Source organism: Dethiobacter alkaliphilus AHT 1, from assembly GCF_000174415.1.
In the GTDB taxonomy this organism is placed as follows: domain Bacteria; phylum Bacillota; class Dethiobacteria; order Dethiobacterales; family Dethiobacteraceae; genus Dethiobacter; species Dethiobacter alkaliphilus.
Window position 1 is genome coordinate 113,069 of sequence record NZ_ACJM01000003.1, and the last position, 55,970, is coordinate 169,038.

Annotated in this window: 59 protein-coding genes, 1 tRNA gene, 1 pseudogene and 1 riboswitch (2 of these 62 running past the window's edge); of the genes and pseudogenes, 23 read left to right on the top strand and 38 right to left on the bottom strand. The window is 46.6% G+C overall.

Features of this window, described 5'->3' with window-relative positions; genetic code table 11:
* From DEALDRAFT_RS03850 to DEALDRAFT_RS03860, 3 genes are all read right to left on the bottom strand, one after another.
* A protein-coding gene (locus tag DEALDRAFT_RS03850; protein ID WP_008515072.1) for a DUF927 domain-containing protein crosses the window boundary here: on the bottom strand, positions 1-1,440 show its 5' portion. 1,707 nt of this gene lie to the left of the window's left edge; 1,440 of the gene's 3,147 nt are visible here — the first part of the coding sequence; it begins with the start codon at positions 1,438-1,440; its stop codon lies beyond the left edge, outside the window.
* A gap of 97 nt (positions 1,441-1,537) precedes the next feature.
* Positions 1,538-1,720: a helix-turn-helix domain-containing protein gene (locus tag DEALDRAFT_RS03855; RefSeq protein ID WP_008515074.1), complete on the bottom strand. Its 183-nt coding sequence runs from the start codon at positions 1,718-1,720 to the stop codon at positions 1,538-1,540.
* Positions 1,721-1,854: 134 nt separating this feature from the next.
* Positions 1,855-2,979 carry a hypothetical protein gene (locus tag DEALDRAFT_RS03860; RefSeq protein WP_008515075.1) on the bottom strand — a complete coding sequence of 375 codons (1,125 nt, stop codon included), beginning with the start codon at positions 2,977-2,979 and terminating at the stop codon, positions 1,855-1,857.
* A 145-nt stretch (positions 2,980-3,124) separates the two neighbouring features.
* Between DEALDRAFT_RS03860 and DEALDRAFT_RS03865 the strand changes: the two genes are divergently transcribed.
* The 5 genes from DEALDRAFT_RS03865 to DEALDRAFT_RS03885 all read left to right on the top strand — a co-directional run bounded on the left by DEALDRAFT_RS03865 (position 3,125) and on the right by DEALDRAFT_RS03885 (position 5,396).
* Entirely contained in the window at positions 3,125-3,310 is a 186-nt protein-coding gene (locus DEALDRAFT_RS03865) for a hypothetical protein (protein ID WP_008515077.1), read from the top strand.
* 46 nt (positions 3,311-3,356) lie between these two features.
* Positions 3,357-3,722, top strand: a complete 366-nt coding sequence (locus DEALDRAFT_RS03870) for a hypothetical protein (protein ID WP_008515079.1) — start codon at positions 3,357-3,359, stop codon at positions 3,720-3,722.
* A gap of 74 nt (positions 3,723-3,796) precedes the next feature.
* A complete protein-coding gene (radC, locus tag DEALDRAFT_RS03875; protein ID WP_008515081.1) occupies positions 3,797-4,366 on the top strand; it encodes a RadC family protein in 570 nt (189 codons plus the stop codon).
* Between the two features lie 14 nt (positions 4,367-4,380).
* On the top strand, positions 4,381-4,644 hold the full coding sequence (locus DEALDRAFT_RS03880) for a hypothetical protein (RefSeq protein WP_008515083.1): 264 nt from the start codon (positions 4,381-4,383) through the stop codon (positions 4,642-4,644).
* A 176-nt stretch (positions 4,645-4,820) separates the two neighbouring features.
* Positions 4,821-5,396, top strand: a complete 576-nt coding sequence (locus DEALDRAFT_RS03885; protein ID WP_008515086.1) for a tyrosine-type recombinase/integrase — start codon at positions 4,821-4,823, stop codon at positions 5,394-5,396.
* Positions 5,397-5,401: 5 nt separating this feature from the next.
* Here the strand turns inward: DEALDRAFT_RS03885 and DEALDRAFT_RS03890 are convergent, their stop codons facing one another.
* Positions 5,402-5,629: a helix-turn-helix domain-containing protein gene (locus DEALDRAFT_RS03890; protein WP_008515087.1), complete on the bottom strand. Its 228-nt coding sequence runs from the start codon at positions 5,627-5,629 to the stop codon at positions 5,402-5,404.
* Positions 5,630-5,810: 181 nt separating this feature from the next.
* Here DEALDRAFT_RS03890 and DEALDRAFT_RS03895 point away from each other — a divergent pair, with 181 nt between their 5' ends.
* The 5 genes and pseudogenes from DEALDRAFT_RS03895 (at position 5,811) to DEALDRAFT_RS03910 (ending at position 8,931) form a co-directional block, all read left to right on the top strand.
* Positions 5,811-6,707: a tyrosine-type recombinase/integrase gene (locus tag DEALDRAFT_RS03895; RefSeq protein WP_196776596.1), complete on the top strand. Its 897-nt coding sequence runs from the start codon at positions 5,811-5,813 to the stop codon at positions 6,705-6,707.
* Positions 6,708-6,732: 25 nt separating this feature from the next.
* Positions 6,733-7,500: a hypothetical protein gene (locus DEALDRAFT_RS03900; RefSeq protein WP_008515090.1), complete on the top strand. Its 768-nt coding sequence runs from the start codon at positions 6,733-6,735 to the stop codon at positions 7,498-7,500.
* A 383-nt stretch (positions 7,501-7,883) separates the two neighbouring features.
* Positions 7,884-8,264: pseudogene (locus tag DEALDRAFT_RS03905) on the top strand (prepilin-type N-terminal cleavage/methylation domain-containing protein); the annotation flags it as partial.
* A gap of 167 nt (positions 8,265-8,431) precedes the next feature.
* A complete protein-coding gene (locus DEALDRAFT_RS16985) occupies positions 8,432-8,581 on the top strand; it encodes an HU family DNA-binding protein (RefSeq protein WP_008515092.1) in 150 nt (49 codons plus the stop codon).
* Between the two features lie 95 nt (positions 8,582-8,676).
* Positions 8,677-8,931 (top strand): HU family DNA-binding protein, encoded by a 255-nt coding sequence (locus tag DEALDRAFT_RS03910; protein ID WP_008515094.1) that lies wholly within the window; start codon positions 8,677-8,679, stop codon positions 8,929-8,931.
* A 27-nt stretch (positions 8,932-8,958) separates the two neighbouring features.
* Here DEALDRAFT_RS03910 and DEALDRAFT_RS03915 read toward each other — a convergent pair whose 3' ends face one another.
* Both DEALDRAFT_RS03915 and DEALDRAFT_RS03920 read right to left on the bottom strand, forming a co-directional pair.
* On the bottom strand, positions 8,959-9,477 hold the full coding sequence (locus DEALDRAFT_RS03915; protein WP_008515096.1) for a hypothetical protein: 519 nt from the start codon (positions 9,475-9,477) through the stop codon (positions 8,959-8,961).
* A 59-nt stretch (positions 9,478-9,536) separates the two neighbouring features.
* Positions 9,537-10,025 carry a DUF2321 domain-containing protein gene (locus tag DEALDRAFT_RS03920; RefSeq protein ID WP_008515097.1) on the bottom strand — a complete coding sequence of 163 codons (489 nt, stop codon included), beginning with the start codon at positions 10,023-10,025 and terminating at the stop codon, positions 9,537-9,539.
* Positions 10,026-11,265: 1,240 nt separating this feature from the next.
* On the opposite strand from DEALDRAFT_RS03920, the gene DEALDRAFT_RS16780 reads away from it, so the two are divergent.
* The 8 genes from DEALDRAFT_RS16780 (at position 11,266) to DEALDRAFT_RS03960 (ending at position 18,362) form a co-directional block, all read left to right on the top strand.
* Positions 11,266-11,359, top strand: a tRNA-Cys gene (locus DEALDRAFT_RS16780).
* Positions 11,360-12,478: 1,119 nt separating this feature from the next.
* On the top strand, positions 12,479-13,528 hold the full coding sequence (locus DEALDRAFT_RS03935) for a pilus assembly PilX N-terminal domain-containing protein (protein WP_008515100.1): 1,050 nt from the start codon (positions 12,479-12,481) through the stop codon (positions 13,526-13,528).
* 27 nt (positions 13,529-13,555) lie between these two features.
* Positions 13,556-13,906: a type IV pilus modification PilV family protein gene (locus DEALDRAFT_RS03940; protein WP_008515102.1), complete on the top strand. Its 351-nt coding sequence runs from the start codon at positions 13,556-13,558 to the stop codon at positions 13,904-13,906.
* A complete protein-coding gene (locus DEALDRAFT_RS17525) occupies positions 13,887-13,949 on the top strand; it encodes a hypothetical protein (RefSeq protein WP_143753379.1) in 63 nt (20 codons plus the stop codon). The genes DEALDRAFT_RS03940 and DEALDRAFT_RS17525 overlap by 20 nt, the downstream gene beginning before the upstream one ends.
* Positions 13,942-14,805 carry a PilW family protein gene (locus DEALDRAFT_RS03945; RefSeq protein ID WP_040378404.1) on the top strand — a complete coding sequence of 288 codons (864 nt, stop codon included), beginning with the start codon at positions 13,942-13,944 and terminating at the stop codon, positions 14,803-14,805. Before DEALDRAFT_RS17525 ends, DEALDRAFT_RS03945 begins: the two co-directional genes overlap by 8 nt.
* 237 nt (positions 14,806-15,042) lie before the next feature.
* Positions 15,043-15,435: a GntR family transcriptional regulator gene (locus DEALDRAFT_RS03950; protein WP_008515106.1), complete on the top strand. Its 393-nt coding sequence runs from the start codon at positions 15,043-15,045 to the stop codon at positions 15,433-15,435.
* Positions 15,413-16,309 (top strand): ABC transporter ATP-binding protein, encoded by an 897-nt coding sequence (locus tag DEALDRAFT_RS03955; protein ID WP_008515108.1) that lies wholly within the window; start codon positions 15,413-15,415, stop codon positions 16,307-16,309. Before DEALDRAFT_RS03950 ends, DEALDRAFT_RS03955 begins: the two co-directional genes overlap by 23 nt.
* Complete coding sequence (locus tag DEALDRAFT_RS03960) at positions 16,287-18,362, top strand: MATE family efflux transporter (RefSeq protein ID WP_008515110.1); 2,076 nt, start codon at positions 16,287-16,289, stop codon at positions 18,360-18,362. Before DEALDRAFT_RS03955 ends, DEALDRAFT_RS03960 begins: the two co-directional genes overlap by 23 nt.
* Positions 18,363-18,624: 262 nt before the next feature.
* On the opposite strand, the gene DEALDRAFT_RS03965 is transcribed toward DEALDRAFT_RS03960, so the two are convergent.
* The 13 genes from DEALDRAFT_RS03965 to DEALDRAFT_RS04025 all read right to left on the bottom strand — a co-directional run bounded on the left by DEALDRAFT_RS03965 (position 18,625) and on the right by DEALDRAFT_RS04025 (position 30,853).
* Complete coding sequence (locus tag DEALDRAFT_RS03965) at positions 18,625-18,918, bottom strand: DUF192 domain-containing protein (protein WP_008515111.1); 294 nt, start codon at positions 18,916-18,918, stop codon at positions 18,625-18,627.
* 59 nt (positions 18,919-18,977) lie between these two features.
* Positions 18,978-21,503: a VWA domain-containing protein gene (locus tag DEALDRAFT_RS03970; protein WP_008515113.1), complete on the bottom strand. Its 2,526-nt coding sequence runs from the start codon at positions 21,501-21,503 to the stop codon at positions 18,978-18,980.
* A 19-nt stretch (positions 21,504-21,522) separates the two neighbouring features.
* The gene (locus tag DEALDRAFT_RS03975) at positions 21,523-22,443 is read right to left on the bottom strand and encodes a type II secretion system F family protein (protein ID WP_008515115.1); all 921 of its coding nucleotides are present in this window, start codon (positions 22,441-22,443) and stop codon (positions 21,523-21,525) included.
* Positions 22,444-22,461: 18 nt separating this feature from the next.
* On the bottom strand, positions 22,462-23,430 hold the full coding sequence (locus tag DEALDRAFT_RS03980; protein ID WP_008515117.1) for a type II secretion system F family protein: 969 nt from the start codon (positions 23,428-23,430) through the stop codon (positions 22,462-22,464).
* 2 nt (positions 23,431-23,432) lie between these two features.
* Entirely contained in the window at positions 23,433-24,821 is a 1,389-nt protein-coding gene (locus tag DEALDRAFT_RS03985; RefSeq protein ID WP_395857819.1) for a CpaF family protein, read from the bottom strand.
* A 27-nt stretch (positions 24,822-24,848) separates the two neighbouring features.
* Entirely contained in the window at positions 24,849-26,027 is a 1,179-nt protein-coding gene (locus tag DEALDRAFT_RS03990; protein WP_008515121.1) for an AAA family ATPase, read from the bottom strand.
* Complete coding sequence (gene cpaB / locus DEALDRAFT_RS03995; RefSeq protein WP_008515123.1) at positions 26,027-26,743, bottom strand: Flp pilus assembly protein CpaB; 717 nt, start codon at positions 26,741-26,743, stop codon at positions 26,027-26,029. The genes DEALDRAFT_RS03990 and cpaB overlap by 1 nt, the downstream gene beginning before the upstream one ends.
* A gap of 35 nt (positions 26,744-26,778) precedes the next feature.
* On the bottom strand, positions 26,779-27,834 hold the full coding sequence (locus DEALDRAFT_RS04000) for a pilus assembly protein TadG-related protein (protein ID WP_161598010.1): 1,056 nt from the start codon (positions 27,832-27,834) through the stop codon (positions 26,779-26,781).
* A 10-nt stretch (positions 27,835-27,844) separates the two neighbouring features.
* Complete coding sequence (locus DEALDRAFT_RS15825; protein ID WP_008515126.1) at positions 27,845-28,240, bottom strand: TadE/TadG family type IV pilus assembly protein; 396 nt, start codon at positions 28,238-28,240, stop codon at positions 27,845-27,847.
* A gap of 97 nt (positions 28,241-28,337) precedes the next feature.
* Entirely contained in the window at positions 28,338-28,919 is a 582-nt protein-coding gene (locus DEALDRAFT_RS04010) for an A24 family peptidase (RefSeq protein ID WP_008515128.1), read from the bottom strand.
* A 327-nt stretch (positions 28,920-29,246) separates the two neighbouring features.
* Complete coding sequence (locus tag DEALDRAFT_RS04015; protein ID WP_008515132.1) at positions 29,247-29,420, bottom strand: Flp family type IVb pilin; 174 nt, start codon at positions 29,418-29,420, stop codon at positions 29,247-29,249.
* A 394-nt stretch (positions 29,421-29,814) separates the two neighbouring features.
* Positions 29,815-30,378: a hypothetical protein gene (locus DEALDRAFT_RS04020; RefSeq protein ID WP_143753370.1), complete on the bottom strand. Its 564-nt coding sequence runs from the start codon at positions 30,376-30,378 to the stop codon at positions 29,815-29,817.
* 268 nt (positions 30,379-30,646) lie between these two features.
* Entirely contained in the window at positions 30,647-30,853 is a 207-nt protein-coding gene (locus DEALDRAFT_RS04025; protein WP_040378405.1) for a cysteine-rich CWC family protein, read from the bottom strand.
* A 361-nt stretch (positions 30,854-31,214) separates the two neighbouring features.
* On the opposite strand from DEALDRAFT_RS04025, the gene DEALDRAFT_RS04030 reads away from it, so the two are divergent.
* Genes DEALDRAFT_RS04030 through DEALDRAFT_RS04040 form a run of 3 tightly spaced genes read left to right on the top strand, consistent with a single transcriptional unit; the run spans position 31,215 to position 35,729 of the window.
* Positions 31,215-34,169, top strand: coding sequence for a CotH kinase family protein (locus tag DEALDRAFT_RS04030; protein ID WP_008515135.1), 2,955 nt, complete (start codon positions 31,215-31,217; stop codon positions 34,167-34,169).
* Positions 34,170-34,198: 29 nt separating this feature from the next.
* Entirely contained in the window at positions 34,199-34,879 is a 681-nt protein-coding gene (locus tag DEALDRAFT_RS04035) for a DUF4956 domain-containing protein (RefSeq protein ID WP_008515138.1), read from the top strand.
* A 22-nt stretch (positions 34,880-34,901) separates the two neighbouring features.
* Positions 34,902-35,729: a polyphosphate polymerase domain-containing protein gene (locus DEALDRAFT_RS04040; RefSeq protein WP_008515139.1), complete on the top strand. Its 828-nt coding sequence runs from the start codon at positions 34,902-34,904 to the stop codon at positions 35,727-35,729.
* A 49-nt stretch (positions 35,730-35,778) separates the two neighbouring features.
* On the opposite strand, the gene DEALDRAFT_RS04045 is transcribed toward DEALDRAFT_RS04040, so the two are convergent.
* The 8 genes from DEALDRAFT_RS04045 to DEALDRAFT_RS04080 all read right to left on the bottom strand — a co-directional run bounded on the left by DEALDRAFT_RS04045 (position 35,779) and on the right by DEALDRAFT_RS04080 (position 43,947).
* On the bottom strand, positions 35,779-36,534 hold the full coding sequence (locus DEALDRAFT_RS04045; RefSeq protein WP_143753371.1) for a hypothetical protein: 756 nt from the start codon (positions 36,532-36,534) through the stop codon (positions 35,779-35,781).
* Between the two features lie 193 nt (positions 36,535-36,727).
* A complete protein-coding gene (gene kdd / locus DEALDRAFT_RS04050; protein WP_008515141.1) occupies positions 36,728-37,759 on the bottom strand; it encodes an L-erythro-3,5-diaminohexanoate dehydrogenase in 1,032 nt (343 codons plus the stop codon).
* 16 nt (positions 37,760-37,775) lie between these two features.
* Positions 37,776-38,804 carry a lysine 5,6-aminomutase reactivase subunit KamB gene (gene kamB / locus DEALDRAFT_RS15830; protein WP_008515142.1) on the bottom strand — a complete coding sequence of 343 codons (1,029 nt, stop codon included), beginning with the start codon at positions 38,802-38,804 and terminating at the stop codon, positions 37,776-37,778.
* A 14-nt stretch (positions 38,805-38,818) separates the two neighbouring features.
* A complete protein-coding gene (kce, locus tag DEALDRAFT_RS04060; protein WP_008515143.1) occupies positions 38,819-39,634 on the bottom strand; it encodes a 3-keto-5-aminohexanoate cleavage enzyme in 816 nt (271 codons plus the stop codon).
* Positions 39,635-39,650: 16 nt separating this feature from the next.
* A complete protein-coding gene (gene kal / locus DEALDRAFT_RS04065; protein WP_008515144.1) occupies positions 39,651-40,040 on the bottom strand; it encodes a 3-aminobutyryl-CoA ammonia lyase in 390 nt (129 codons plus the stop codon).
* A gap of 2 nt (positions 40,041-40,042) precedes the next feature.
* The gene (gene kamE / locus DEALDRAFT_RS04070) at positions 40,043-40,789 is read right to left on the bottom strand and encodes a lysine 5,6-aminomutase subunit beta (protein WP_008515145.1); all 747 of its coding nucleotides are present in this window, start codon (positions 40,787-40,789) and stop codon (positions 40,043-40,045) included.
* Positions 40,770-42,341, bottom strand: a complete 1,572-nt coding sequence (gene kamD / locus DEALDRAFT_RS04075) for a lysine 5,6-aminomutase subunit alpha (protein WP_008515146.1) — start codon at positions 42,339-42,341, stop codon at positions 40,770-40,772. The genes kamE and kamD overlap by 20 nt, the downstream gene beginning before the upstream one ends.
* A 25-nt stretch (positions 42,342-42,366) precedes the next feature.
* Positions 42,367-43,947: an amidohydrolase gene (locus tag DEALDRAFT_RS04080; RefSeq protein WP_008515147.1), complete on the bottom strand. Its 1,581-nt coding sequence runs from the start codon at positions 43,945-43,947 to the stop codon at positions 42,367-42,369.
* Between the two features lie 198 nt (positions 43,948-44,145).
* On the opposite strand from DEALDRAFT_RS04080, the gene DEALDRAFT_RS04085 reads away from it, so the two are divergent.
* Entirely contained in the window at positions 44,146-45,798 is a 1,653-nt protein-coding gene (locus DEALDRAFT_RS04085) for a PucR family transcriptional regulator (RefSeq protein WP_008515148.1), read from the top strand.
* Positions 45,799-45,834: 36 nt separating this feature from the next.
* On the opposite strand, the gene DEALDRAFT_RS04090 is transcribed toward DEALDRAFT_RS04085, so the two are convergent.
* Positions 45,835-46,122, bottom strand: a complete 288-nt coding sequence (locus DEALDRAFT_RS04090; protein ID WP_008515149.1) for a hypothetical protein — start codon at positions 46,120-46,122, stop codon at positions 45,835-45,837.
* 327 nt (positions 46,123-46,449) lie between these two features.
* Here DEALDRAFT_RS04090 and DEALDRAFT_RS04095 point away from each other — a divergent pair, with 327 nt between their 5' ends.
* Positions 46,450-47,361 (top strand): DMT family transporter, encoded by a 912-nt coding sequence (locus DEALDRAFT_RS04095; RefSeq protein ID WP_243441137.1) that lies wholly within the window; start codon positions 46,450-46,452, stop codon positions 47,359-47,361.
* Between the two features lie 139 nt (positions 47,362-47,500).
* On the opposite strand, the gene DEALDRAFT_RS04100 is transcribed toward DEALDRAFT_RS04095, so the two are convergent.
* The 10 genes from DEALDRAFT_RS04100 to hypB all read right to left on the bottom strand — a co-directional run.
* Positions 47,501-48,094: a thiamine phosphate synthase gene (locus DEALDRAFT_RS04100; RefSeq protein ID WP_008515153.1), complete on the bottom strand. Its 594-nt coding sequence runs from the start codon at positions 48,092-48,094 to the stop codon at positions 47,501-47,503.
* Positions 48,091-49,194 carry a 2-iminoacetate synthase ThiH gene (thiH, locus tag DEALDRAFT_RS04105; protein ID WP_008515156.1) on the bottom strand — a complete coding sequence of 368 codons (1,104 nt, stop codon included), beginning with the start codon at positions 49,192-49,194 and terminating at the stop codon, positions 48,091-48,093. The genes DEALDRAFT_RS04100 and thiH overlap by 4 nt, the downstream gene beginning before the upstream one ends.
* A 4-nt stretch (positions 49,195-49,198) precedes the next feature.
* Positions 49,199-49,963 (bottom strand): thiazole synthase, encoded by a 765-nt coding sequence (locus DEALDRAFT_RS04110; RefSeq protein ID WP_008515158.1) that lies wholly within the window; start codon positions 49,961-49,963, stop codon positions 49,199-49,201.
* Positions 49,964-49,965: 2 nt separating this feature from the next.
* Positions 49,966-50,772 carry a sulfur carrier protein ThiS adenylyltransferase ThiF gene (gene thiF / locus DEALDRAFT_RS04115; protein ID WP_008515160.1) on the bottom strand — a complete coding sequence of 269 codons (807 nt, stop codon included), beginning with the start codon at positions 50,770-50,772 and terminating at the stop codon, positions 49,966-49,968.
* Position 50,773: 1 nt separating this feature from the next.
* Entirely contained in the window at positions 50,774-50,968 is a 195-nt protein-coding gene (gene thiS, locus DEALDRAFT_RS04120; protein ID WP_008515162.1) for a sulfur carrier protein ThiS, read from the bottom strand.
* Positions 50,969-51,125: 157 nt separating this feature from the next.
* A riboswitch (TPP riboswitch) is annotated at positions 51,126-51,236 on the bottom strand.
* A 60-nt stretch (positions 51,237-51,296) separates the two neighbouring features.
* The gene (hypE, locus tag DEALDRAFT_RS04125) at positions 51,297-52,298 is read right to left on the bottom strand and encodes a hydrogenase expression/formation protein HypE (protein WP_008515164.1); all 1,002 of its coding nucleotides are present in this window, start codon (positions 52,296-52,298) and stop codon (positions 51,297-51,299) included.
* On the bottom strand, positions 52,295-53,374 hold the full coding sequence (hypD, locus tag DEALDRAFT_RS04130; RefSeq protein WP_008515166.1) for a hydrogenase formation protein HypD: 1,080 nt from the start codon (positions 53,372-53,374) through the stop codon (positions 52,295-52,297). The genes hypE and hypD overlap by 4 nt, the downstream gene beginning before the upstream one ends.
* Positions 53,367-53,585: a HypC/HybG/HupF family hydrogenase formation chaperone gene (locus DEALDRAFT_RS04135; RefSeq protein ID WP_008515167.1), complete on the bottom strand. Its 219-nt coding sequence runs from the start codon at positions 53,583-53,585 to the stop codon at positions 53,367-53,369. Before DEALDRAFT_RS04135 ends, hypD begins: the two co-directional genes overlap by 8 nt.
* The gene (hypF, locus tag DEALDRAFT_RS04140; protein WP_008515169.1) at positions 53,585-55,876 is read right to left on the bottom strand and encodes a carbamoyltransferase HypF; all 2,292 of its coding nucleotides are present in this window, start codon (positions 55,874-55,876) and stop codon (positions 53,585-53,587) included. Before hypF ends, DEALDRAFT_RS04135 begins: the two co-directional genes overlap by 1 nt.
* A protein-coding gene (hypB, locus tag DEALDRAFT_RS04145; RefSeq protein WP_008515171.1) for a hydrogenase nickel incorporation protein HypB crosses the window boundary here: on the bottom strand, positions 55,848-55,970 show its 3' portion. It continues 582 nt past the right edge of the window; 123 of the gene's 705 nt are visible here — the last part of the coding sequence; its start codon lies off the right edge, out of view; it ends in the stop codon at positions 55,848-55,850. The genes hypF and hypB overlap by 29 nt, the downstream gene beginning before the upstream one ends.

The window sequence follows — 55,970 nt, forward strand, 5'->3', positions numbered from 1 at the left end:
ATAAACACCGCGGTTGCTCATGGTATATTCTGGCGGTATAACTATATTTGGAGTAGGAGCATCAGATATCACGCTCCCAATGGTAACTCCAACGACACTGTTTGTCTTTTGGGCGTTACCATTGTTTCTTGCACTGACCAGCCTCAGCGCCCGGTTAAACTCCGCTATGGGTGCCCCTGCATCCTTTAGTGCCCCTTTTAGCCGGGCGAACTGCGGAAGGTCAACTGTCTGCAAAGCAGCGAAAGCATTGATAGCTTCAGGCTCAAGATGAGCACCTCGGTTTCCGCTTAATACGGCTTTTAAAGCAGACTCTGTTACCTTTAGGGCGTGAGCAGTGCTGTATCCCGACTTTTGATTTCCCAATACAATAGGACTAGTGATCTTGCCTCTTGATGGACAATCATCGCAATAACGGCCACCCGTCATTTCATCGATATTGTCACACGTTCTTGGCCCGGCGTTTGACACCGCTTGTTCAATCTTTCTGTCCGTGACTTCTTCAGAGTAATTTGGATAAGGACGGCTCAACTCATGAACGACACTATCGCCATTTTCACAAAAAGCAACAATGCCAATCATTGCGTACCACTCAGTTTCTGGCAGCGTCTCCGCATCCTCTTTGGTGTGCCGCATAAATCCGCATCCTTCTACGATAGGATTAATTTGGGGTTTAGCAGTTTCTTCCTGGCCACCAGACGATCGTTGTTGCTGATTCACCATTGGCAGATGAGCTTCAAACTCGGAGATTGCATATTTTTTTTCATTTTTTCTCAAAACCTCTACAGCTATGGGCTCATTTTTTAGGTTGATGGTTCCTGGCAACCGTAACATCCTTGCCAAATCAGCCGTATTATCAACAATCAAGCCACTCTTCCCGGCTTCTTTGCGGATTACTTTTTGGATGTTACTGTTGATGCGTTTAGCCCTCTGCCGTTCCATGTCGTTATCAATAAGCAAGGGCTTATTCAATAGCCAGTAGGCGTGAAGCCCACCCCCGGTGAAAATTACATAGGTTGGTGGCAGAGGGAACGCCTCGAGAAGCACCAATGCCTCCTCTATCGTCTCAGGAAGATTAGTTGCATCATGATTTGGCCCCTTTATATCAATATCGATCCAGAAGCCCGGTAACGCTACTACAGTATCTCCAAATCCTCTGGTAAAGGGTTCCCCTTGCTTGTCTGGGTACTTCCTTCGCCATTCATTATAGGCCAGCTCCCTATCCTGCAAACCGACGTTGAAATATACGTCATAACGTTTTGCAGCGAGATCTGCGGCCAAATCCACCATTGCTTCAATTTCATCGAGAGGAAGCCAGTGAATTTTCTGCTTTTTTTCTAACGAGAAAGCAGTCAAAACCAAGAACAAGCTTTCCCCCCCATTATCAATAGCGGGATACATATCTTTTAAATAATTGAACATTACTTTTTTATCAATCATCATTATTACCTCCATTATCTGGAGGCGCGCGCCTACTTTATTTTTAGTGGAGCTCCAAGTCAATTGCGTTAATCACATTACCGGAAAATGTGACCAATACTTAAAACAAGCTGCACTGTCGGATATACTTTGCCATATTCTCCATTAATTCTGGTGAACATGAGGCATATCCATTTTCAATTTTACTGAGCTGACCAGAGCTGATGCCAAGTTTTTTTGCCATATCGATGGCCTTGATACCAGCCCGAATTCGCTCGATCTTTAACTCAAACATATCACTCATATCATCACCTCCTTGCAACAAAAAAGTATCCTGCGCAGGATAGGAAGAATTCTTCCTTAATCACAGGATACTACGTCTGTTATGCTATGGCACTTGCCAATAAAGGGACTTTTTACGGAAAACCCAAGGCTCCGCTATTCTTGGTCCATTTGTGTATTTTCATCAATAAACCCGATTTTTTCTGCTAAAGTCTGTATATCCCTCCAAACTGAATGTGGTAGCCCTAAGTTATTTTGTATACTCTCATAAGACATTTTTTTATTAAATCTTAAGTCAAAATACCTATTGATATGCTCTAATACAGTGTGTAATGTTTTTAATCTTTCTTCTGTTTTTAATTTAGAGCTTGTAAACTCAAATAAGGTTTCTTTAAAATTCCGAGAAAAAACCTCGAAATCTTTTAAAAAGACATCGTCTTTCTTAAAATGTGTTTTTTTGAAATCAGCATCAAAACTTATATAGTAGACTGGGTCTTGTTTGTTGATGATTTTTTCCAGTATATATTGGTGCTTGTCATACCCATCCTTTTCCATCTCATCTGCTAGGCTGATCTCCGGATTTAACTCTTCAAGTTTTCTTCGCAAGTAATGAATCTCATAACTTTGCAGCAATGCATACATATCGTAAATCTTATGGAAACGGGGACCAAGATTAACGGTGTAGTTGTCTTCTCCCATGCTAAAAGTAGCAGAGTGGCGATCCACCTCATTCTCTTGAATCTCCAACTTGCCTCCTATTATTCTGTTCATCATTAACTCCAATAGTTTTAATGATGGTAGTCCGAATCGGTCTAACTGAAAGTACTTTTCAATCAATGGGAAGCTCTTTTCTAACAATGTCGATATCAACTCCGCCTGAAGGTCGATAACTTGATCCTGCGTAGTTTTTTCAGTAGCCTTTCTTTTTTCTTCCATCAAAAATTGGTCTTTGTCTTTATGCTGACTGAGTTCCTCGCTATTATGTATATCATTTTTAAGAGCACTGGTGATGATGCTCTTAAGGCTAACCCAATTTACCCAAACATGGTCCAAAACTACTGAATCACAAAAAGATTCTGGGGCGATATCCTTAGCTTGAACCACAATATTCTTATGAACAGCCATTTCAAAATTTGCGGGTAATATTATAGATGATACCGATAGAGCCGATAGCTGATCAATTAAGTGTGATATTTTTTTATCTTTTTGAATCGGCTCAATGTCCGCAATAAACGGTTCATACATTTGAACGGCGAAAAATCTTATTATTGCTTTATCCATAACTCCACCCCCCATAATTACTGAGCTTATCCAATTATACAAAAAACCTATGTATTTTCCAACCTTAGAGGCGTATATTCTCAAGTAACAGTGACTTTCTCCTTTCGTGGTATAAGTAATAAAACAATGAAAGGAGGCACAAACCATGTATTCAGAAATTGCCACACGAACAGGCACCAATTTATTGAGAGTCGGCACAACCTTACTTCTCAGCACCATTGTATCAACGGCCATGAAAGACGTCAGCAACGATGCACTAAGCACTTTAGCCAAGGACATCAGGCGAATCAAGACAGACTTCAATGAACGTAGGTTACAGAACGAAGCATAAACCCTAACTGGGTTTATGCTTTATTTAATTTAAAGGAGGCAAACATATGACAAGAGATGAGTACATCGAAATTTTCCAAAACGAATTTGGAAGATACCCAGACGAATGTGAAATCCCTGCCCACGTTGATGACCAGGGTTTCCGTTCAGAGTGGACCCCACCACCCCGCCAGCAACGCATGAGGCATCATTATCACACCCCTGCAAACGAATTGTTAGATGAGATCGGTGATGTTGTTAAAGGCCTGGCTGGTAACGCACGGGTCGCTTATCAGAACCGTGAAGAAATCGCAGCCAAAAAACCGTACATTTCTGAGTTCGGATTTATGGTGATGATTTTCGCGGCCAAGGCAGGACTCTACTTTCTGCTAAAACATAGCAGAGAGGTGGGCTTTGAGCTTTCCAACATTTAAAGTATAAGAAACAGAAGAGGCGCAGAATCCGTAAATGGATCTGCGCCTCTTTCTACTTTTATGGAGGTGTTTTAATGAAACATCTATTAAAGCCTTTTGTTCAGGAATCTGGAATGGAGTATATTGCCAAAGAATACCCAAGCTTAAAACAGCTAAGTCACGCCACCGAGAAGGAACTCTTGAGGGTGCCTGGACTTGGCCCACGAAAAGCCAAGCAGCTAAAGGCCGTTTTTGACCTCTCCAAAGCGCTCTTGGAGCCAGATGACACAAGCATCACCATTCAATCACCAGCAGATGTTTTTGAGAATTTCAAGTACCTAGCGCTGCATGAGGAGGAGTATCTTGTAGCCTTGTTCCTAAACACAAAAAACAAGATACTCCAGCATACTACAATTTCAAAGGGAACCTTGAACACATCGTTGATTCATCCCCGGGAAGTATTCGCGCCCGCTATCCGCATCAAGTGTGCTTCCGTCGTCATTTTGCATAACCACCCTTCAGGCGATCCTACTCCTTCACGCGAAGACATCGACATCACTAAGCGCCTGAAGGAAGCTGGGAAGATCATTGGCATTGAACTACTGGATCATATCGTGATTGGCAACAAAGGCTTCGTCAGTTTGCGCGAAAAAAGCTTATTATAAGGAGAGTGATTACAATGAACGTAAACGTCCAACTACAACCACAAGAGGAATCCACTCATGCCCAGTTTTCAGGACCCGTCTATACAACAAGTGGCTTTCAGCAGAAATTTGGCAATAAGACCTTTGCGATTGCAGTGAAGACAATGATTCGAATCGGTGAAAGGGTTAAAAGTAAAGGCGGCGCGGATTACCTTCAGGTAGCATGGGTTGACGGTGAGAAGTTCTGGGTGATCGACGATGGAATAAATGTGACTTGCTTACTGCCAGAAGAATACTGAGAAGGGAGGGCCAATAGACCCTCCCTTCTACCTTCAAAAAGTCGTGAAACATACACCTTATTGACCATGTTTTCATAAAAATTAATTCACCGGCACATAAAGTACTATGTTATAAGGCTTTACTAGCTAGAGAAAGTTAGTCAAAATAAGCATTTTGACCAGTAAGGAGGTTTCTTATGCAAACAGTAAAGTACTTCACCCAAGATGAACTAGCCAGCCTATTTAAGGCAATTAAAAAAAAGAAAAGCAAATACTGGCTAAGAGACTACTGTATTTTCCGGGTGGCATACAGGTGCGCCCTACGGGCTTCGGAAGTCGGGCTATTGACGGTCGCTGAGTACAATGCACAACGTAGCGAGCTTTACTGCAATAGACTAAAAAACTCCCAGAACAACACCATCCGGCTGGATGACGAAACAAAAAAGGCTTTGGAAAAATACATCCGTGACTACGGCATAGATGATTGTCTCTTTCCCAGCCAAGTTAGCAAGCCTATATCTAGACAGACATTGGACCTGCTAATGAGGAAGTACTGTAAGGTGGCCAAAATATCAGATAAAAAGAAGTGGCACTTCCATAGTCTAAAGCACTCTGTAGCTGTCCACCTTGCCGATAGCGGTCTTGATGTTAAAGAGCTGCAACACTACTTAGGTCATAAGAACGTGAACAGTACCTTAGTTTACTTCCAATTTACGACCCGGCAGCAGGATAACATGTACAAAAAATTAGAGCAGCGAAATTATTTGGTGTGATGGCTTTAGAATAGTTTTAGTTGCCCATCATCAGGTATATATTTCATCAAATCCCCAGGCTCACAATCTAGTGCAGAACATATACGGTTTAAAACGTCGAGATCCACACGCTTACTAGTATTGTTGTATATTCCATAAAGGGTATTTTTATTAACGCTACTTAGCTGTTGCAACTCAGGTACCTTCATACGGCTTCTTTCAAACATTACACGGTCTAACGTAAAGACTATCATACAGTATCCCACCCCCTACTTAGCAATATATGGCATATTATACACCAATCAATATAAAAAATCCATACAAATCACCTAAAAATACAACGAAGCATTGACAATAATATTCGCATAAAATACAATGATGTTGTTACATAATACAACGATGCCACTACATAATGCTACTGGGGGAGAGTGAATTATGAGAAACGAGAGTCACAACGGAGGTTTGGAAAGCATGTTATTCTTAGATACCATCGAACAGTTTCAGCAATACATGAATGATATTGAGCGTAGCCCTGTAACGATTGCGCTGTATCTCCGGGATCTGCGCTACTTTGGTAGCTATATGGAAAAGAAACATAACGGGCCGGTCTATCTGGAAGACATTAAAAGTGCAGATATTGAAGGTTTTCTCCGCAGTCTTAAGGAGCGGAATATTGCTCCCAACAGCCGTAGCCGCTACCTATACACACTGCGGTCCTTCTATAAATTCGCCTACAAAAAGGAATTGGTAGAGAGAGACATATCCCTGGCAGTTGATTTGGTGAAGCTACCCACTAAAGAAAGGCATTATCTAAGCCAGCAGGAAGTGGCAGAACTGGCCGATACGATTACAAATGATTTGGTTAGGCTAATCGTGATATTTCTAGCAAATACTGGCCTAAGAATTTCAGAGTGCATTAAACTCACTATGGACGATGTCGATTTGGATAAAGGAATTATTCATGTCATATCAGGCAAGGGCAACAAAGACAGGAACGTGCCTATCAATAATAAATTGTTGCCCTTGCTGATTGATTACAAAGACAACTGGAGAGATGCCTATAACTCCAACTTCTTCTTTGCCACGAAAAAGACTGGCACAATCAGCAACACGTATGTTAATAACACTCTCAGGCAGGCGGTACAAAGCTTGGGTTGGAAAAAGAACGTCTCTTGCCACATATTGCGCCATAGCTTTGCCACAAGTCTGGTGAAGCAAAAAGTTGGTCTTGTGGAGATTCAGAAGCTCCTAGGCCATAGCGATTTAAAAATCACTTCCGTTTATATGCATGCAGACTTAGAGCAGCTTCAAGACGCTGTAAACGCATTATGATCTTCAGAGGGGAGGAATTTCGCAGGTGAGTAAATATACAGAGCCCATTTACGAGAAAAAGGTAAGAGAAATCCTGGAATGCTTCAAGCAAGGAAAAACAAAAGAGCAGCTGGCAGCAGAGTTTGGCTATGCCAACGAAAAGACCTTGGATAACTTTATGCGCAGAAAGAATTTCTCCTGGGATAAAAACAAAGGTTACTATCCCACTTTAGAAAAGAACTCGCCACAAAACGCTCCATATCTGCAGGACCACTCCAAGGCCGGAAAGATAGCAATAATGTATGAGGAAGGGAGTTTAGGTCCCAAAGAAATTGCTGTAAAAATGGGGTTTGAAAGCCATAGTGACTTAGCTCAATTTATGAAAGCAAAAAACTATATCTGGGATGCTGATACAGGCAACTACATAAAGGTTGATCCTGACAACGACGATGCCGACAATGCGCCCGATGACAGTAGGATTGAAGGCGATACTTCCTCCGCACCGCCGCAGTTAACATCTGAACAAGCGGAATTAGTTTCTTATCTTCCCCTACTACGATTACTGGGAGAGAAGAATGAACGCCTTGTAGAGCTACTAGAGGAACCTGCTGTGATAGGGCAGGTTCCTCGTTATGTTGTTCCCGGAGTACCCACCACAAAGTCCATTCACTTTTCCAATGCTTTAGCACAGATGGTTGCCGATTTTAGCTGCGAAAAGAACGTCAAGCACAAAGAGATTTTCGAAATCGCACTCATAGAGTTTTTTACTAAGTACGGCTATGAGAAAGAGGTAAAACATCTGCTTAAAAACTAATCTGGGGAGCGGCAGCTCCCCTTGTCTTTTGTACCCTTACATTTTGCCTAACATATATTGCTTGCAATTTAAAAGCTAACAAAGATTTACAAGGAATTTTATTGCATAATATAATGATCGTTCTTACCATTATAAGATGCTTGTTCTATATTCCTTTGTTCCTCCTCCCTTAATTAACCACTCCTTATTGTCAGCTTAGATTTGCATGCCGTACCATGATTTTAAGCTTAATCTATATTCCATGGAGCACCATTAATGTGACTCCCTTTAAATTAGTTTTTGCTTACAATAACTAATGGTAAAAAACATAATGAAACAAAAAAAGCGCCATTTCGCGAAATGACACTTGCCCAATTATTGGAAAAATATGACTTTTTTGTGGCTTCACACTGGTAGAACTGATGGTAGTTGTAGTTATTATTGGTATTTTGGTGGCAGTTGCGATTCCGCTTTATGGTTCTGTAACGCGGAATGCGGCAAACAGAGCTCATGAGGCAAATATAAGAACTCTTGTAGGCGCAGCGAATATGCACATTGCAGATGTTACATTAGCAGTGGCGGCGGCTCAGGAACCTGGTCCCCTTCAAACTGCCCTTGAAGCGTACGTAGAAACTTGGCCCACTGTTCCGAATGATGCACATGGTCCAGTAACGAATTTACCGTCAACTGTCGTCTCTGGAGATGCAGATTCAACTAAGAATGGTCAAACCTATACTGTAGGCATAGCATCGAGTGGTCAAATAACTGTAAATATTAGTCAATAAGTATCACTTTATCTGAGAGTATCCAAGTAGTGAATCCTCAGTATATTTAAATGTTTTGGTATGCCCAGAAATAAGGACATAAACGACCACACAGACCAGCCTCCTCAGTGAGGCTGGTTTTTTCATGCCCAAAAACAGCCCAACAAAACAGAACGGAGGAAACAAAGATGATCAAAATAGACCTAGCCCGCAGCATTGCAGAAACAATGAACATCCACACCAAGAACGCCGAGACCCTCACAGACATCGTCTCGTCAGAAACAAGCCTTGCCAGCTGTGAGCCTGTACGGCTTGCTGGCTTCGTCTGTACCGCCTAACGTAACTGCCAATCTTACCCCTACTTGTTTACCCAAAAGGACAGGTAGGGGTATTTTGTGTCTAAAAAACAATCTAAACTACAAGGAGGAAAACGATGATTAAAACCGATGTTGCCCGTAGTATTGCAGAGAAACTGAACATTCAAGTCAAAGACGCTGAGACTACTGTCAATGGCTTAATTGACACAATTACAGAGAGCCTAAGTGCAGGTGAGGCAGTAAAACTAGCTGGTTTTGGTACATTTGACTTGCGACACGCACCTGAAAGAGCTGCAAGAAACCCTAAAACAGGTGAAACGGTCCAAGTTCCCGCCACACACTACCCCACCTTCCGGGCAGTTTTAGCATAAAAGAAAAGAGCCACGACGGGCTCTTTATTAGCAATCAAGCTCTTTACTTGCGTAATGAATAAAAACTTCAATACTACTAACGCAATCATCCAAGTCATCCATTGCTTTAGCGCTATATCTTTCAGAATATCTTGAAACATATTCTTCTATGCCGTCAAAGGCATCTTTTATGATTTTTCTTTCTTCGTCATTAAAGTATTCAGCCAGCTCTTCTTTTGTTATGACATTTATAGGTAATTTTCTTATTGCCCCTCTCGAGAAGAATGATGTCTTGCCGGTATAGGTATCTTTTACTTGCAATAAAATGTTTTTTGCTATTTCGGCTTGCTGTAACATGTTTTCTAATAATTCGTTATGTAATGCAGATTGAACACTTTTCTGTGTTTTAGCAATGGTTTCCGATAACTTATAGCTTGCCTTAGCAACGTCGTTCGTTTGAATAGTAGCGCGCCAGAGTAAAAAACTAAAGATTGCAGTAACCATAACGCCAGCCACCGATATCCAGTTACTTATACTTAATCCCCAATAGGTTACTTCACTAGCCACAACTCCCACCTCCCTTCTTACCGACTAATTTCGGCAAAAGGAAAGAGCCACGATGACCCTTAAGGTTTCATCCCAGAACTTTTTAAAGCAGCTTCTACTGCTATTTGAACCAATATGTCTCGCGCAGCACCATAAACTTCACTGCCAACCTTAATACCAAACTTCTTAATTTTTAATGCGGCCAATGACGTGCGGGGATTCTCAGTAGTAACTTCTCTGGCACTTTGTTTAAATTCCTGCTTCTCTAATTCACTTAATTCATCCATAAGGTCAACGATTTCGTCTAGAGCGTTTAATTGTTCTTCAATCCATGGATATGGCTTCCCGCAGTCATGGCAATAAGAAGGTGCAGGCGAGTGGCCCGTTAAGTCAAACACACCCTCAACGTGATATTCTCCGCGAATTCCAGTTCCACAGTTTAGGCACTTACGAATAGTCTCAGCACCACATTTGTCGCAAAACTTAGTATTAAATTCAGGATTCCTATTGGCACTCTCGTTAATAACATGCCCATTTTTGCATATCAATGCTTCATCATATCTCCCCAAACTACTCACCTCCCTCCCACCAACTCAATTCGGCAAAAGGAAGGGATTTCCTGCAATTTCCTGGATTCTTTCAGAACCTCGAAAATGGGGTCTGCCCCCCTACTTAGTCACACTCAAACTAGTTCTCAACACGAGAGCTGGTTTTTTCATGCCCCAAATAGGCCAACAAAACAGAACGGAGGAAAAAAATGATTAAAACCGATGTTGCCCGTAGTATTGAGAAGCAAATGACATTACATAAAAGATGCGCAGAACGTATTTAAAAAAAACGGTTTGCCCGGAAATTCTTCCAGCAAGCCTCCATAATTTCCCAAAAGGGGTCTCCTGACCCCTACCTACTACCAAAGCACACAAGCCAGTCCCTCAAAAGGGCTGGCTTTTTCATGCCAAAAACATCCCACAAATCAGAACAGAGAAAATAGATGACTAAAATCGACCTTGCCCACAGCATTGATAAGCAAACGAACATCCACACCAAGGACGCAGAGACTTCCTGACCACCTTCGCAGACATCGTCGGCGACGGCCTTGCCAGCAGTGAGACTGAACCGCTTGCTGGGGGGTGGCGTGATTGACGTGGATCACGTTGCTCCGTTATCTAATATGCTGCTTACTGGAGGGGTTGGCCTGGCCGAACTGACTCCACAGCTTGTCCCAGAAGCCCACATTTGCCCTGTAATGCGTCGAAGTATACCCCATGGGAAACGGCGTCTCCGCCAAAACAAAACGCCCCACGTCGCTTACGCTGCTTGCGGTGCGGGGCAGTTAAATTACATATTTCTGTCCAAGCTAGCTCATGATATAATCCTTTTAGATGTAAAGGCATATTCTTAACATGAATTTAATATCCGGGATCTTCAATGCCTTATCGATACCATGGCCATAAATAGCCATGGTTTTATTTTTTTATCTGTTTTCTTCCTGAACCGGACAAGCATAGAGCACAACTGTCCCCCCGCCTCCGGGCAGGCAAGACACGAAGACATAGAAAGGCTCGTCACCCATGTTACAAGTCCGATGTAAACATGATTATTCGGCCACCGGGCATCTATTCCGATTATAACTATCACAGATTCCTGGCTGCCTGACAACCGCCAAAATGGGTAGGATTGCGCCAGAGCCATACCTTTTCTATTGCAAACAAATGCTGTATCGTAATTATCTATGGCTGTGGGCCTGACCATTGGATATACCAATACAAATCCGGCAGGCAACTCGCTTGGCATGCCGAATTACTGGATGGGGGCTAAGGACATGGTGTCCTCGCGGGCTGCAAACCCGTTGGCCGGTTCGTAAATTAGCCGGGGTCGGTTCGATTCCGACTAGCCCTCTCCAATCTAATCCAACATATCTTTAGCCGCATAAAAAAGGCCGTAACGAATTTCTGCTTTGAAGTTCGTTACGGCCTTATATTATTGTATGCTCCCTGATTATTCCTCTATATTATTACCTGCGGTTTAGCTATACTCACATGCAATAACACCCCAATCCATGTGTTATCTTAAATATCAATTAATGGATAGCCGCCTTCAAAACAAGTAACTCTGTGGCAATTGAAACAACTACTTTGTTTTAATCGATGACCGCGGCTTCCATCTTTATCTAAAAGTATGGTCAGCCCCCCTTGTGCTGTGCAAGTAATGGACGTCTGTCACGGTATCTTTTATCATACTGGTTTTATACATTATACCTTTACCTTCGCAAAATATAACTTCAAACCTTGTTTCTTCATCATTGTTCCCTCGAAAGGATTGGATATGATTAATCTTACCATTACGGATAAACATCCACACTAAAGACGCAGAGACCTTCCTGCCCAACTTCACACACACCGTCGGTGACAGCCTTACCAGCGGAGAGACTGTACGAATACTAGGGGTGGCTAGGGCGTGAATGAATTGGATCACGATGCCGCGTTTTCTACTATGCCGGCGTACAAGAACAGAGCCGTGAAGGAATGTAAACTTGAACCCTATAAAACATACATCCATGAACGAATGAACGAGGGTTGTGTTAATGCAGTTGTTTTGCATGATGAGATTGTTGATAAAGGCTATCGGAGCAAGCTTACAATCTTAATAGAGTTCATGAGACCGCATTGAAAAAGCATGGTCGAAAGCCTCTATTCGCTATGAAACCCCACTTGGCAAGCAAGCTCAAGTTAGAGCGAGTTCATTTTGAGAAGGCTTTTTCATCCATTTCTTAAACGTCGACAACACATTGCCCATGATTTGAGCTTATGCGACTATCTATAGTCGCAGCGTATTGCAAGATGTTTGCGCCATTTAATAACTACAGAGATTGATGTATTGCTTATTTTCTTAAATTAAACTAAAAAGCTCTAGGGTTGTCCTAGGCATAATAAGGAATTTAAGATATAATTTATATATTCAATATGAAAATATGGTAATATTTTAGGTGCGAGTTTAAAGAAATTGGGTTGGGGGGCTTAATATGTTAAGACAGGAAAAAGGTGCAGCGATGCCTTTGGTACTAATGTTAATGTTTGTATTGACCCTTCTTGGTACAGCGTTGTGGCATTATAGTATGGTCGATGCTACGCAAGTAGCACGAGATGAGCGGAAGATGCAGGCGTACTATATAGCTAGGTCCGGAGCAGAAAACGTGGCACAACACATCATAAACGAAAATAAAGAGGATAGTACGTTTGTTAACAAAATGATTAATGCTCCTGCCTCAGACTTGGTCAAACTTGACTATGGTGACTTCGAAGTTGATGTATACGGCAATCCGAATGCTGAGGTTATAATCGAATCCACCGGCTGGGTAGGCAACATTAGTCAAACTGTAGTAGTGACTCTTGTGCCGTCAGGTGGTTCAGATTATGCACTGAAAGCAAAAAACATTAGTGTTTCTGGTAAAGCTGCCCATGTTTATGGCGACGTAGCTTATGCTGAAATTGGTGGAGATAATTTTTTTGAGGATATTGTTAAAGAAGGAGAGATCAGTTATGACCCTGAGTGGCTATATACAAGTCCGACCCCTCCCACTCTCCCCCTAAGAGAAAATATAGTATTGAATTCTACTAATGACCACAAAGTGGTGAATGAAAATGGAGAATATAATTTAATAGATATTAGCGGCGGCAATTTAGATATTATAGTAGAAGGAACCCGAAGATTATACGCTCACGAAATTAAAGTGACAGGTAATGGCAAAATTAATGTCACTGGTAATGGCAAGCTGTATCTTTACTTGGACAACTTCACTGGTGGCGGTACATTTGCAGTAAATGATGAGGTAGACATATTCTATTATGTAACGCCTGGTGGGGTTTTTGATATGTCGGGTACCCCAAACCTTTTTGGAGCGATTCATGCTCCCGATGCAGATGTAAAAATCGCTGGTAATGTATCTGTAACTGGGTCTGTGATTGCTAATAAAATTACCGGTCAAGGTTCCTTTACAGTTGTATATCAAGAATTAGATGACGAAGGTGAATCAGGCGGTTTAGCTCTAGGGTCTTGGCAATGGAAAGAATAGCTATCAATAAGAGGGGTGTAGCTACCTATGAAAAAACAAAATACCGAGAAAGGTTTTAGTCTCGTTGAGGTTATTGTAGCCCTGGCCATATTAGCTATCCTGGTTGCAGCCTTAACTCCACTATTTACATTTAGTTTTACAAATATTTTTTCCGGCGGCAGGAAAAGTTCTGCACAGTATAGAGCGCATGAGGCTATGGAAAATAAATTCGCAGGCATTGGGGTTGATGAAGGAGCCGAAACCACAACCCTAACTATAAAATTTGGTGAGACAACCTCTATAGATATAGAAAAAAAAGATGTTTCTGTTACTATAGACTATACAGATAGCCAAGGAAATGAAAGAAATGTAACATACAATTCTTTTTTGCCTAAATAGTGTTTGTAAAAAATCTGGAGGTGCATTTTATAAAAATGAATAAATTTATCTATAAGCACCTGTCCAATAATAAAGGTTTATCTCTGGTGGAATTAATCATTGTACTAATCCTTATAAATGTAGTACTGGCTATCGGGTACGGCTATTATTATTTTGGGACAAGAAGTTTTACTGTGGGTGAAAGCCGAGCAGATGTACAGCAAAATGTTCGGCTTGCTACTGAATTTGTTGCAAACAATGTCCGTTTCGCTGACGATTTAGAGATTTTTCAAATAGATGACACTGAAGATTTGGTATACGACAAAAATTTTAACTATTTCTATATAGATATAGAAGAAAAGAAAATTATGCATCGTAAAATAAAAGAAACAGAAAGTTCTATTATCTTCCCAGTTGTAAACCAAAATATAGATTTCGATTTACATTTTGAGCGGAGCTCTACTAACATACTTGCTTTCGTCATAACTGGTAAAAATGACCATGTTTATAGCTTAGAGTCAGAGGTGTTATTAGCTAATGTTACCTCTATTAGTGGTCATAACGAAGGAGTAGCTATTCGTTATACTTCCCCCAGTCCTCCAGAACCTGCAATACGACGTGTTACTTTAAGTGAACAAGGACATATTATTGGCGAACCCCCGCTAGATCTCCACATGAAAGTATTTACCTCTTATGTGGAGCCTAACGTAGATATAACTTACCGAATCTTCCAAATGATTGGAGATCCAGACTCACCAACAGAAGACACCTTAAAAGAATCAGATACTTATATCCTTAATGATAACCCCAAAACCATAAATATTGATTATTCGTTTGTAGATCAAGGCGAATATATAATTGAGGTAATTGTAGATACAGTTAAATACCCTTATTTTTTAACCTATTCAGTATCTCCTTAAGCAGTCGCCGAGGACTGATAATAATTAACTTCACCAACCCTGTCATATGACAGGGTTTTATATTTTACAATCAAACAAGACACGTTTAAACTAAATCTCGCTCATCTTTTAACAGAGGTCCTGTTATCATATTTATAATATCCGCAAAAATAGTATATTGACAATTCATGGAAAGATAGTATATAGTCACATTGTGATACTTGTAATATCACAATTATCAACTGGAGGACAAGTCCATTGTTAAACATAGACCACCGCAGTAGGGTGCCGATATATGAACAGATTAAAAACCAGATACTTGAGCTGGTGATGTTGGGGGTACTTGAGCCCCATGAACGCCTCCCTTCTATTCGCTCATTGGCGAAGGATTTAAATTTAAATGTCAACACCGTCAAGCGGGCTTTTTCTGACTTGGAGGCTGCAGATGTAATTTATACGGGGGTTGGCAGGGGTAGTTTTATTTCTGAACAGGCCCGGGACAACAGCTTTTTAAAGGACAAGGCTCGGGAAGAAATAGAGACGGCAATTAAGAATGGCAGGTCCAATGGGCTTTCTAAAGATGAAATTATAAGTATCGTGGATTCATTATATGGGGGGAGTGATGAAGATGATTTGCGTAAAGGAGATTAAAAAGTCTTTTGGAGACGCGGTTGTTCTTGATAATCTGTCACTTACCATGCAGAAAGGTTCTATTTATGGGCTGATAGGTCATAATGGCTCAGGAAAAACTACGTTACTTAAAAGTATAGCGGGAATTTACGGGCTTGACTCTGGTAGTATTTTTGTAGATGGACAGGCTGTTTTTGATAATGAGCAGATTAAACGGAGAATGTTTTTTATTCCTGATGAACACTATTTTTTGTCACAGGCCAATATGGACACCATGGCGCGATTTTACAAAGGGTTCTATCCTGGCTGGAGTGATGTCACTTTTAAAAGATTAACAGAAATATTTGAAATTGATCCCAGTGAAAAGTTAACTGGGCTTTCAAAGGGGATGCAGCAGCAGGTGGCTATCATTCTTGCCTTATCTACGCGTCCGGACTACTTGCTTTTGGATGAGTGTTTTGATGGGCTGGATCCTGTTAAACGCTCTCTGGTGAGGCGGCTATTAACGGAACTGGTGGCTGAAAAAGAAATTGTGGTTATGATTTCTTCCCATAACATCAGGGAGTTGGAAGATTTGTGCGACCATATAGGAATTATTAATAATAAGCAAATTATCTATGACTCCTCCGTCTGTGAGATGCGCCAGGGAATGAATAAGTATCGGTTGGCATTTAAAAAGAGTATTGCAGAGGATGCCTTAAATGGCTTCATACATAAGAACCTGGTTCTTAACGGGAAAGTGGCCACGTTTGTTGCCGGCGGGGATGAGGCGGAGATTAGAGCGCAAACAGAGAGACTAGACCCCGTACTGGTTCAGGTTTCCCCCTTAACGCTGGAAGAAGTATTCCTGATTGAAATGGAGGAAAAAGAGTATGACTTCAGAGATATCGTATAATAAGGGTATTTTAAAGCATTCCTTTATGGTGGCTGTAAAAGCCTGCCTAGTTCCTTCATTTATCAGTTTCATTCTTTTGTTTGTAGCCAGTATACTGGCAAACCCTCTATTGTCGGTTCCCGTTGGTCTGAGAGATTATGTATTTGTGCTGCTTGGCATGCCTCCGGCAATTATTACGGGCATTATTATCTTTAGTTCCGCTGTTTTGGCCCTTATGGCGTTTAAGTTTATTTATGAAAAGAATGCGGTTAATGTGTTCTTTTCTTTAGGGTTAACAAGGAAACAACTTTATGCAACAAGATATTTGGCAGGGATAATGATGAGTGTTTTGCCGATTATTCTTGTGCTGCTTATTACTTATATAGGAAACATCATTATCTTTGGCAGTTCCACCGAACTGACCACTGCAGTTAGTTATCTGCTGCTGGGCTATATTACAGTTAGCGTGCTTAGCTTTACAATATCCAGCCTTGCGTACATACTTACGGGAACCTTGGCAGAAGGGGGACTTTTGGCGCTTTATTCTTTAAGCGGCATCACCCTATTGATGCTGGGTCTGAACTACTTGATGAAGCTCTTTTTATTTGGCAATATTTATGGAGAATTCGAACGAATAGGAGAGGAATTGGTTCATGCTACCGCGGCAATTAACCCCTTGCTATTTTTCTTAAAGGATGCGTTTACATATGACGCCTTGTCCATAGATCGGGCAACCGGCACTCATGAGGCCTTACCTGCAATAAATGTCACCACCGTAATCAGCTGGTTGATTGTGGCGGTCTTACTCGCTATATTGGCACAAAAGCTCTTTGAAGACCGGAAAGCAGAAATCACTCAGAAAGCCGGGACAAACAATCTGGCCTGTTTTATCTGTACACTGATACCCACCTTTTTCTTCTTCGCACTGATTGTCTCAGTAACCGATCCATTGGTAAATCGTGGCGCTTCCCTTCTCCTTGCTACCATAGGTGGCGTAATCATCTATGTCCTACATGCACAGTTCTTTGCCCATTATCCATTTCGCAGTAATGTGCTCAAGCTGCCTGCTGTATTGGGTATCTGTCTTCTGGCCATTGTTATCCTCTCCACCGGCGGCCTTGGCTTTGCAAACAGAATACCTGCAGCGGAAGATATTGAAAATGTCCATATCACGTATGTGGGATATCCGCACTCTCAACCTTACCTTGAGCCTGATGGAACCCCTCCTACCGAAGCGAATTGGTTTGAAGAATTTAGACCGCAATATACAAGTGAGTCGGATATCAGGAAAGTGCTCGATATTCATCAAGCCATCATTGAATATGGTAAGCGCCCAGTAAATATGGAGACAACCGTCCATTCTCCCGAGGATTATACTATAGAGAGTGAAATAATTATAATCTATACCCTAAAAAACGGTCGAGAACTAATTCGCTATTACCAGGCCACTTCTCTTGGCAACCTGCTGGAAATGCTTTCGCTGGATGAAACTGATTATATGAAACCGAGAATTGCCAATGTATATCAGAGATTACAGTCGATTGACAGCGACATATATATAACTGATATTTTTGGCGCCGACAGCTTTAACTACGAGCATGATGAAGTTACAAGATCCAGACTACTTACCACGCTAAACGCCGACAATGCCAACTTAACACCAGAGCAGCGCTATTTCCCGACAAAGCCGGCTTTGGGTGTGATTGACTTTTCCGGATATAAAGTTTTCATCACAGAGGACTATACTGAGACAATCTCTTTTTTAGAGGAAGAGAACTTACTTAAGCATTTTGAATTTGAAGGTGAAATAGATTATCTGACGATTGAACGATATTTCATTAATCCTTTTGATTATCATCATTACTTTCAGGCAAATAGCACCAACTATAATCCAAATAACCCTCGAAGAATCACAAACGAACAGGAGCAAACTGAGATACTCAACAACATCCGCACAAATTATTTTGCCGTCGCAACAGGAGGCTACATTGTCGGAGTACATATTGAGGATGAAGCGCCTGTTTACATGTTCCTCCCGGAAGAGGATGCCCCGGAGTTCGTTAAAAACCTGTAAAGTAAAAATACTCCCGCATGATAAGTGCGGGAGTATTTTTGTTTTTGAATGCAAGTTAATGTAGACAAATCTGATCTCTGCTTTAAAAAGCCATATAGCTTATATTCTTCATTGATTCCCTGCGCCGCATAAAGAAGTTGGTGAAGAACTCCCAGAGAAATACCCAACCACAATAACGAACCGGATAACAAAGGTTAGATACAATACGGCAGTGGAATCCTCTGAACCGTGGTACGGACCGAGGTAAAATGGAAGTAAAGTGTTAAGATACGAAGTTAACCATGCTACCAACCGCAACTCCCTTTTGGGCAAAAGTACCGGCAGGAGCCTCTATAACATAGCGGGCTTTTTTTACGGTTTTTCCAAACCGATAGGGCTGCATATTTTCCCACAGGGCACACACAGTGTCGGAATCATCCACAAATGCCACATCTATGGCAAAAGCCATGCCCACCGTATGTACTGCTTTACAGGGCGTAATAACCAATCCCGTTTCCTCCGGCAGCGACTTTTTTCCCAGCAGCCCTTTCAAACGCAGAAAGAAGGAATCAGCCATCAAAACCTCCTGTAATATCGTCTTCCCTTTTTCATCTACCATTCTCACTGTTTTGCCCATCACACTTTTCCTTTCAGGATATCCACACCGGCTCGCTGATTTTTAAACCAACGGCTATTGCTATTTATATACTGAAACGTCACATTCCCTAAAGTAAACTCCTCTAAATGGAACAGTTCTTTTTTGGTATATACTTCGCCTTCAAACTCGATTACTCCAGGCTTTTCGCACTCCAGTAATACTTTAACAGGGATTTCCCGCTGTACAAGCGTCCGCCAGCCTTGTAAAAACTTGGGTAGGCGATTATCCCACTGTGTATAGATAGACATGGTAAAATCATGGTCGCCCTGACTGACCAAAAAGTCAGCGTCACGATTATCTTCATCCAAAGTAATTTTAACACTGGTTTTACCGGATTTTGTTAAGCTCAGCTCCTGTAAAGGATGCATCGGATCGAGTCTGTAAGAGAGCGCTCCTCTTAACCTGGTCTGAGGATAGACAATCAGCCGGTAGAGAACCATTCCAAGCAGATATACCATCAAAGCAATGACTAACAACACAACCAGTATGCTGCCCACAGTCAGCACACTGCCAAGAAAACGACGCTGCAGAGCCTCACCGGTAGTAAGGACATCCAGCGACAGCTCTCCGTTGTTTACCTCTACCTGAGTCAATCCCTCATCACTCTCAGCTAACAGCGTAACAGAATAGGAGCCATAGGGCAGATCTTCTGCTGGAACAGCAGCCAAATCCAGCATCCTTGTCTCTCCCGGTTCCAGTTCCACACTGGTTTGCTCCAGCATAGCATCCCCCTGCAGAGTAAGTATCACATTCTCCGCAAAAGAAGAATTACTGACAATGGCAACGGGAATACGGAAATTCCCACCGGGCCTGGTCCAAAGCTCATTGTTCTCTACAGTAACTTCCACAGTTCCCTGCGGTAGCACGGTAAAGGCGCCCAGCCGTCTTTCCAGAGTGAAGTCTGCTCCCCTGTACGTTCCGGAGCTACGCAAATAGGCTTCAGTTTGTCCGGGATGCTCAAAAACAAACCTGTTGGACCAGATCCCGTCATCGGACCTCACATCACCATGTTCTTCGTAATCTCCGCTGTCTTTCAGCGGAATAGAGACAACCTCCCCGTTTTCATATTCCATCTCAACGCGGAAATAATCCAAACTTAACTCCCCGCCTTCGGGCAGGCGGTTGCCTGCCACAGACAGCGTTCCGGTCACAATAATTTCCTCACCCAACCGGTACCCCTCACCGGCCCAGAAATCAGTAGAGATATATGGCAGAAGCTGCACTTGCGCTTCAGCAGAAGCGCTGGCAATTACCTCACCCTGCCTGGAGAGCTCCACTTCAACTATATATACACCCTGCTGATTGGTATCTTCATATTCACCATGAAACAAGCCATCGGTCTCCTGCAGAGAGACGGTAACAGGTACAGCTTCCCCGGGCTTGGTAATCCTAGCTACAGCTTGAACGTCTCCTGCATCAGCGCCGCCGCTGGTGGTTACTTCCACCGTAACAGGCAGCGGCTCATTCAGTGGATACTGTCCACTGTCCAGCGGCTCCAGCAGACGAGCAGAAACAAACTGCTCAGTATCTGCCATCACACTTACCCTAGCACCATCAAAAACGGCAGACCAGCTACCTTTTGCATAATCGCCGGGATCGTTGAGTACCACCAACATACTGCTGCCGTATTCCTCAATAACCAACCCGTCGAAACTATCCTCAGTTACAGTCCCTAAGGGACTGCTCATCTCCATATTAATCACGCCGCCTGCTTCAGCTATAGCCACTATGTTAACCTGACGGGTGTTTTCAGAAACGGCGAACTCAACCGTTTCCCCACCGGCTTCTTGATTGGCGAAAAACAGGTTCCTGTTTTTCAATCTACTGACAAGCTCGAAAAACGTTACAACCAAATCCCCGGGATCTGGCATTAGTACAAAATCAGCACCGGTATGTCCGGCTATTTGCTCCAATACCTCCGGGCCCACTTCATCACTAAAAGCCACAGGATACACTGGCACGCCCGCAGCGGCATATTCACCCGTTAAATCCCACAGCTCTCCCAGATACCCCTCCATAAACTCATCATCATTTCGAGCATCGAGGTGAGGATTGGGCTCCCCGTCGGTGAGAAAAACCACCACCTGCCGTGCATCTCCGGTTTCCACACTATGTAACTGTTCAAAAGCCTCCTCCAGGGCTCCCACATAATCGGTAAAGCCCCGTGGCACCAGGTTTCCTTCCACCGCTTCCTTAAAAGTACCTTTATTGTCTGCCACCTGCTGTAGAGGTACCAGCTCCTCAATTCTGTCATCAAAAGCAAGCACACCGAGGTAATCTTTTGGACCAAGCAAATCCATAAAAATCAAAGTTGCGGTTTCCCGTAAATATTGTGGATCATTACGGTCCATGCTGCCGGATATATCAACGACTAAAATTACCGATAACGCTTCTGTTGTATGTGACCTTCCGCTTCTGGCCTGTACAACTGCTCCGGCAAGGGTAGACAGAAGCATGGCAAAAACAACTAGTTTAATCAGGCTGCTTCTGAACCGGTGCAGCATGCTTTAACCCCCTCTGCAATTACATATTAATAAATGTTTGTACTATACGTATTCCTGCCGGGCCCAAAAGTACCACAAAAAGTGCGGGAAAGATAAAGAAAACCAGGGGAAAAAGCATCTTAATGGGTGCCCGCATCGCTTCTTCTTCGGCACGCATTCTTCTACGCTGACGCATGGTATTAGCCTGCACATCCAAGGTTTTGGCAATATTGCTGCCCAGCTGTTCAGCCTGGATCACTGCACTGATAAAAGTACTTATATCGGGCACACCGGTTCTGTTTGCCATACTGCGCAGCGCCTCAATACGGGTTTTACCCATTCTGATTTCATCAAGCGCTTTACCTATTTCACGGCTCAATTCACCGGGCATTTTATCCGCTACTTTTTTTAGGGCCATATCAAAGGCCAAGCCCGCATCCACGCTAACCAAGAGCAAGTCAAGCATGTCAGGCAGAGACCGCTGAATTTCTTTTTGCCTCTCTGTGGCTTTCCTCTTAACTATAGTATTAGGCATCATAAAGCCTAGAACCAGCAGTAATAAAGCAAATAAACCGGGAAACTGATGTTCCGGCGCCACTATTCCCAGAAAGAACAGACCCAGAACCGGCAGCCCTATCCCAAACAGCACCTGCAGACCCAGCAAGGTATTTACCGTCAGGTTCCAGGGATGCCCGGCATAAATGAGATTTTTCTCCATATTCTGCCTGATTTCACTTGGAGCCAGGTTACCCAGAGCGTTTCCGGCATTATGAAAAAAAGGGGTGATAACCCTTTCCCGAAATGGACGGTGAAAGATATCATCCTCTGAAGGCCTGGTATCCATGTTACGGATTTGCCCCAACCTCTCCATTACCTCATGTTTTCTGCCCAACGAAGTGGCAGCCAACATTACCATTAAGACCGCAGTGATAAAAACCAGCAGATTAACCAGCCAAACCATTTTCTCACCCTCTTTATTTTAGACCTCAATCTGCACGATACGACGGATAATCATTATGCCCACAATCTGCATAATAACAGCGATACTCAGCACCATGATGCCGATGGGCTCGGTAACAAGTGTCAGCATATACTCCGGGTTAATCACCAGCAGAAGGAGAGCCACGGCAATGGGCAATAAAACAATAATCACGGCAGACATTCTCTGCTGGGCGGTCAGTGCTCTAATCTCACCTTTGATACGCATCCGCTCCCTGATGGTATGTTCAATCTTATTAAGAACCTCGGCCATATTGCCGCCCACCTGGCGTTGAATCAAAAGGGAGGTTACCACTAAATCTAAATCTTCATTATCCGTTCGTGCAGTCATTTCCAGCAAAGCATCGTCCATTGATTTGCCCAAACGATTGTCCCGTAAAACACGGTTAAATTCGTCGGCAATGGGTGCATCCATCTCCCTTCCCACCACCGCCATGGCCTGGGGAAAACTGTAGCCGGCCCGCAAGCCACTGCTAATAATATTCAGCGCTTCGGGCAACTGGTTGTTTAAAGCCTGCATTCGCCTGCCCTTGGCCACGTCCACATAGATTCCAGGCGCTTTAAAGCCGATTACAGCTACCAGCACCGCCATTAGAAAAGATCCGGTTAGAAGAAAAAAAAGCAGAGCTGCGCCAATCCCGCTTACCATCACCAAACCAATAAACTCATCGGGACGAAGCAGGATATGAGCCTGAATCAGTTTTCTGTGCATGGAATCCAAATAAGATTTGCGGGAAAACATTTTTCCCATTGCGCCCAAGATTTGCAGAGACTGTTGACGCAGACCCTGCCGTTTGGATATATCGGCATGCCACATCTCTTCGGGTTCCATGGTCTGCATCTCCAACCGGTCCAGCACAGCCAACCGTCTGGAAAAAAGGAGGCCGTACAAACCATACACCAGGAAAACTGCGGTCAGAAAAGCACCGACCAACACAATAAACTGCATGGCTATAACCTCCTGTTACTAAACTCTGACTGCTGGCCATTACGAAACATGTTTTTGGAAATTCTTTCTCCGTATGCGTGCAGTTTATCCAGGAAAGAGGGGATAATCCCGGTTGGCATATGACTACCTATAACTTCGCCCCGTTCACTGAAGCCTTTATGCTCAAACACAAACAGATCCTGGAGGGTAATGGTATCCCCCTCCATCCCTACAACTTCAGTCACCTTGGTGATTTTGCGTGATCCGTCTGAAAAACGGACGCTATGCACAATCAGGTTAATAGCTGAAGAAATCTGCTCCCGGATTGCCCGCAGGGGCAAATCCATACCAGCCATTAAAACCATGGTTTCCAGTCGGGCCAGACCATCCCGCGGGTTATTGGCGTGCAGCGTGGTAATGGAGCCGTCATGGCCGGTATTCATGGCCTGCAGCATATCCAGGGCTTCGCCGCCCCGCACCTCACCCACCACAATACGGTCCGGCCGCATGCGCAAAGAGTTAATAACCAAATCGCGAATAGATACCTTTCCTTTGCCCTCAATATTGGCAGGTCGGCTCTCCAGGGTAATGACGTGATTCTGCTGCAGCTGCAGCTCCGCCGCATCTTCAATGGTAACAATCCGGTCCGTCGTTGGAATAAATCCGGATAACACATTTAATACCGTAGTTTTACCGCTGCCGGTACCACCGGTAACAATAATATTAACGCGCGATTTTACACACGAGCGCAGAAACTTAGCTACCTCACTGGACATGGTACCAAAGGTAATTAAATCGTCCATGGTAAAAGGGTCTGCAGAAAACTTTCGAATGGTAATTGTGGGGCCCTTAACAGACAAAGGCGGAATAATGGCATTGACCCTGGAACCATCAGGCAGACGGGCGTCCACCATGGGAGAGCTCTCATCAATCCTGCGTCCCAGCGGCGTGATGATTTTATCAATAATATGCATGACATGGGCATCGTCACGGAAAACGGTATCCGTATGGATAAGCTTGCCGTCCCGCTCCACGTATACATGCCTAGGACCGTTAACCATAACCTCAGTCACAGTAGGATCATTAATCAACGGGTTTATGGGGCCATAGCCAAAAATCTCATCTATAATCTTCCGGACTACCCGCTGCTTGTCGGCCAGAGAAAAATGCCTGTCTCTGGTTTCCAGCACTCCTTCCAGCGTATGGGATATCTGCTCCTCCACGGCCTTCCGCTCAAAAGCGCCCCGCTTTTCCATAGTCATGGTTTCGTCTATGTTGTCAATAACCTGACGCAATGTTTCAACACTGACTTCTTCCATTTCCTTATTCTTATCGATGGCTTTATCCTTAACCGAAGCCGGTTGCTTGACGGTATTACCATTTATAAAAGAGCTCTTGTTTAACAATTTTATCCCTCCTAATGGAGACCTCACCTATGCTTAAGCCGATTTACCGCTGTCATCTCCCACAACTTTTTGGGTCAGGTCATGAAAACTGCGGCTAATCTTGGACATGTTATGCAGCAGCACCACCGGAATACCCTGATTTAATGAAGACGGTACCGTTTTATAATCTGCCGGCAAAATACTGAAGAGATTATGATTCATGGTGGTCTCCACGTCTTTAGGCTTAATCTCGTCACGGCGATCGGACCGGTTTAAGACTACTTTAATTTTGGACTTCGGATAGTTCAGTTCATCCAAAGCAATCAGAGCTGCTTTAACATTACGGACGGTGGCAACTTCAGGCGTGGTAACCATCAACAGCATATCCGCCGCCTGAAAAGCTGGATCCACCGGTTCGTAAAAGCGGCCCGGCATATCCACCACCACATAATCAAAAGCATTTTGCAGCACTTTCAGGATTATTTCAATATGATCCGACGAGATAAACTCCGCCATCTGCGGCTGAGCGTTGGCCGGCAGGAGCTTAATACCGGAACGGTGTGGGATAAGGTAGCTCTCAATCATATCCTGGTCCAGGTTTCTTATCTCATCGATAATATCGGAGATTGTGTAGCGGGGGACAATGTTCAGAGCCAAAGCGGCGTTGCCAAAATCCAGATCCAAATCTACCAGCACTACTTTTCCCTTAGTCTGCTCAGCCAGCGCCACCGCCAGGTTGGCGGATACAAAGGTTCTCCCTACACCGCCTTTGGTACTGAAGACGGTAACTACCTGGCCTTTACCCGTTTTTCTCCGTTTCCGCTGCGGCTTACTCCGCTGAATGTCCTGTTTCTTCTGCTCCAACTGGAAACTGCGGTACACCGCATCCACCAGCTTTGCCGGTGTAAAGGGATAAACCAAAACGTCCTTGGCTCCGGCAAAGATAGCTTTACGCACCGTCTCTTCCTTCAGCTCACGTTCCACCAGAATAACCACCTGGTCCGGATATTCCTGCATCACGTTTTCCGTCAGTTTGTGGCCACCCCCGGGAATATTGGCGCCCACCACCAGCACATCAGGGTTTTCATTTTCCAGAAACTCCAAAGCTTCTTCCGCCGTCTCTGCTTCGCCAACCACTGTGATATATTCTACATTGGCAAAAATATCAACAATATCTGATTGTATCTCCATATCATCGTTGACAATCAGTGTTTTAATCTTATCCAGTGTCATTACCTCCCCCTGAAAGTCTCAAAGTTTTCAGAGCTATAAGATTCAAGTTCTACCTCGTCTTCGTCCAGAGGAGAACGCAGAGTAAGGTGATAGTTCCCTTTCAACAAGGCATAGGCCAAAACCTCAGCCTGGGCTGCCGTAACAGAAAGAGTTACTGTACCTACAACTTCCTGTTCCTCATCGTCTTTTTCCCTTGTATTAGGCCCTGTTGCCAGCACATTCACGTTCTGAAAAACGGTATAAGTAATTGCCCCTTCATGTATTTCGGTATCATCATAAGTTATCAACACATCAATATTATCACCGGCAGAAATGTACCCGGCCACACCTGTTACCTCGCCTACGGGAATGGAGATGGCTCGCATACCTTCAGGTACTCTGTAAGACAAGGTCGCTCTTCTGTCCTCTGTAACGACCCTGGCGTCGATGACCTGTTCTCCCCGGACAATTTCAGTCCTTGAGATTCCTCCGGCAGCATCATCAACACTTCTCAGAGCTTCAGGGTGTACAGCGTCATTAGGAATAGATACCACGTCCAGCATCTCTGCTGTAATCCGGGTATGAGCCGGGATAGTACTACTGGCAACTACCACGTTTGAGTGGGGAATAGAAGCCAGTGCCGGTGTGTTAAGACTCCTAATGTAGGAATTTAAGGCCACTACTGTAACCAGACCAACTATAACTGCCGCTAGTAAAAGCTTTCTGTTTGCTTTCAAAGGCCGGACACTCCTTTCATGTTAAGAAACAGCTATTATTCAACTAACCTGATAACATGAGTACCAAACCCAAATTCCGGATTTTGTGTTATCTCCCCCACCTGGGATGCCGGAATGAAGTATTGATCCAGAAATTCCCCTATGATTGCCCCCTTGGGGAACTCTTCATCAATGTCCTGAGGCATTGGATAACCTCCATAATAATTAGGCGGATTCTCCAGATGAGCATAAACAGATCCTCTGCCATACCACAGATTATCTTCTTCTTTTGTTTTTGCCGTAATTACATCCTTAATCAGAAAAGGAGCAAATCCTACAATTACAACTTCCGTCCTACCTCCACTTGTAATTTCCCTTATGATCGGAAGTATGCCAACCATGCTAACACCAGAATCAGGATCGGCAGCCAACCGCATCCTCTCTTCGATAGGGTTAATCCTGGAGTTAGCGTTGCCGGGTTTAGTGTCCTGGGTAATTTCGTCTCCCACTTCGTATTCATAATCATTTACGCCGCCTGCCAAGACAGCATTGATGGCATTCTGCCCTGAGGGGTTAAGGGCCAGAAAGCCCCAATTACCCGGTTCGAGACTCTCATCAAGAAGCAACTGTTCCCCCTCCGGCAAAGATTGCCCATCCTCAATTTCAAAAAATATCGGCAAGAGATTGCTCAAAGCCTTGGGGTACCCCCAAGTTGCCACCGCCCTGGCAAAAACATCACTATCATTAAAACCAAGCGCCTTGGCAAAGAAGTGTTCCCTGTTAACCCCAACAGAGGCTCTTACCGCTTTAAAGCTTTCACCGTTGTATTCGACATCCAGAACCTCGATATCATCCGTGATTTCCGCACCGTTTGTCTGGGCAAATAATGCAGCAGCTTGTTCTGCCAAAGCCTCATCCCCGGATTCGGCCAGCTCTCTGGCACCAGCCAGGGCACCGGCATCGGCGGCGGTCACCATACTTCTTCTCTCCACATACATGCCGCCTACATCAATAACAATTGCGGCAAACCCCAGCAAAGCAATCAAGGCAACGGCAAAAATTACAAGTACATTGCCTCTCTCATCTTTAAATAAATAACGGAACCTGTTCACCCAATCACCCCTAATCATCTTTAAACTCCAATCGCATAATTGCCTGCACATTAAGATTAACAGTGTTTCCGACAAAAAAACCAACCAAAGGTTCTATAGAGCCATCTACCTGAACTGTTACATCATCGCTTCCAGGCAACACTTTTACGTCCCCTGAATTTACACTTACCGCCGATCCGCCAACATGATTTAACACAGCTGTTTCTACTTGTAGATCTGTGCCCCCAACTGCAGCCACCCTGGCCCCTTCCCGAGCGGAGCTGGTAAGGGTAATATGACCGTTAAACAGCCAGCCAAACTCCGCAATTCCCAGAATTATTAGCATTAGGGGCAATAATACCAGGGCAAACTCCACCAGCGCCTGCCCTTCACTTTTTTTATTTAAATGTGAGAATAGCCTAAGCAAAGTCCCCACCTTCTTTTCTGCTTTATTTCTTTAATCTTGGTAATGGTGAAATTACAATTGAAAACACAGTAATGTATAATTAATGCATTCTTAAACATCAGAACAAAGTCTCCACCACGGGTAAAAGCTGATAACCAAATCCGCTCAGCGTCAGCACTGCACCAGCGGCAATGGCCACACCGTAGGGAAGATAAATGGCTTCTTCTTTCTTCTCCACAGGAGACGGCGTAAAATATACGGAAAAGCGGTTAATGAGCGGATTTCTAAAACGGATTGCCAGCATAGCAAGAAGCGGTCGGGCAATCATGCCCACTACATTTTTCAGGCCGGAAAGCAACCTTTTATGGGCAATAAGATATCCTATGGCCATAATGCCGCCGGCAAAAATGGTAAAAATGGCGGAGTGCAGCACAAACTGCATCCCCATTAAAGCGCCAACCGCCGCCGTCATCTTTACGTCACCGGCGCCCATGCCGCCCAGGGCAAAGGGAATGAAGAAAACAAAAAGGCCGCTTAACAGGCCTGTAAAACCAAAAGCAATCCCCGGCAGGCCTTCCAGAAAGCCATAAATCACCAAACCCACAATCATAATAGGGAATGTAATCTTGTTGGGGATTCTGCGCTGCCTTACATCAAAATATGCAGCCAAGGCTACAAATAAAATAAGAACATAATTCATAAGATCACCTGCTATATGATTTATGTTGGCCAAATGGATACGACTCGATTTAACAGGCCTACAACCGAATCTCCCAGGGAGCTAACTGAAAAAACAACAGCAATGGTTACTAACATAAGGATAAGTGCATATTCAGCAAGAGACTGGCCATTTTCAGATATATAGATTTCTCGTAATATTTCTCGCAATACTGTAATTACAATATTCATTTTTACTCACCTTCTCTATCACACTGGCTATTGGTATTAATCCTTAACCAAAAAGTATATTTTAGGCTATGAACCTGCCCAGTAATGGGCAGGTTCATATTGTGTAAGGCAAACCTCACTATTGAGGTGCCACCAGCCTACCAGCAATATTGCTAAAAAGCGTATTTAGATTTGTTCCAACAGCAGTTAATCCAACAATAACAGCAAGAGCGACAAAAACTAAAATCAACCCATACTCCGCCAAACCCTGACCTTTTTCTTCTCTTACCAACCTCATCATTAAGTTTTTCATTTTTCTTCCTCCTTTTTTATTAATCTTTGCCCCGTGGAACCTATGCCGGTTTTACGGATAGATTTAAATTTGTAAGTCGGGACATCTCCTAGGGGGAGTTTTTAGGATGATTTAAGTGTATCGTGGATGGGGGAGTGTGGGAATGTACTATGGTGTAATTTTACATACTACTTTGGTAGCATGTTTTAGAAAATTCTATCTATTTCTTAATGAACAGTAAAAGTCGCAAAATATTAGCTGTGCGGGTAGCAAACGGTGAGAAGCTTCATTATGGGTATTAAACCGTTGTGGTCTGCGCGGGGAGGACGCGCCGGAGTTTATTAAAAACTTGTAGGGACAAATATACTCCCGCATGATGAATGCTGGAGTATTGTGTTTTCGAATGCGAATTGGTTTAATGGTAGACAAATCTGATCTCTGCTTTAAAAAGCCTGTCGTATAGCTTATATTCTTCATGGAGTTCTCTTCTGCGCATAAAGAAGTTGGTGAAGAACTCCCAGAGAAATACCCAGCCGCCGATGATGATTCCTTCGTGCATGACGCCCAGGAGTATACTGCCTGCGGTGCCGCCCCAGAAATAGCCGAAACTCAAAAACGAACCGGAGAGTACAAGGTTAGAAACAATGCGCCTGTGTAGCGCCGACGTCACCTTGCATAGCCGTAGAACCGCATAGTTATAGAAGTTTTGGTAAGCTGAGATTAGGGCAGCTTCTTTTTTTTCATCCTTTTTCTCGTCTGGTAAATAGAGTACAATGCCGATCTCATAATTTAAGGGAATATCTTCAGAAGAGTTAAATATATAATCGTTAAATTCGTCTTCTATATCCCTTTTCTTAAATGGAGTGGGATCCCAGTCATCGTAAACATCATCATAGTCGTCAAGGGCTACTTCAATTAAATACTTGTTGCCCTCCTTCTCAAATTTGTAAAGGTTTTGAAAATATCGTTTTTTGCGCACGGCTTTCACTCCCGCAAATGTTCGTACATAGACATTATTTGCTTTCCAATGTGTGGTGATGCACGGTACCGAACTATGCGAAAAAAACACATACAAAAGAAACCCTCCGGCAGTCAAAACACTACTGCCGGAGGGTTATCTTTTAACCGAATCGGTTGCTGGTATTATTCACTTAAAGAATAAAAGATGGCACTTAGAGTCTCGTTTTCTGCGCCCAGGGCGGCGGCGGTGAAGCTGGTGCCAAGCTTATTTTATTGCATCGTATTTATTAGCTGTCATTACTTGCATTATCTTTGATATGCTTTTCTATGCAGGATCTGCAAATGCATGCTTTATTTTTTTTATCCTCTGGAACCATATCCAATAAATATTGCGGAATCTTATAATTAATACACCAGCAGCTTCCTTTTCCGTGTTGGCAATTATTGTCTTGTCCGCATAACGGGCATATCCTTTCTTCTCCTTCTACAGCCATATTAGCCTCTCCTTTGTAAGTGTATTTGTCATCAAAAGTTATTTCTCGGCGGGCTTAGCAATCCCCTGTAAAAAGAAGTGATGGGCACTAAAGATACCTAGGGACTCAGCAACGATCACAGCAAAAACCAGCTCTCTGAAGTGCACCCCAAATGTTAGACACATATCTGACATTTGGGGTGCACTTCATTAAGGGCTGGTTTTTGTTATGGTGAGACTAAATATACTTGAGAGTACTGAAATACTGGGTATTGTAAAAAATTTAAATATTTTTGTAGGATTTTCTACATTTATATGGAAATTAACTTAAGAATTATGGAGTTTTATGCAAGTATTTAGCTTGAGTGTTTGTGGAGGATATTATGCTGCGTTCAAAAGAAGAAAGCTCACCAAAGAAAATACACTTTCTGCATGTGCTGGCCCTGGCAATCCTGCTGGTTGTTATTGTGGCGTTTTTTAGCAGTAATACTTTTGGCAGCCACAGTTTGGTGATTAACGAGGTAATGGCCAGCAACAGAAATATTATTGCCGATGAAGACGGAGACTACCCCGACTGGATTGAGCTGTATAACTCAGGCAGTTCAACTCTTAACCTGGAGGGGTTTTATCTGTCCGATGAGCCGGCAAACCCCCAGAAATGGCAATTGCCGGAGGTTATCCTGGAGGCGGGTGACTATCTTTTGATTTTTGCTTCCGGTAAAGACCGAACTGATCCCGAAGGTAAGCTGCACACCAATTTCAGGTTAAGTGCAGACGGCGACGATGTGGTGTTAAGCACAGCCGATGTGCGAATTATCGATAGTGTGGAAACAGAATATTTGCCGTCTAACATCTCATACGGTCGGGCAGCGGACAGTCGTGAAACCTGGCATTACTTTTTTGACCCCACACCGGGAAAACAAAACAGTGACATAGGGTTTAAAGATAAAGAGCGCCCGCAGGCAGAAAACGAAACGGTTTATATTAATGAGTTTATGTCTTCAAACAGAACATCTATTATGGATGAGGACGGCGACCGTCCGGACTGGGTGGAGATACACAATTTTGGTGAAGAGGCTGTAAACCTTAAGGATTACAGCCTCTCCGACAAAGAAGACAACCGCTATAAGTGGCGCTTCCCCGATGTTACCATCGAAGCGGGAGAATATCTGCTAATCTTTGCTTCAGGCAAAAACAGGTATGACCCTGACGGGCCGTTTTTGCACACAGGCTTTCGCCTCAATGACACCGACGACACCTTGGTTTTTAGTACCCCTAACGGCAAAACCATTGATGAGATTAAAATCAGAGACCAGATTACAGATGTGTCTTTTGGCCGGGATAAAAACGACAAAGACAGTTGGGTCTATTTTCCCGCACCGACGCCTGGTTTTGAAAACTATACACAGGGTTTTGAGGAGCTTTCGGGAGAAACCCTGCCCACAACATATAATCTGCATATCAACGAAGCGATGGCTATGAACACTGACACTTTGGCCGATGAAGACGGTGAATACGAAGACTGGATAGAACTTTACAATTCCGGTGATGAAGCGGTTAATCTGTATGGCTTTGGCCTCTCCGACAAAGTGGATGACCCGTTTCGCTGGGAGTTTCCGGAAATCATTATCGAGCCAGAAAGCTATCTTTTGGTCTTTGCTTCCGGCAAAGACAGAAACCCGCAGCCGGGTCTCTCCCCTCATACAAATTTTCGCATCAGCAGAAGTGGTGAAACCCTGGTGCTGACAGCGCCCACCGGTCAAACGATAGATAAGCTGGCTACAGGAAGCCTTGCAGCAGGAATTTCTGTGGGCAGACATCCCGATGGCCTGGAGGGCAGATTTTTTTTTACAGAGCCTTCGCCGGGTAGTACCAACAGTAAAAACGCTTTGCGGGGATACGCACAGTCTCCTGTCTTCTCCCACAGAGGGGGCTTTTATGACGACGGCCTTACTTTAAAGATTAGTGTGGCCGACCCTCAGACAACAATCCGCTATACTACAGACGGAAAAGAACCTGATGAGGATTCTCCGCTCTATTCCGGGCCCGTTGAAATAGATGAAACTACGGTAATCAGAGCCAGAGGTTTTGCAGAAGGCAAGCTGCCGGGCGATACGGCAAACGATACTTTTTTTGTTGATGAAACAATACATCTGCCTGTGGTTTCGGTGATGATGGATCCCAAAGACCTGTGGGACCCGCATGTGGGAATATATGTGAGGGGCTACAATGCTGATCCTGAGTTTCCCTATATGGGTGCAAACTTCTGGCAGCGCTGGGAAAAGGACATTCACCTGCAGTTTTTTGAGCCTGACGGCATACTGGGTTTAAGCCAAGATCTTGGCATTAGAATCGCCGGTCAGTTTAGCCGGGGTATGGACATGAAAAGCTTTAATGTTTTTGCCCGCAACCGCTACGGTTCAGACACGATAGAATATCCATTTTTTCCGAAAAAAGAGCTGACTACGCAAAAAGCAATTACCCTGAGAACCTCAGGTCAGGATGCGGTCTATACAAAGATCAGGGACATTATGATGACAAGCCTGCTTGACACCACAGACCTGGACTATCAGGCCTTCAGGCAGAGTGTACTCTTTATTAACGGTGAGTACTGGGGGATTTATAATATTCGGGAAAGAATCAATGCAAACTTTATCGGCTACAACCATAATGTAAATCCGGATAATGTGGATCTTTTACAGGGCAACTCAATTATCAGGGCAGGCGATAATGAAGATTATCTGGCCATGCGTGATTATGTGGACAGAAATGATATGCGTAAAGATGAGCACTATGCTTACGTCAGCAGCCTGATGGACATGGAAAACTTTATGGATTACTGGATAGCGCAAATATACTTTGCCAACCAGGACAGCGCCAATATCCGTTTCTGGCGCGAACAAAACGGGGGAAAATGGCGCTGGATCGTCTTTGATCTGGACTGGGGCTTTTTTAACGTCAACCACAACACGCTGGCCTTTGTTACCCATCCTGACGGTACCGGTGCTGGCAGAAACCTCTCCACGGTCTTACTTAGAAACCTGCTAAAAAATGATGAATTCAGGGAAGAGTTTATCCGCCGCTTTGCCTATCATTTAAACCATACCTTTGTTCCCGAAAGGGTCATTGGCGTCATTGATGAACTGGCGGCAAACATTGAACCTGAAATGCCCCGCAACCTGGAGAGGTGGGGTGGCTCCATGAATAACTGGCACAACCAGGTGCAGCAGTTGCGGGATTTTGCCAAAGGGCGGCCTGCGGTTGTGGCAAGACATGTACAGAGGAAATTTAACCTAAGCAACGACGAAATGGAAGCTTTTGATGCTTGGTCAAGGTAAAAGAACAGGCTTAGTGGAAGGAGATTAATATGTGGCAGGATTTTATTGAATTACTTTTTATCCCCGGAGAGCTGGCATTAAACATGTTTGTTTCCCTGATTCTTTCATTTCTTTTGGGGATGGCCATTGCACTGCTTTATAAGAACACTCACCGCGGCTTAAATTATGAGCACTCTTTTTTATCTACTCTGGTGCTTTTACCTCCCATTGTTACCATGGTGATGATGTTTATCCGTGGTGACCTGGTCCTGTCACTGGGACTTGTGGGCTCACTCTCTATTATCAGGTTCCGCACACCCATTAAAGACACGCGTGATATGGTGTATCTGTTCTGGGTTATTGCGGTGGGTCTGGGTTCGGGCACAGATAACTGGACACTGGTGATTATTGCGACCATCCTTCTTTCCATTGTAATTGCCGTTTTATACCTGGCCGAATACGGCCGGCCCAAACACTCCGATTTTGTACTGGTGCTCTCCGGCACATCCGACTATCCCGCCGCCCATACCAAGGAATTAATAAACCGCTATGCCAGCACCGCACGTGTACGCTCCTATGAAGTTAGCGGCGACAATTGGGAAACCATTTATGAACTAAGGTTTACCCGCAGCCAGGAAAAAGAAGCTGATGCACTTTTAAAGAGCATGCAGCAGATAGAGGGCATCGACAGGGTATCACTGCTGGCTCCACAGCTGGCACTGCCGATGTAAAAATAATACTGGAGTGAAGAAAATGAAGTTTCCGGCAAAAAAAGAAAAGTGGGGCACCTGGCGCTTTGAACTTAAATACAGAATATCTCAGTGGCAGTATTACCAGATCAAAAACGCCATAACCCCCTATATGAAGCCCGATGAATTCACACTCGCCCAGCTCGGCGGTGCATATCTGGTGCGCAGCTTATATTATGACACCCATAACTATCAGGCCTATCATGAGAAAATAGGCGGCGACTTCGGGCGGATTAAAATCCGCACCCGCAGTTACACAGACATAGCGGATGAAAACACCAAAATCCGGGTGGAACTGAAAACAAAACGCGGCTCGGCCATGGAAAAGTTCAGCAGCTTTGTCCCTTATTCCTCATATGCTGCTTTTATGGAAACCGGTCACTGGCCGGCATACGACAGCCCGGTCCTCACAGAATTTGAAAGACTGTATTATTTAAGAACCTTAAAACCAAAACTTTTGGTGCAGTATCGGCGGCTGGGTCTGAAATCCCGCTTTGGAGAAAACCTGCGCATCACCTTTGATATGGATGTGCGCAGTGCAGACTCCTCTTCTCTGTTTCCCGCCACGCCGTTTTTCAGGGTCCATGACCCTAACCTGATTATTTTGGAGATAAAATGCCAAAGCGAACAGCCTCAGTGGTTGTCAAAACTGGTCAAACAGTACGGGCTAAAAATTGTGGCCAACAGCAAGTATACTCGCGGCATTGAAATCTCACGGCCTGATGCCGTCACACCAATGTGGAGCCAGGGCTTTGCAAACGCCCCAGCCAGGCTGCAGCAGCCTGGAAAAATCGGCTCCCCTGTGGGACACAGGCGACAGTTTAGCAACTGAATATAGACATGAAAGAGCCGGCAAATTATGCCGGCTCTTTGTCTGACAGCTATGTTTTTTTGTATGCTTTTAAGAATTGGGGCCATGTCTCCTGCGGTGAAAGGGGAATAAAGCTGTTTTTTTCCGGGAGATTACAGGATACATAGATTTCTTCCAACCGGTCGGGAGTAATACCAAGCTCTGTACAGATTTCCCGAATTGTATTTATAATGCTCTGCTTGATGTCTCCTTTTTTTGCTTCGTAAGGAGCTGAATCATCAGGGCCGTTGAGGTCAAGATAGCAAACTGCCAGGTAAAACTCCAGAGCTTTTTGCAGTTTATGGTCTTTGTGCGTGATTTCTGCCATCATCAGGCGCATGTCTCTATATGACTGCCATTTTGATTTTTGAGCATAATTCATAGCCATATCATTTGCCCTGTTCCAGAGAACAGAAAACTTTGTATTAACCTGTGTTGATTTGGCCATGGCTGATATCTCTCTTGTGCTGAGCTCCATTTTTTCGGCAAGCTTAGTAGCCCAGTTCAGATCATCAAAATGCTTTTTTTCTATGGCCAGCCTTTCTGCCTGTTCTTTTGTTAAAAGCATCTTCTTCTTTGTTTTATAATGACGGTCAACAATGATTGTTTCTTTACAGCTTGGACAGTTGTTTTTCTTGTTAACCTGCTTGAGGATAAATTGACAGTTGGGACATTTTTTCTCTGTGAAATAATCATGGTTTTCCTGATAAGCATTGTCGCCGAATGGATCGGCTTTATTTGCCTGTGAACGAAGCTTGTTTTTGAAAAAGTCTATAAAACCCATCATTTGCCTCCTAACGTATCGCTTGCCAATTGTCTAAATATTCGGCAAACTACTCCCCATTACCTCTTTATTGCGTCCTTTCACCCGCCAATGATAATTCCTTCATGCATGACGCCCGAAAAAAACACATACAAAATAAACCCTCCGGCAGTCAAAACACTACTGCCGGAGAGTTATCTAGAATCACTTGCTGGTATTATTCACTTAACGAATCAAAGATGGCACTTAGAGTCTCGTTTTCTCTCAGGATATTCAGGGTATGCTCGGCGTGGCCCTGGGTGTAGCCGTTGCCGATGATCAGTTCCACATCTTTACCCACCCCTTCTGCGCCCAGAGCGGCGGCTGTGAAGCTGGTGGCCATGTTGAAGAAGTAGGCTTTGCCGCCGTTTTTGGCTGGCAGGATGGTGGACATTTCTGTACGGGGTACGTTTGTGCAGTTGATGGCCACATCGGCCAGCTTGCCGTTGGTTGCTTCATGGACCAGGTTGTAGACTTCCATGGCATTGGTGGCGTCGGGTGAAAGGATGACATCTGCCAGGCGGGTACTGTGGGCTCTTTGGCAGGCGGCTTCGCTGCGGGCCACGGCTATGACCAACCCGTCGGGGCCCGCCTGTTTTCTTGCTTCATGAAGACAAAGCAGACCTGATTTGCCTCCTGCTCCCAGGACCAGCACCGTATCTCCTGTGTTAACCAGGTGGGAGACCTGCGCCGGTGCGCCGGCCACATCCAGGGCCGCTAAAGCCACTTTCTCCGGCATGTCATTGGGGAGTTTGGCATAGACGCCGGACTCAAAGAGGATGGCCTGGCCTTCCACGTCTACCTGGGCTGTCTGCAGGTTTACCGCGGTGATCTTATCTATCTTCAGAGGTGTCAGAGAAAGGGAAACGAGGGTGGCAATTTTGTCGCCGGGCTTGATATCTCTGTCCAGCTTATCGCCCAGGGCGGCGATTTGGCCGATTAGCATACCGCCGGAGCCGGTGACCGGGTTGTGTTGTTTGCCCCGGGTTTGGATGGTTTTTAATATGGTTTCTTTTATGGCTTCCGGGTCGCCCTTGGCTTCTTCTTTTATTTGATGGAAGCTGGCCGAATCCAGATTAAGTGTGCTGACATCAATGAGAATCTCGTTGTCGTAGATTTCCATGGAATTGTCGATACGCCAGGCGGCCTGGGGTAGGACGCCGTGCGGTTCCACGACCCGGTGGGTACCGAAAACACAACCTTTTTTCATTTAGCAACCCTCCGATTTAGTAGTAGTTCATTACCCAAGGGCCCGGATTAATGACCGGTACGCCGGGCAGTGCATCTTTAATGGCCCCAAGGAACTCTTCCGGGATAAATTCCCAGCCTTCGGGAGAAAAGGGATTAGCGGATACTGCCAACAGATTAAGGGGATGAGTAGCATAGATCTCCCCTCCCCTGTTTTTAAACTGCCGCCACTGGCTGGAAGTGACAAACAGACAGGTAGAATTGCGGATTACCAAGCGGGGGAGTTTGTTTTGGGAGAGAATTGCAGCGAATGTATCTTCGCCCAGGGCGCCATTTAGGTAAATGCCCCAGGCGTTTTTTTGCTTGTAGGCGGAGGTCAAATCATGGCCCCGGCCCAAAAGTGTAGGAAAAGGAAAAGGGCTGAGAGTTTTATCCGGCAGGAGCAGGCCACCGGCACAGGGTGGCAGTTTAGCGATGGCGAGGCTTACCCAAGGGGGAGGCGCCGGGATGGTTAGCTGTTCTACCCAGGTAGCCGCTTCATTGACCACTGTATCTAAGTCCGGGCTCACCACAGCCCCCACCGCCAGGATTATTTTATCCAGGACTAAGGCGGCGGCTTTTCTGTCCAGGGAGCCGTCCACATAGATTCGTTTTGCACCGCGGTCGGCCATGCGATCCATAATATATTCCAGGTCCTTGGCATACAAAGGTCCTGCCAACTCCATATTGCCTTCATGGGCTACTTCGGCGATGATTACCTCTCCCAAGGGAGTGTGGATGCCCGTTGGTTCCGGGTCACGCAGTGTGGCGGTGCTTATTCTTAAAGCACTTTGCGCGGTGGCGATTATTGTTCCCTCTGGGCAGAAGATGTGGGGTTTGGCCTTGCCTGTAACCAGATCCAGTGGTTCGCCGTCCCGTCCGGTGGAGGTTAGGCCCAGTTTCTCGTTGTGGAGGGCGGAAGCGTTTATTAAATGGTTTAAGGTGCTGGTTTTACCGGCATTTTTGGCCATGCCGGCGATAAAGACCCGGTCTGCGTTTTGTTCTTTGATGATGTCATAAAGCTGCATATTAATCGCCTCACTTAGAGTGGGAGACCAAGGATTTTACGGGCCTGGTTGGGTGTGGCGGGGGTGCGGCCTAGTTCTTGGGCCAGTCGGGTAATGCGGGCCACCAGTTGGGCGTTACTTGCTGCCGGTACTCCTTTTTCGTAGTAGACGTTATCTTCAAAGCCTACCCGGACGTGGCCGCCCATGGCCAAGGCCATGGTGCCCAGGGGTAGTTCGTGGCGGCCGATGCCGGCCACCGACCAGGTACAGTTCTCGGGGATGCGGTCTGCCAGATACGCCAGGTTGCGGGCGGAGGCGGACATGCCGCCAGGAACGCCCAGGACGAAGTCGAAGTGCAGGGGTAGGGAGATAATGTTCTTTTTGATGAGTACCAGGGCGGTGTCCAGCATACCGGTATCAAAGATTTCAATTTCCGGCACAACGTTGTTTTCCCTCATTCTATTGGCAAAGTCGGTGATTAAAGGAAAAGGGTTGGAGAATATTTCGCTGCCGAAGTTTACCGTGCCGGTGGTCAGGGTGGCCATTTCCGGCTTTAGGGTAAGGGGGGCCGCGCGTTGTTGGGGAGTCATGTCTGTACTGCCGCCGGTGGAGACCTGGATGATGATGTCGCACTTTTGTTTTATTCCCTCAATGACCTGCCGGAAGATATCCGGATCCTGGGTGGGGTTGCCCTGGGGGTCGCGAACATGGAGGTGGGCAATGGCTGCTCCGGCCTGCCAGGATTCGTAGACGGCTTCGATTATTTGTGTGGGGGTTAAGGGCAGGTTGGGATTGTCGTCGCGGGTGGCTTCGGCGCCTACCGGTGCTACTGTGATGATTACCTTATCCATTTAGGATCCCCCCCTTCTATTTGCGCTGTTTGTCTTTGGGGACAACGCAGGTACCGCTGGCTCTTACTACTACAATGGGTTCCTGGAGTACTTCTGCTGCTGAAGGTTGGTTTTTGTCCCCGGTAAGTTGGATAACCTTTTGGGCGGTAAACTCCATTCTGCGGGAAGTGTTGCCCACTTTGGTAATTTTGCCAAAGGCTTCAATGTAGTCTCCGGCGTGGACCGGGCCCACAAACTCTACGCTGTCGTAGGCCACAAAGAGGCCTTCATCGCCGTCTTGTTTAATGAGAAGCTCTGTGGCCACATCACCAAAGAGGTTCAGGATGCGGGCGCCGTCTACCAAACCGCCGGCGTAATGGGCATCGTGCTCACTCATTCGTACTCTGATAAAAGAAGTTGTTTCCATGCTCAGGTACCTCCTTTATTTCTTTGTTTTAGTTCGTGAACCAGGTAGGAGGCCACGTCACCGGCGAAGGTGCCGGGGCCAAAGCCGGCATCGTAGCCCAGTTCTTTGGCCAGTTCCTGGCTGATGCGCGGGCCGCCTACTATCAGGATTATCTTTTCGCGGATTTGCTCTGCTTCCAGCATATCCACCAGTCGGGTCAGGTTTTTGATGTGGATGTCTCTTTGGGTAACCACCTGGGAGATTAACAGGGCGTCCGCTCCTTGTTCCAGGACGGTGGCCAGGAGTTCTTCACAGGATACCTGGGCTCCCAGATTGATGGCTTCAATTTCTGTGTAGCTTTCCAGTCCTTTGTGGCCGTCATAGCCTTTCATGTTCATGATGGCATCAATGCCTACGGTGTGGGCATCGCTTTCGATGCAGGCGCCGATGGCTTTTAGTTTGCGGCCCAGGGTTTGCTGGATAGACGCGTTTACCTCCTGGGGTGTGAGGGCGGGGAATTCGGCGCGGGGTACGTGGATGGCGGTGTAGTCTACCGTGGCCTGGCAGGAGCCGTAGACGATAAAGTAGGTGAAGTCGGGGCTCAGGGATTGCATATGGGCTATGCGGGGTTCACTGAAGCCCATCTTAGCTGTTAGTTGGCGAGCCGCCTCCTTAGCTTCGTCGCCGGCGGGTACCGGGAGTGTGAAGGACAGTTGGGTGGCGCCGTCGTTTGGGGTGTCGCCGTAAGGTTTAACTCGCTTTAAATCCATGAGTCGCCCTCCTTTCCCGCAGCAGTTCGATAAAAGGAGTGTAATAATCCGGGGATTTGGTAATTACCCCTTCCTGACCTTTGCCGCCGTCGGGCTGGCGGGCGATATCGGCGAACATGCCGCGGCTGATGGCATTCATCAGGCCAAGGGAATTGATTTCTTCTAACATGTCAACGGCATCGGTTAGTACCTGAGCTGCTCTTTGTTCCATCTGTCCGCCGGGTTTGATTACCAGTTCGTCGGCGAGGCTGCCGGCGGCGTCAAAGACGTATCGGGCACCTTCCACACTGAGGTAGCGGTCCTGCAGGTGTGGAGTGTGCAAAGCTTCCGTTAACATACCCAACAGGTGAATGGACTGGCCGGTGAGGATGGATGTGAGGTTAAAGAGGGTGTTTTGCACGTGGCCTTTGAAGATATTGCCGGTCATGTGTTTGGTGGGCGGCATATATTTAATGGGCGAGTTGGGAAACAGTTGGCGGACCAGCTGGGCCTGTGCTAATTCCATTAAGAGGCTGTCTTTTTTGTTGGGGCTGATTTCAAAGGCGTGGCCCAGGCCGATTTGTTCTTCTTTAAGGCCGCTTTCCAGAGCGAAGCGTTCGTTTATGAACTGGGAAGCGATGACGGTATGGGCTTTTTCGTAGGCATCGGCGGTGGTGAGGTAATTGTCTTCGCCGGTGTTGATGATTATGCCGGCATAACCGTTTAGCATACGGGAGATGTACTGGTCGATGAGGGTGCGGCGCATATTGATATCGCGAAAGATTATGCCGTACATGGAGTCGTTTAGCATTACATCCAACCGCTCCATGGCGCCCATGACGGCGATTTCCGGCATACAGAGCCCGGAGCAGTAATTGGTGACCATGATGTATTTGCCGGCTTGGCGGCCCGCATCGTCCATGGCCTGGCGCATAATGTGGAAGTTTTCCTGGGTGGCATAGGTGCCGCCCACGCCGCCGTCGGTGGCGCTGTAGGGTACATAGTCAAAGAGGCTTTGGGCGGTGTGGCGGATGACCGCCACAATGTCGGCGCCCTGCATTACGCCGGCTTTGGCCTGTTCAATATCGGCGTAGATATCGCCGGTGGCCACAATGATATAGAGCAGGGGCTCCCGGCCTTGGCCCAGTTCCTGCTGCAGGCGCTGCCTTTCCTTTCTTTGGTGATCAATCTTTTGGATGGCGTTTTCTGCATAACGTTCAAGCAGAGGCAGTACTATTTGGGGGTTATTCTCTTTGCCGGTAAGAAGATTTAGTTTACCACGGGCTGCCTGTTCTGCCACTTCCTGCAGAGTGAGGCCGTGATTGTGCATGGCATTGGCCATCCAGTAACAGACGCCACGGGACAGGGCATTAGCGTCCTGCAGTTGTTTGACCACTACATTGGGCAGCGGTACTCCGTTGGCATCGATGCCGTCTATGCCCAACAGGCGCAGATAGGCCCGCTCCACAGATACTGTGGTATGGTTGTGGATGTAGCTCATCACCTCGTCTACAATCCCTTGGGAAAGTTCTCTTGCTCTTATTATTTTTTCTCTGTCCAAACGCAGTTCCATTGAACTTCCCTCCCCTGATTATTAATTAAGCTCCTATATCAAAGAGGGGTACTGCCCCTCCACGGTCATAAACAATCTTTCCTGCCACAATGGTGAGATCCACATTTATGTCTTTTAAGTTTCCCGCTGTGATAAAACAAGGGTCTTCGGCCAGGACAATGATATCGGCTAGTTTCCCCGGTGTGATGGAGCCCAATTCCTTTTCCCTGAAAAGGGCTGCAGCTCCGTGTAAGGTAAACATCCTGATGGCTTGGAAAACTTCCAGGCATTCCTCTTTGTTGGGATGGTTCACGGCGGCATGAATGGCCAGGATGATATCCATGGGGGTTACGGCGGAGTCGGAGCCGCCGGCAAGGACCAGACCCTGATCCACCATGGTACGCAGCGGGTTGGTACGCATTACCCTCTCAGGTCCCAGACGCTCGCCATACATATTGTCTGCTCCACCCCAGAAATATTCAAAGGCGGGCTGGACCGACAGGATAAGGCCCAAATCTCTTGCCCGCCGGATATGCTCCGGTGTGGGAAGTTCAAAATGTTCCAGTCGGTGGCGATGATCCAGGCGGGGGTATTTACTGAGGACCTTCTCCAGGCTGGTTAGCATCATTTCAATGCCTCTGTCTCCGATTACATGCATGGAAAGCTGCAGGCCGGCGGTATGGGCCTCTTCCACAAAGTGGTTTAGTTCATCCTGCTCAAAATAGAGGTAGCCGGAGTTTTGGGGGTCATCGGCATAGGGTTCCAACAGTGCTGCGGTTCTGGAACCAAAGGAGCCGTCTATCAGAATGCAGCCGCCGATGCGCGGCAGTCCCAGATCCACCACTCTAGCCACATCCGTTGTCTGGTAAAAAACTTCTAACCGGATGGGTACCTGTTCTTGATGCTGCAGTAAGAACTCGGCATCCTTATCCTGTGACTCGTCTCCCCCCTCCATGGCACAGACGGTGGTGACACCGGTGCGCAGAGCCTGCCGCACCGCTTCCCGCAGGGCTGCGCCTCTGGTTTTGGAACCAATCAGGCTGCTGTTATATTCCCGGACCAAACGGTCCGCCTCCGAGCGCAGACGGCCGGTGGGCTCACCCTTTTTATCCAGTTCCAGGCCCGGAGTGTCCAGGGGAATTTCCATGCTATTTAGCAGTGGGGTGTTAACAACGGAAGAGTGTAAATCCACTCTGCTTAGCCAGACAAGATGATTTGGCGCTACTTTATCCAAGTCATGGCGGCAGGGGGGTATTCCTTGGGGGAAAAGGTAATCGTCATAGCCATAACCGCGAATCATGGAGTCGGAGGGAAAATAGCGGGCGGCGATGGCTATTGCTTCTTTTATCGCGGCAATGGTGTTTTTGCCCTGCAGGTCAACATCGTTTGCCGCATAGCCGGTTTGCATAAAGTGGCAGTGATTGTCAATCAGACCTGGCAGGACCGTGCGGCCCATCAAATCTATGACGGTGGCGCCGGGGGCGGCAAAGGATAGCGCTTCCCTGGAACCGCCCACAAACAGAATGTGGTTGTCACTGATTGCCAGGGCGCTGCCGCAAGGGCGGTGCCCATCCATGGTGATGATATTTCCGTTGACCAGTATCAGGTTGGCGCTCCTCCATTCCATATCTGTATCTACACCTCTTTTCAGGCCTGATGGGCCTTTATCTCTGTTTTCAAAGTAACATACCCTGGTGTGATTTACTATGGTACCTGTACAGGAAAATATGGCGGTTCTTTTATACATCATGTATAACCAAGGCAGGAATGCAGTGGGTTTAGGGGGAATACTTTTATTAACAGATTATAAATCCGGAGGAAAACCATGACTTTAACAGTACATGAAGCGCTCCACCTGGATGTTTTAAGAGACGCAAAGGTCCGTGCCGGATGGGGCGGCCTGGAAAGAAAAATTAAATGGGTCAATATCCTGGAGATTCTGGAAGAGCTGAATGTGTCCCGGGACGGCGAGCTTTTAATTACCACAGCTTTTGGCTTAAAGGATAATCCCGGACTGCAGCAGCAGCTTATCCCTCATCTGGTGGAAAAGGGCCTGGCCTGCCTGGCCATCCAGACTGGGTATTATCTGCAAGAAATTCCCTCGGTTATACTGCGGCAGGCCAACCTGCACAATCTGCCCGTTGTGGAACTGCCGAGGGATACCATGTTTGCCAACTTGTCCAAAGCTATACTCACCCGGCTGATTAACCACCAGTTTCAGGTTCTCTCTGATTCCCAGGAACTGCAGCACAGACTGACACAACTGGTGTTAAAAAACAAAGGGCTCTCCGAAATCCTTTCTGTTCTGGCCGAACTCCTGGACAGGAAAGTACGGCTTGTTGACAACAGCTACCGCCTGTTGGCAGGCGGAGTGCTCTCCGATGGCGGTGAAGCAGATACATCCGAGGCTATAGAGGAAGAATTTCAGTGGCTGCGCAAATACGGTATTCTTGATTCGCTGGAAAAGGATAAAAAGGCCGCGGAGGTAGCAGAGTCAAAGCATGTCTCTGCCCAGATTATCGCACCGGTCATGTCCGGTGATACCGTTACTGCCTATTTATCCGCGGTGGGAGACAGCCAAACTTTCAGTGAGTTAGACTTGGCGGCGCTCTATCAGGCGGCCACCCTTTGTTCCCTGGTGCTTTTAAAAGAAGCGGCGGTCCGGGATACCGAGGACCGCCTTAAAGGCGACTTTCTGGATGATTTGCTATCCGGCAATTATCCCTCTGAAGAGATAGTGCTCAGGCGGGCACGTTTTCTGGGGTACGAATCCATTCACCGCGGTGTGTTTATGCTTTTTAAGGCCAATGAGTTTGAAACGCTGGAGGAGCTCTCCGAGCCGGAAATTATCCAGATTAAAACCGACTTAATATCTCTGATTCAGGAGGCTTTGCAGCAAAAGAACATTCACAGCATCTGCCGTCTGCAGAGCGCCACGGTAATTGTGCTGATCCTTGAAGAAGGGTTTCTCTTTGGCGATGCCGATGTGGAGCTGGCCACGGAACTTAAGGAAGAAATAGAGCAGAAAATGAAAAGGGTAACGGTGTCGGCCGGATTGGGCCGACCTTACCGGGAGCTGGGGAAATTGGCAAAAAGCTTTGCAGAAGGAGAAAAAGCGCTGAGGATTGCACAAAAGATCGGTGATGACCGCGGAATTTTCCGTTTCTCCGATTTGGGAGCGTTCCGTCTGCTTCTAAGTGAGAATGAGGCGGAACTGAATGCTTTTTACCGGGATACGGTGGAAAGAATCGTGGAAGATGACCGGAAAAACAACGGGGAACTGCTAAAATCATTGAAGGTCTATCTGGATGAGAACCGCAATATTAAAGAAGCGGCTTCTAAACTGTTTATCCACCGACACACCCTTAAATACCGGTTGAATAAAATAGCCGGTTTAACCGGCAGAGACCTGGATAACTCAGAAGACTTGCTTAATTTGCATTTAGGGATTCTGATTTCCTATATTCTCGGTGAGTAAGACTGGCAAAAAAATAACGCCCGCGGGCGTTATTTTTTAAATCTCCAGCATTTTAAGTTTTTTTGAGAACAGGTTTTTCTCAAAGGCGATCTTGACGGTTTTGCCATAGTTCTCCAGTATTAGCTCTTCGTTAAGATAGACCTGGAGATCATGGGGTGTAATCAGTTTAAACAAATCCATGTTTTCCGGTTTGCCCAGGACTATCTTTGGGAAAGCTTTGCCTGCATCCTCGCCTTCTCCCTCTGTTCTTTCATAATCAATGGTCAGTACATGGCCGTTTTTTCGCAAATAGTCCAATGCTTTTTGCTCAATATGCAGCAGCACTCTAATTCCTCCCAATGACAGATTATGATACGTTGCGTTACCATCACTATATGCCACTGCTTGTACCAGATATCACCGTTTTTTATAAGTATTCAAAAAACCAGCCTACATTTGGACTGGTAGTGTCTCAATAAAGCACAGAAAGTTCAAATTGTGTGCCCTATTAAAGACAGACAGTGACTAAAGAGGCTTAACAAAGGATAATTTCAGGCAAAGGGCGAATAACTCTTAGATTAGAAAATTGGCGGGGCTAACCCCTGTACGGAAAAGTTTTTCCAGGCTTACATGACATAGTTTTTTGACTTGAGAGGATGTGTTTTGCTCGCCATGGGCGGAGTTCTGGCATTATTTGCAGCACTTAGTTTCACGTTAGATAATATCTTTATCCGCAAAGGTCTGTTGGGAGAAAAACCGGGTACTGTCTGGGATGTACGGTTCATTGTTTCTTCAACCTGCTTAATGCTGTTTATTATCGGTGCAGTGGTAGCGACCCTGCTCGGCTATCCCTTTGTCCAGGAGTTAATGCAGCTTTCCCTGACTGATATTTTGTTGCTGGTGGTGGCCGGGATACTGGGACCATTTGCCGGCGCTTTTCTTTTCTCTACTGCCATAGCACAAATTGGTGCTTCCCATACTTCAGCACTGTGGACCGGGGCCAATCCTCTGTTTGCAGCATTGCTTGGCGTGGTCTTTATGGGCGACATACCGGACCTGTTGGGCATTATCTCGGTTCTGATGATTATTGGCGGTATTCTGATTGTAGGTTATCACGGCCATGCAGAAACAACAAAAGTATTGGAAACAAAACTGGCCGGAGGTTTATTGGCGATCCTTTCCGGTGTATGCATTGCACTATCCCAGGTTGTCAGAGGAACTGCCATGACCATGGGGGCAACCACCAATACCGCTTTATTTGTCTACCAGGGCACGGCTTTTTTTGTGGTGACCGCAGTTCTCCTCTTTAAAAGAAAAAACCTGCTTCATATTAAGCAGATCAGCCGCCGCAGCCTGTTGTGTTACACTGTTTCGGGCACGGGAATGCTTTTGGGCAGTTATTTTCTTTTAGCTTCATTTAATTTCATACCGGTATGGCAGGCGGTGGCCATCCGCAACATTCAGCCGCTTTTTGCCATCCTGTTTTCCTGTCTCCTGCTAAAAAAAGTAGACAGGATCAGCTTCCGTTTAGTCCTGGGCGCCACATTGGTCACCGCAGGGGTTGTCATTCTTAACGTTTACTGATGTTGTCACCTATTTTCTATTAATAGCAGATACTCAGAGAGAAGCACACCGAAAGCCGGCCTGCAAAAAATGAAGGCCGGCTTTCTTAAATTCCAATTAAAATGACCCTTGTTGGCTTACTAAACAAACATATCTTATATTATATTTCTTCCAGTCTGCTTCTCAGGCTTTTTAGGTAACTGCCGTCCGCATCTTCCATGGCAGAAGACATGACGGCAATACCGTGGGCTCCCGCTTTAATTACCGCCGAAACATTGTCTGTACTAATTCCGCCGATGGCAATTACGGGAATGGAAACACTGCTGGTAACGGCCTCTACAAAACTAAGGCCCTTTCCCCCCAGGCCGGGCTTACAGTCTGTTTTAAAGATATTGCCGGCAATAATGTAATCTGCTCCCAGCTTTTGGGCGGTTAGTGCTTCTTCGATTGTGTGGATGGATAAGCCCAGCCTAGTGCGGACATTTTCCTGTCGGTAGTTTTTAATGCCGCTGTGATAGCCAAAAGCTTCAATTTGCCCAGCAACCTGAAGGTTGTTGTTTATTATCAGGGGAGTGTTGTAGGAGTCGGTAATCTTTTTTACCTGTTGGGCCAAATCCAGAAGTTCCTGGTGGCTCAGGTCTTTCTCTCTTAAAATGATGGCATCGGCAAAGGGGCACGCTCTGTTAACGGCATCGCAGAGGGTGCCGTCTTTGACCAGTTTTCTGTTGGTTACAACAAAGAGTTTGTTTTTCAAAACGGTTCCCAGTCCTTAAAAATGGGATTATAGCCCTTCTCTCTGATGGCACACCTTATCTCCTCCACCGTTCTGCCGTCTGCAATGTCAAACTGGCTTGTGCTTTTGTCTTCAATGCTGTGGCCGCCCACCTGAGTGGAAACGGCGGCAGACATTTTGGTAACGCCAAGAGGGATCAGGTTGTCCCTGAATTCGGCGCTTTCCCTGGTGGTGATATTGATGCCTGCTCTTGGCAGGAAGATTTTATAGGCCAGCATGGCCTGCACCAGGTTCTTTTCCGTCACTTCGTAAATCTTTGTTTCGGTACCCTTGTGAGGGCGGATTCTGGGGGTGGAAAGGGTAAGTTCCAGGGCAGGATAGTTGTCCTGGAGGTATTGGCCGTGCAACCCTGTAAAGAAGGCTTCCTGCCGCCAGGGGGACAGGCCCAGCAGCGCTCCGATGCTTACCGAATGAATTCCCGATTTTGCTGCCCTTTCTGCTGCTTCCAGCCTGTATTGGTAGTTGCTTTTGGGGCCTTTGGGGTGTACCGTTTTGTAGGTGTCTTTGTTATAGACTTCCTGGTAAATGGTGAGGCCGTCGGCGCCTGCTTCAATTAGTTGGCGGTACTCTTGTTGCTCCAGTGGATAGATCTCGATGGAAATGGAGCTAAAGTATTTTTTAATGAGGGAGATGCAGTCTTTGATATAGGAGACAGGAGTATGGGTTCTGGATTCTCCGGTGAGGAGGATAATGTGGCGAAACCCCTGGTTGCGGATGGCCAGGGCCTCTTTTTCTGCATCTTCAAGAGAGAGTTTTTTGCGTTTGATTTCATTGCTGGAGTTATAGCCGCAATAGGTGCAGGCATTGACGCAGTAATTGGCAAGATACATGGGTGTGTATAGGACCACGGTCCGGCCAAACTGGTTTAGAGCTATCTTGTGAGCTTTCTGAGCCATCTCTTCCAGATAGTTTTCGGCCTGTGGAGAGAGAAGGCAGAGAAAGTCTTCTTCATTGATGCTGGGTTTGATGAGAGCGTAGCGTATTCTGTCTTCGGTTACCGAAGCAAAAAAGGCAGCGAAGTCCAGTGTCTCATATGTGGCGATTTTTTCATAAGCACTCATCAGCTCACCTCAAAAACCCGGTGAGGGGTGAGGATGCCTCGGCAACTGTTCTTTGCGGTCCTAATCTGGAAAGGTAAGCCTTTCTTCCCGCTTCGGTGGCCAGTTTAAAGGCCTCCCCCATGGCTACCGGATCACCCGAGGATGCTATGGCGGTATTGACCAGCACCGCATCTGCTCCCATCTCCATGGCCTCTGCGGCATGGGAGGGGGCGCCAAGGCCGGCATCCACGATGATGGGAAGATTCATTTCATCTATGAGAATGCGCACCATTTCCTTTGTTTTAATGCCTCTGTTGCTGCCAATGGGCGCTCCCAAAGGCATTACTGCCGCCGCTCCGGCATCGGCCATCCTTTTGGCATCCATTAAATCCGGGTTCATATAAGGGAGAACGACGAAGCCTTCTTTGGCCAAGATTTCCGTTGCTTTGATGGTTTCGTAATTGTCGGGCAAGAGATATTTGTTATCGGAGATGACTTCAATTTTAATCCAGTTGCCGCAGCCGGCGGCTTGTGCCAGCCGGGCGATACGTACGGCCTCCTCTGCAGTTCTTGCACCGGAGGTGTTGGGCAAGAGAGTTATTTTTTTATCGATGAAGTTTAGGATGTTTTCCTCACTGGAGGTAATATCCACCCTTCTTAGAGCAACGGTTACCACTTGGGTTCCGCTGCTTTCTATAACCTGTGGCAGTATTTCATTGGATGAGTATTTTCCGGTACCGATAAGAAGCCTGCTTTCCAGTTCTGTAGAACCAATTTGCAGTTTATCCATAGCTATTCCCCCTCTTCTTCTAAGATAATGCGCAGTACGGTATTGGCCTGTTGGTTGGCGGCTATGGAAACCCGGGGAGCCATAAGCCCCTGGCCGGGCCTTGCTTCATTTACGCCGTCGCCGATGAGGAAAAAGTTTTTTCCCGCTTTTCTGGCGGTGATGCTGTTGCCGGAAAAAAAGCCTGCCATGCCGGAGGCGGCCACCAACTTCTTATCCTTCATTTTGGTCAGCACCGTGTTTGTGAGAAGGGCCTTGGATACCGCATTATCGAAGGCCTCCATGATAATATCCACATCTTTGAAGATCTCTGCCATGTTGCTTTCATCCAGGAAAGTATCTATTGTTTCCACTTCCACAAAGGGATTGCACTCCTGAATTAAGTCTTTCAAGGCTTCTGTTTTTTTCATGCCGATATGGCGGATGAAATACTGCTGGCGGTTTAAATTGCTGGGTTCTACCACGTCAAAATCCACCAGCAAAAGCTTGCCGATGCCGATTCTGGCCAGGGACATGGCGGCGTTGGAGCCCAGGCCTCCCAGGCCGGCAATGCCTACGCTAAAGTTTTTAACCTTTTCATGCACACCGGGAGTATGCCTGGAAAGGAGCATGGCCTCCATTTCTTCCATGGAAGGCATCTCTCCCTTTTTAATCAGTACTACCCGATCATTTTCCTGCAGTATGGGATTTTCCTTAGTAATAAAGCCGTTATAGACCAGCACGTCTGCGTCCTTTTTAATCTCTTCCTTTAAATCGTGCAAAGTCTGGCCTTCTTTTATTGTCAGTGCTTTTTCATTAACGTAAATCTGCATCTCAACCTCCACCTACAAAGCTTATTAACTCCACCGCAGCTGTGGAGCTAAGCTTTTTTTGCCGGTACTCATCTTTGGGGACAATTTGCTGATCCACTTCCACCACAACTTTGTTAGGGTCAAGGGACAGCTCTTCCAATAGCTTTGCAACTGTGATGCCCTCGGGAAAGTCTTTTTCTGTGCCGTTAATAATCATGCGTACTCCTTTCTTTTTTCAGGGAACTAAAAAAGAGAGCATAAATGCTCCCTCATAACCTGTAGTTCAAGCTAGGCACGGTTTACGCTGCCGGTTTGCTAACTACATATAAATTACTTACCGGAAAATAAAAAGCAAATTCACAGGGAATTTGCTTAAAGTTTAACCGGAACCATCCCTACGTTGGCATTACCCAAATCAGGTTATGAGGGTCAGGGAAACACATCCCACTCTCAGCCTGCTTAGGCAGGCTCCCCTGGAAGTATTTTGTTTTAGTAGTTCTAATTTACCATGGAAAAGAACCGGAATCAAGAGACAATTTTTCTACTCAGCATATTCTGGGCACTGGAATGCCTGCCGGCATTTCCACAAGGCGAGTGCCCCCTGCTTCAGTTTTCATGAGTACTTCCCCGCTGCCGGAGGCCACCGTTCCGATAATTACCGCATCGGCGCCCAGGGGATGAGCTTGCAGCATGTTTAATAGATCTGCTGCTGAATCCTTTTGGACTACAAACAGCATTTTTCCCTCGTTGGCCAGAGTAAGGGGATCCAGCCCTAACATATCTGAGGCGGCCTTAACCTGTGGCCGGATTGGTATGTGGCGCTCTTGCAAAATTATATCGGCCCCGGCAGCCTGAGCCAGTTCATTGAGGGAGGCGGCCGCGCCGCCGCGAGTGGGATCCCGCAACCAGCGCACAGCGGGGAATAAATCCTCCACTGCGGACAGCAAGCTGCTTAGAGGTGCACAGTCGCTTTTTACTTGTGTTTCAAAGGCCAGGCCTTCGCGCTCTGACAAAACGGCAATACCATGGTCGCCCAAAGTGCCGGAAACGATAATTGCGTCTCCCGGCTGTATTTCCCGAGGGGAGAGCTTCAGTCCCCTGTAGACCTGGCCGATTCCCGTAGTATTAATATAAATCCCGTCGGCCTGGCCCCTGGGCACTACTTTTGTATCTCCCGCCACCACCGCCACATCGCATTCCTTGGCGGTTTGGGCCATGGAAGCCACAATCTGTTCCAACTGGGAGAGCAAAAACCCCTCTTCCAGAATAAAAGCGGCAGTAAGATACATGGGCCTTGCTCCCCCCGCTGTCAAATCGTTTATGGTGCCGCAAACAGAGAGTTTACCGATATCACCGCCGGGGAAAAAGACCGGTTGGACAACAAAGGAATCTGTGGTGACTGCTAAGGCGCGGTTAGGCGTGGGTAGTATGGTAGCATCAGATAAGTGCTCCAGATAGGGGTTCCATAGATAGCGAAGAAACAGGTTTTGTACCAGTTGGGCGGAAAAGGCACCGCCGTCCCCGTGGGACAGGGTTACCCGGCTCATAGAGTCACCGCCTTTTTTCGTTCATAACGGAAGTAAGCTGCACAAGCCCCTTCCGAAGAAACCATACAAGGTCCTTCCGGTGAGAGAGGATTACATTTGCTGCCAAACAGTGCGCAGTCGGGAGGGGTAATTTCACCCAAAAGAACATTGGCACAGCGGCAGGCAGAGTTTTCCGGGGTATCTTGAGGTGTTACGGGGAAGCGCAGGCGGGCGTCAAACTGGGTCAACTCCCGGCGCAAAGACAGGCCGCTTTGCTCGATAAGGCCCAGGCCGCGCCAGTTGGCATCACTTGGGGCAAAGACTTTCTCAATTAGCGCCCTGGCCTGGGGATTTCCTTCCTCCCGAACAACAGAGGGGTAACAGTTCACCACAGCTGCCTCATCCTTTGTAGCCATTTCCACCAAAGCTAAAACAGCAGTCAGGATATCTGTCAACTCAAAGCCTGTGACAGCGGCGGGCAAATGATAATGGGAGGCCACAAAATCCTGGGCCTTCCTGCCGATTACCGCACTGACATGGCCCGGCAGGATCAGCCCGTGTAATGAGGACTTACCTCCACCAAGCAGGGCATGCAGAGCAGCAGGCATGGTTTTCACACAGGAGAAAACCGAGTAATTATCCAGGCCGTATTGGCGGGCTAACTCCACTGACATGGCAATGGCCGGGGCTGTGGTTTCAAAACCTACGCCCAGGAAAACAAACTGGCGGTCTTGTTCCTGTTGTGCCATTTTTACCGCTTCAAAGGGTGAATAAACTGCACGAACATCTGCACCGGCGGCTTTCTCCAATTCCAGTGTAGTTTCACTGCCGGGAACGCGCAGCATATCGCCAAAGGTGGCGATGGTGACGCCGGGTTGGCGTGAGAGCATAATCATCTGGTCCAGGTCGTACTGCGAGGTGACACACACCGGACAACCGGGGCCGCTGACCAGCTCCAGCTCCGGGGTCAACAGGGACCGGATACCACAGCGGCCAATGGCGGTGGTATGGGTCCCGCAAACTTCCATCAGGCGCAGCGGCTGTGTAATATTGCTTTTTATCCTGTGGATCAGGGCTGAAACCGTCTGTTCATTCATGCCCTTCCAACTCCTTTAGCAGGGCCAGTGTTTCTTCTGCGTCCTGCAGGTCTATCTGCTGGATAGCCAGGCCGGCATGAACCAGTACCCAGGAGCCTGGAACCGCTTTGGGCACCAAAGTCATCATCACTTCCATGCGGTTTCCGCAATAATCTACAGTCCCCCACATACCGCTGTTTTCAATTACCTCACAAGGCATACCGATACACATCAGACCGTCCTCCTCCATGCGGCCACCAGTGCCTGGCCCAAAGCCAGGCCGCCGTCATTTGCCGGCACCTGCCGCTGTGTATAAACCTGAAAACCTGCCGCCTGCAACCGTGTCCTGAGCGCGGTGAGCAAATAAGGGTTCTGAAACGAGCCACCGCTTAAAACAACCCGGTCCAGTCCGTTTTTCTGCCTGACCCGCTCCACCGCAGCGGCAAACATCTCCACAATGGTTGCTTCAAAAGCTGCAGCAATCATTCCCGCATCTTTGCCGCGCAGAAAATCTTCGGCAAGACTATGCATTAGTGTACTGCAGCTGATGGTTTTTCCTTCTATGGTAAAGGGATAAGTACCTCGCTCATGGCCCAGGGCAGCTTCTGCCAGCTCCATGGGTGCCTGGCCGTCATAGGTGTTTTCCCGGCAGATACCTAAAAGTGCCGCCGCCGCATCATAGAGCCTGCCGCAGCTGGAGGCCATGGGAGAGTTTACTTTTCGTTTAAGCATGGTGGACAAAAGGTCTATCTCTCTTTCCTTGTCGGCAAAGAGTGCTTTTGCCAGTGTGACACCTTCCTCCCCCGTACTTTGCCATAACCAGGAGACGGCCATCCGCCAGGGGTGGCGTACTGCCGCTTCTCCTCCGGGAAGGGGTACCGGCTCCAGGTGGAATTCCCGCTCAAAGTCCAAATAATCGCCACTGAGTACTTCACCGCCCCAGATTGTACCGTCCCGGCCATAGCCGGTGCCGTCACATATCACACCAATTACCGGGCCGGTTAGGTAGTTTTCTCCCATACAGGAGGCCAGGTGAGCATGATGATGCCATACCGTCTCATGGGTTCCCGGCTTTTTGGCGGCCAAGGCTGCCGAGTGGTAGCCGGGATGACAATCAAAGGCCACAATGGTTGGCTCAACCTGTAACATCTCAGCCAGTTCTCCCGCCGCTTCCAGATGGACGCGGCGTGTTTCCGCATAGGCCAAATCCCCGATATGGGGGCCGGGGTAAGCATGGCCGTCCTTTAGGAAACAGAAGGAGTTTTTAAGATCCCCGCCGGCTGCAAATACCTGGGCAGAGTTGTTAGGTACGGGTACCGGAATGGATGCCGGGACGTACCCCCGGGAGCGCCGCAGCAGATGCGGGACTTTCTGAATTACCTGCAGCAGGGAATCGTCACAGCGTTTATGAATTGGCCGGTTATGGGTCAGAAAAAAATCTGCCACCGTTCCTAAATCACGCAATGCTTCCTGGGTGTCTTTGGCCAGGGGCAGGCCGGTTTCATTACCGCTGGTCATCACCAGCATCTCCAAGTCCTGATCAAAGAGTAGATGGTGCAGCGGTGTGTAGGGCAGCATCACGCCCAGTGTGCCTGCCTTGGGAGCCAGGCCTTTTGGCAAAATAGAGCCGGGCCGGCGCCTGAGCACCACAATGGGAGCTTCCGGGGAGTCCAGAAGCTCTGCTTCTTTTTCATCTACAGAACAATAACGGCGCACCAGGGCTTCATCGCGGCACATCACCGCAAAGGGCCTAGCCGGCCGTCCTTTACGGTACCGCAAGGTTTGAACAGCTTCCGGGTTTTTTGCATCACAGGCCAGGTGAAATCCACCCAGGCCTTTAACGGCCAAAATATGTCCCGCTTTTAGCAGAGCAAGGGTCTTCTCCCGCCAGTGTCCCGGCACCGTTTCTCCCTTGCTGTCACAGAGCGCAGCCTGAGGTCCGCACTGCGGGCAGGCGTTGGGCTGGGCGTGAAACCGCCGGTTTAGAGGATTATGATATTCCTCTTCACATTCCTCACACATGGCAAAGCCGGACATGGTGGTCTCTTTACGGTCGTAAGGTACGCCCTGAATAATTGTATAGCGCGGCCCGCAATCGGTGCAGTTGGTAAAAGGATACTGGTGGCGCCGGTTGTGTGGTGACAGGATATCTTCCCGGCAACTGGGGCAGACTGCCACATCGGCGGGGATGCGGGGCACACCGTCACCTTCAGAGCCGCTCTCCCGAATGATGAACTTATGGTCACCGGCAGTATCAATGACGGTACAGCGGATATCATTGATGCGGGCCAGCCGCAGCGAACATTGTTTCAGTTCCGCAAGAAACTGATCCACGCTTAAAGCAGAACCTTCAACCTCCATCACCACGCCTTGTCTGTTATTGAGAACCCATCCTTTTAGAGAGCGCTTCACCGCTTCACGATATATATAGGGACGAAACCCTACGCCCTGTACCACACCGCTGACTTCAACGCGCAGGCGCATCCGCTGCGCTTTACCGGGCCCGGGCAGATTCACAGCCATGGGTTTCGCCTCTCTTCTTTTCTACAAGTTGTCTTACCCAGTCCAGCCAGGAAACAAAACCATCGCCTTTTATGGCCGACAGTTCCAATACCGG

Bases quoted from the DNA above. Each gene is read 5' to 3' on its own strand.
- DEALDRAFT_RS03855 (WP_008515074.1), bottom strand. From the start codon at position 1,720: ATGAGTGATATGTTTGAGTTAAAGATCGAGCGAATTCGGGCTGGTATC.
- DEALDRAFT_RS03860 (WP_008515075.1), bottom strand. From the start codon at position 2,979: ATGGATAAAGCAATAATAAGATTTTTCGCCGTTCAAATGTATGAACCG.
- DEALDRAFT_RS03865 (WP_008515077.1), top strand. From the start codon at position 3,125: ATGTATTCAGAAATTGCCACACGAACAGGCACCAATTTATTGAGAGTC.
- DEALDRAFT_RS03870 (WP_008515079.1), top strand. From the start codon at position 3,357: ATGACAAGAGATGAGTACATCGAAATTTTCCAAAACGAATTTGGAAGA.
- radC (WP_008515081.1), top strand. From the start codon at position 3,797: ATGAAACATCTATTAAAGCCTTTTGTTCAGGAATCTGGAATGGAGTAT.
- DEALDRAFT_RS03880 (WP_008515083.1), top strand. From the start codon at position 4,381: ATGAACGTAAACGTCCAACTACAACCACAAGAGGAATCCACTCATGCC.
- DEALDRAFT_RS03885 (WP_008515086.1), top strand. From the start codon at position 4,821: ATGCAAACAGTAAAGTACTTCACCCAAGATGAACTAGCCAGCCTATTT.
- DEALDRAFT_RS03890 (WP_008515087.1), bottom strand. From the start codon at position 5,629: ATGATAGTCTTTACGTTAGACCGTGTAATGTTTGAAAGAAGCCGTATG.
- DEALDRAFT_RS03895 (WP_196776596.1), top strand. From the start codon at position 5,811: ATGAGAAACGAGAGTCACAACGGAGGTTTGGAAAGCATGTTATTCTTA.
- DEALDRAFT_RS16985 (WP_008515092.1), top strand. From the start codon at position 8,432: ATGATCAAAATAGACCTAGCCCGCAGCATTGCAGAAACAATGAACATC.
- DEALDRAFT_RS03910 (WP_008515094.1), top strand. From the start codon at position 8,677: ATGATTAAAACCGATGTTGCCCGTAGTATTGCAGAGAAACTGAACATT.
- DEALDRAFT_RS03935 (WP_008515100.1), top strand. From the start codon at position 12,479: ATGTTAAGACAGGAAAAAGGTGCAGCGATGCCTTTGGTACTAATGTTA.
- DEALDRAFT_RS03940 (WP_008515102.1), top strand. From the start codon at position 13,556: ATGAAAAAACAAAATACCGAGAAAGGTTTTAGTCTCGTTGAGGTTATT.
- DEALDRAFT_RS03945 (WP_040378404.1), top strand. From the start codon at position 13,942: ATGAATAAATTTATCTATAAGCACCTGTCCAATAATAAAGGTTTATCT.
- DEALDRAFT_RS03955 (WP_008515108.1), top strand. From the start codon at position 15,413: ATGATTTGCGTAAAGGAGATTAAAAAGTCTTTTGGAGACGCGGTTGTT.
- DEALDRAFT_RS03960 (WP_008515110.1), top strand. From the start codon at position 16,287: ATGACTTCAGAGATATCGTATAATAAGGGTATTTTAAAGCATTCCTTT.
- DEALDRAFT_RS03965 (WP_008515111.1), bottom strand. From the start codon at position 18,918: ATGGCTGATTCCTTCTTTCTGCGTTTGAAAGGGCTGCTGGGAAAAAAG.
- DEALDRAFT_RS03970 (WP_008515113.1), bottom strand. From the start codon at position 21,503: ATGCTGCACCGGTTCAGAAGCAGCCTGATTAAACTAGTTGTTTTTGCC.
- DEALDRAFT_RS03975 (WP_008515115.1), bottom strand. From the start codon at position 22,443: ATGGTTTGGCTGGTTAATCTGCTGGTTTTTATCACTGCGGTCTTAATG.
- DEALDRAFT_RS03980 (WP_008515117.1), bottom strand. From the start codon at position 23,430: ATGCAGTTTATTGTGTTGGTCGGTGCTTTTCTGACCGCAGTTTTCCTG.
- DEALDRAFT_RS03990 (WP_008515121.1), bottom strand. From the start codon at position 26,027: ATGACACTGGATAAGATTAAAACACTGATTGTCAACGATGATATGGAG.
- DEALDRAFT_RS04010 (WP_008515128.1), bottom strand. From the start codon at position 28,919: ATGAATTATGTTCTTATTTTATTTGTAGCCTTGGCTGCATATTTTGAT.
- DEALDRAFT_RS04015 (WP_008515132.1), bottom strand. From the start codon at position 29,420: ATGAAAAACTTAATGATGAGGTTGGTAAGAGAAGAAAAAGGTCAGGGT.
- DEALDRAFT_RS04025 (WP_040378405.1), bottom strand. From the start codon at position 30,853: ATGGCTGTAGAAGGAGAAGAAAGGATATGCCCGTTATGCGGACAAGAC.
- DEALDRAFT_RS04030 (WP_008515135.1), top strand. From the start codon at position 31,215: ATGCTGCGTTCAAAAGAAGAAAGCTCACCAAAGAAAATACACTTTCTG.
- DEALDRAFT_RS04035 (WP_008515138.1), top strand. From the start codon at position 34,199: ATGTGGCAGGATTTTATTGAATTACTTTTTATCCCCGGAGAGCTGGCA.
- DEALDRAFT_RS04040 (WP_008515139.1), top strand. From the start codon at position 34,902: ATGAAGTTTCCGGCAAAAAAAGAAAAGTGGGGCACCTGGCGCTTTGAA.
- DEALDRAFT_RS04045 (WP_143753371.1), bottom strand. From the start codon at position 36,534: ATGATGGGTTTTATAGACTTTTTCAAAAACAAGCTTCGTTCACAGGCA.
- kdd (WP_008515141.1), bottom strand. From the start codon at position 37,759: ATGAAAAAAGGTTGTGTTTTCGGTACCCACCGGGTCGTGGAACCGCAC.
- kamB (WP_008515142.1), bottom strand. From the start codon at position 38,804: ATGCAGCTTTATGACATCATCAAAGAACAAAACGCAGACCGGGTCTTT.
- kce (WP_008515143.1), bottom strand. From the start codon at position 39,634: ATGGATAAGGTAATCATCACAGTAGCACCGGTAGGCGCCGAAGCCACC.
- kal (WP_008515144.1), bottom strand. From the start codon at position 40,040: ATGGAAACAACTTCTTTTATCAGAGTACGAATGAGTGAGCACGATGCC.
- kamE (WP_008515145.1), bottom strand. From the start codon at position 40,789: ATGGATTTAAAGCGAGTTAAACCTTACGGCGACACCCCAAACGACGGC.
- kamD (WP_008515146.1), bottom strand. From the start codon at position 42,341: ATGGAACTGCGTTTGGACAGAGAAAAAATAATAAGAGCAAGAGAACTT.
- DEALDRAFT_RS04080 (WP_008515147.1), bottom strand. From the start codon at position 43,947: ATGGAATGGAGGAGCGCCAACCTGATACTGGTCAACGGAAATATCATC.
- DEALDRAFT_RS04085 (WP_008515148.1), top strand. From the start codon at position 44,146: ATGACTTTAACAGTACATGAAGCGCTCCACCTGGATGTTTTAAGAGAC.
- DEALDRAFT_RS04095 (WP_243441137.1), top strand. From the start codon at position 46,450: ATGGGCGGAGTTCTGGCATTATTTGCAGCACTTAGTTTCACGTTAGAT.
- thiH (WP_008515156.1), bottom strand. From the start codon at position 49,194: ATGAGTGCTTATGAAAAAATCGCCACATATGAGACACTGGACTTCGCT.
- DEALDRAFT_RS04110 (WP_008515158.1), bottom strand. From the start codon at position 49,963: ATGGATAAACTGCAAATTGGTTCTACAGAACTGGAAAGCAGGCTTCTT.
- thiF (WP_008515160.1), bottom strand. From the start codon at position 50,772: ATGCAGATTTACGTTAATGAAAAAGCACTGACAATAAAAGAAGGCCAG.
- thiS (WP_008515162.1), bottom strand. From the start codon at position 50,968: ATGATTATTAACGGCACAGAAAAAGACTTTCCCGAGGGCATCACAGTT.
- hypE (WP_008515164.1), bottom strand. From the start codon at position 52,298: ATGAGCCGGGTAACCCTGTCCCACGGGGACGGCGGTGCCTTTTCCGCC.
- hypD (WP_008515166.1), bottom strand. From the start codon at position 53,374: ATGAATGAACAGACGGTTTCAGCCCTGATCCACAGGATAAAAAGCAAT.
- DEALDRAFT_RS04135 (WP_008515167.1), bottom strand. From the start codon at position 53,585: ATGTGTATCGGTATGCCTTGTGAGGTAATTGAAAACAGCGGTATGTGG.
- hypF (WP_008515169.1), bottom strand. From the start codon at position 55,876: ATGGCTGTGAATCTGCCCGGGCCCGGTAAAGCGCAGCGGATGCGCCTG.